The 56382-nt window shown below is 69.1% G+C and carries 56 protein-coding genes (2 of these 56 only partly in view); 32 read left to right on the top strand and 24 right to left on the bottom strand.

Translation table 11 applies throughout. The features are described 5' to 3' along the window. A protein-coding gene (locus ACFLIM_RS28945) for a hemolysin family protein (RefSeq protein WP_393170738.1) crosses the window boundary here: on the bottom strand, positions 1-847 show its 5' portion. 467 nt of this gene lie to the left of the window's left edge; 847 of the gene's 1314 nt are visible here — the first part of the coding sequence; its start codon is at positions 845-847; the stop codon falls past the left edge of the window. Positions 848-933: 86 nt separating this feature from the next. Here ACFLIM_RS28945 and galE (ACFLIM_RS28940) point away from each other — a divergent pair, with 86 nt between their 5' ends. Next, positions 934-1884 (top strand): UDP-glucose 4-epimerase GalE, encoded by a 951-nt coding sequence (gene galE, locus ACFLIM_RS28940; protein WP_393170736.1) that lies wholly within the window; start codon positions 934-936, stop codon positions 1882-1884. Positions 1885-1948: 64 nt separating this feature from the next. Beyond that, positions 1949-2071 (top strand): hypothetical protein, encoded by a 123-nt coding sequence (locus tag ACFLIM_RS28935; protein WP_393170734.1) that lies wholly within the window; start codon positions 1949-1951, stop codon positions 2069-2071. Between the two features lie 46 nt (positions 2072-2117). Here ACFLIM_RS28935 and ACFLIM_RS28930 read toward each other — a convergent pair whose 3' ends face one another. From ACFLIM_RS28930 to ACFLIM_RS28905, 6 genes are all read right to left on the bottom strand, one after another. Then, a complete protein-coding gene (locus tag ACFLIM_RS28930) occupies positions 2118-3104 on the bottom strand; it encodes a malate dehydrogenase (RefSeq protein ID WP_393170732.1) in 987 nt (328 codons plus the stop codon). A gap of 58 nt (positions 3105-3162) precedes the next feature. Next, a complete protein-coding gene (locus ACFLIM_RS28925; protein WP_393170730.1) occupies positions 3163-5031 on the bottom strand; it encodes a serine/threonine-protein kinase in 1869 nt (622 codons plus the stop codon). 130 nt (positions 5032-5161) lie between these two features. Beyond that, entirely contained in the window at positions 5162-6190 is a 1029-nt protein-coding gene (locus ACFLIM_RS28920; protein WP_393170728.1) for a polysaccharide deacetylase family protein, read from the bottom strand. 140 nt (positions 6191-6330) lie between these two features. Continuing rightward, entirely contained in the window at positions 6331-7545 is a 1215-nt protein-coding gene (locus tag ACFLIM_RS28915) for an NADP-dependent isocitrate dehydrogenase (RefSeq protein WP_393170726.1), read from the bottom strand. A 53-nt stretch (positions 7546-7598) separates the two neighbouring features. Next, on the bottom strand, positions 7599-7898 hold the full coding sequence (locus ACFLIM_RS28910; RefSeq protein ID WP_393170724.1) for a DUF3017 domain-containing protein: 300 nt from the start codon (positions 7896-7898) through the stop codon (positions 7599-7601). 70 nt (positions 7899-7968) lie between these two features. Further along, on the bottom strand, positions 7969-9090 hold the full coding sequence (locus tag ACFLIM_RS28905; RefSeq protein ID WP_393170722.1) for a citrate/2-methylcitrate synthase: 1122 nt from the start codon (positions 9088-9090) through the stop codon (positions 7969-7971). Between the two features lie 181 nt (positions 9091-9271). Between ACFLIM_RS28905 and ACFLIM_RS28900 the strand changes: the two genes are divergently transcribed. Next, a complete protein-coding gene (locus ACFLIM_RS28900; protein ID WP_393170720.1) occupies positions 9272-9922 on the top strand; it encodes an FHA domain-containing protein in 651 nt (216 codons plus the stop codon). A gap of 188 nt (positions 9923-10110) precedes the next feature. On the opposite strand, the gene ACFLIM_RS28895 is transcribed toward ACFLIM_RS28900, so the two are convergent. Then, positions 10111-11637: a glycoside hydrolase family 10 protein gene (locus ACFLIM_RS28895; RefSeq protein ID WP_393170718.1), complete on the bottom strand. Its 1527-nt coding sequence runs from the start codon at positions 11635-11637 to the stop codon at positions 10111-10113. 115 nt (positions 11638-11752) lie between these two features. Between ACFLIM_RS28895 and ACFLIM_RS28890 the strand changes: the two genes are divergently transcribed. Both ACFLIM_RS28890 and ACFLIM_RS28885 read left to right on the top strand, forming a co-directional pair. Next, positions 11753-13156, top strand: a complete 1404-nt coding sequence (locus tag ACFLIM_RS28890; RefSeq protein WP_393170716.1) for a glycoside hydrolase family 3 protein — start codon at positions 11753-11755, stop codon at positions 13154-13156. Then, positions 13141-14013, top strand: coding sequence for a MurR/RpiR family transcriptional regulator (locus ACFLIM_RS28885; protein ID WP_393170714.1), 873 nt, complete (start codon positions 13141-13143; stop codon positions 14011-14013). The genes ACFLIM_RS28890 and ACFLIM_RS28885 overlap by 16 nt, the downstream gene beginning before the upstream one ends. On the opposite strand, the gene ACFLIM_RS28880 is transcribed toward ACFLIM_RS28885, so the two are convergent. After that, on the bottom strand, positions 14010-14780 hold the full coding sequence (locus ACFLIM_RS28880) for an IclR family transcriptional regulator domain-containing protein (RefSeq protein ID WP_393170712.1): 771 nt from the start codon (positions 14778-14780) through the stop codon (positions 14010-14012). The two genes, ACFLIM_RS28885 and ACFLIM_RS28880, sit on opposite strands and share 4 nt — an antisense overlap. 101 nt (positions 14781-14881) lie before the next feature. Between ACFLIM_RS28880 and ACFLIM_RS28875 the strand changes: the two genes are divergently transcribed. The 6 genes from ACFLIM_RS28875 to ACFLIM_RS28850 are packed head-to-tail and all read left to right on the top strand — an operon-like array spanning position 14882 to position 19702. After that, complete coding sequence (locus ACFLIM_RS28875) at positions 14882-15820, top strand: ABC transporter substrate-binding protein (RefSeq protein WP_393170710.1); 939 nt, start codon at positions 14882-14884, stop codon at positions 15818-15820. After that, positions 15817-16590, top strand: a complete 774-nt coding sequence (locus ACFLIM_RS28870; RefSeq protein WP_393170708.1) for an ABC transporter permease — start codon at positions 15817-15819, stop codon at positions 16588-16590. The genes ACFLIM_RS28875 and ACFLIM_RS28870 overlap by 4 nt, the downstream gene beginning before the upstream one ends. Further along, entirely contained in the window at positions 16587-17336 is a 750-nt protein-coding gene (locus ACFLIM_RS28865) for an ABC transporter permease (RefSeq protein WP_393170706.1), read from the top strand. Before ACFLIM_RS28870 ends, ACFLIM_RS28865 begins: the two co-directional genes overlap by 4 nt. Continuing rightward, positions 17329-18102 (top strand): ABC transporter ATP-binding protein, encoded by a 774-nt coding sequence (locus ACFLIM_RS28860; RefSeq protein WP_393170704.1) that lies wholly within the window; start codon positions 17329-17331, stop codon positions 18100-18102. The genes ACFLIM_RS28865 and ACFLIM_RS28860 overlap by 8 nt, the downstream gene beginning before the upstream one ends. Further along, entirely contained in the window at positions 18099-18230 is a 132-nt protein-coding gene (locus ACFLIM_RS28855) for a hypothetical protein (protein WP_393170702.1), read from the top strand. Before ACFLIM_RS28860 ends, ACFLIM_RS28855 begins: the two co-directional genes overlap by 4 nt. Positions 18231-18241: 11 nt before the next feature. After that, complete coding sequence (locus tag ACFLIM_RS28850; protein ID WP_393170700.1) at positions 18242-19702, top strand: benzaldehyde dehydrogenase; 1461 nt, start codon at positions 18242-18244, stop codon at positions 19700-19702. Positions 19703-19711: 9 nt separating this feature from the next. On the opposite strand, the gene ACFLIM_RS28845 is transcribed toward ACFLIM_RS28850, so the two are convergent. Next, positions 19712-20560 (bottom strand): bifunctional methylenetetrahydrofolate dehydrogenase/methenyltetrahydrofolate cyclohydrolase, encoded by an 849-nt coding sequence (locus ACFLIM_RS28845; RefSeq protein WP_393170698.1) that lies wholly within the window; start codon positions 20558-20560, stop codon positions 19712-19714. Between the two features lie 237 nt (positions 20561-20797). On the opposite strand from ACFLIM_RS28845, the gene ACFLIM_RS28840 reads away from it, so the two are divergent. Both ACFLIM_RS28840 and ACFLIM_RS28835 read left to right on the top strand, forming a co-directional pair. Further along, complete coding sequence (locus ACFLIM_RS28840; protein WP_393170696.1) at positions 20798-21010, top strand: hypothetical protein; 213 nt, start codon at positions 20798-20800, stop codon at positions 21008-21010. Continuing rightward, positions 21010-21933, top strand: coding sequence for an ROK family protein (locus ACFLIM_RS28835; protein WP_393170693.1), 924 nt, complete (start codon positions 21010-21012; stop codon positions 21931-21933). Before ACFLIM_RS28840 ends, ACFLIM_RS28835 begins: the two co-directional genes overlap by 1 nt. Positions 21934-21965: 32 nt before the next feature. Here the strand turns inward: ACFLIM_RS28835 and ACFLIM_RS28830 are convergent, their stop codons facing one another. From ACFLIM_RS28830 to purN, 3 genes are all read right to left on the bottom strand, one after another. Continuing rightward, positions 21966-22142, bottom strand: a complete 177-nt coding sequence (locus tag ACFLIM_RS28830) for a hypothetical protein (RefSeq protein ID WP_393170692.1) — start codon at positions 22140-22142, stop codon at positions 21966-21968. Between the two features lie 122 nt (positions 22143-22264). Then, a complete protein-coding gene (gene purH, locus ACFLIM_RS28825; RefSeq protein ID WP_393170690.1) occupies positions 22265-23806 on the bottom strand; it encodes a bifunctional phosphoribosylaminoimidazolecarboxamide formyltransferase/IMP cyclohydrolase in 1542 nt (513 codons plus the stop codon). After that, the gene (gene purN / locus ACFLIM_RS28820) at positions 23803-24432 is read right to left on the bottom strand and encodes a phosphoribosylglycinamide formyltransferase (protein ID WP_393170688.1); all 630 of its coding nucleotides are present in this window, start codon (positions 24430-24432) and stop codon (positions 23803-23805) included. The genes purH and purN overlap by 4 nt, the downstream gene beginning before the upstream one ends. Before the next feature lie 76 nt (positions 24433-24508). Here purN and ACFLIM_RS28815 point away from each other — a divergent pair, with 76 nt between their 5' ends. Further along, a complete protein-coding gene (locus ACFLIM_RS28815) occupies positions 24509-24928 on the top strand; it encodes a hypothetical protein (protein WP_393170686.1) in 420 nt (139 codons plus the stop codon). 13 nt (positions 24929-24941) lie between these two features. Here ACFLIM_RS28815 and ACFLIM_RS28810 read toward each other — a convergent pair whose 3' ends face one another. The 3 genes from ACFLIM_RS28810 to sucC all read right to left on the bottom strand — a co-directional run bounded on the left by ACFLIM_RS28810 (position 24942) and on the right by sucC (position 28921). Further along, complete coding sequence (locus ACFLIM_RS28810) at positions 24942-26576, bottom strand: cell division protein PerM (RefSeq protein ID WP_393170684.1); 1635 nt, start codon at positions 26574-26576, stop codon at positions 24942-24944. A 284-nt stretch (positions 26577-26860) separates the two neighbouring features. After that, positions 26861-27736: a succinate--CoA ligase subunit alpha gene (gene sucD, locus ACFLIM_RS28805; RefSeq protein ID WP_393170682.1), complete on the bottom strand. Its 876-nt coding sequence runs from the start codon at positions 27734-27736 to the stop codon at positions 26861-26863. Between the two features lie 3 nt (positions 27737-27739). Then, a complete protein-coding gene (gene sucC / locus ACFLIM_RS28800) occupies positions 27740-28921 on the bottom strand; it encodes an ADP-forming succinate--CoA ligase subunit beta (protein WP_393170680.1) in 1182 nt (393 codons plus the stop codon). A 278-nt stretch (positions 28922-29199) separates the two neighbouring features. On the opposite strand from sucC, the gene ACFLIM_RS28795 reads away from it, so the two are divergent. Further along, positions 29200-30003 (top strand): hypothetical protein, encoded by an 804-nt coding sequence (locus ACFLIM_RS28795; RefSeq protein ID WP_393170678.1) that lies wholly within the window; start codon positions 29200-29202, stop codon positions 30001-30003. A 135-nt stretch (positions 30004-30138) separates the two neighbouring features. Here ACFLIM_RS28795 and galE (ACFLIM_RS28790) read toward each other — a convergent pair whose 3' ends face one another. Further along, positions 30139-31122, bottom strand: coding sequence for a UDP-glucose 4-epimerase GalE (gene galE / locus ACFLIM_RS28790; protein ID WP_393170676.1), 984 nt, complete (start codon positions 31120-31122; stop codon positions 30139-30141). A 266-nt stretch (positions 31123-31388) separates the two neighbouring features. Between galE (ACFLIM_RS28790) and ACFLIM_RS28785 the strand changes: the two genes are divergently transcribed. From ACFLIM_RS28785 to ACFLIM_RS28760, 6 genes are all read left to right on the top strand, one after another. Then, positions 31389-32840 carry a glutamate--cysteine ligase gene (locus ACFLIM_RS28785; RefSeq protein ID WP_393170674.1) on the top strand — a complete coding sequence of 484 codons (1452 nt, stop codon included), beginning with the start codon at positions 31389-31391 and terminating at the stop codon, positions 32838-32840. Further along, positions 32837-33481: a neutral zinc metallopeptidase gene (locus tag ACFLIM_RS28780; protein ID WP_393170672.1), complete on the top strand. Its 645-nt coding sequence runs from the start codon at positions 32837-32839 to the stop codon at positions 33479-33481. The genes ACFLIM_RS28785 and ACFLIM_RS28780 overlap by 4 nt, the downstream gene beginning before the upstream one ends. Before the next feature lie 108 nt (positions 33482-33589). Further along, on the top strand, positions 33590-33871 hold the full coding sequence (locus ACFLIM_RS28775) for a WhiB family transcriptional regulator (protein ID WP_393170670.1): 282 nt from the start codon (positions 33590-33592) through the stop codon (positions 33869-33871). Positions 33872-33932: 61 nt separating this feature from the next. After that, positions 33933-34616 carry a CPBP family intramembrane glutamic endopeptidase gene (locus ACFLIM_RS28770; protein ID WP_393170669.1) on the top strand — a complete coding sequence of 228 codons (684 nt, stop codon included), beginning with the start codon at positions 33933-33935 and terminating at the stop codon, positions 34614-34616. A 280-nt stretch (positions 34617-34896) separates the two neighbouring features. Next, on the top strand, positions 34897-35097 hold the full coding sequence (locus ACFLIM_RS28765; RefSeq protein ID WP_393170667.1) for a type II toxin-antitoxin system VapB family antitoxin: 201 nt from the start codon (positions 34897-34899) through the stop codon (positions 35095-35097). Further along, positions 35091-35522 carry a PIN domain nuclease gene (locus ACFLIM_RS28760; protein ID WP_393170665.1) on the top strand — a complete coding sequence of 144 codons (432 nt, stop codon included), beginning with the start codon at positions 35091-35093 and terminating at the stop codon, positions 35520-35522. Before ACFLIM_RS28765 ends, ACFLIM_RS28760 begins: the two co-directional genes overlap by 7 nt. A 14-nt stretch (positions 35523-35536) precedes the next feature. Here ACFLIM_RS28760 and ACFLIM_RS28755 read toward each other — a convergent pair whose 3' ends face one another. Next, positions 35537-36256 (bottom strand): PIG-L deacetylase family protein, encoded by a 720-nt coding sequence (locus ACFLIM_RS28755; protein WP_393170663.1) that lies wholly within the window; start codon positions 36254-36256, stop codon positions 35537-35539. A gap of 96 nt (positions 36257-36352) precedes the next feature. Between ACFLIM_RS28755 and pcrA the strand changes: the two genes are divergently transcribed. After that, positions 36353-38602 carry a DNA helicase PcrA gene (pcrA, locus tag ACFLIM_RS28750; RefSeq protein WP_449291484.1) on the top strand — a complete coding sequence of 750 codons (2250 nt, stop codon included), beginning with the start codon at positions 36353-36355 and terminating at the stop codon, positions 38600-38602. Positions 38603-38644: 42 nt separating this feature from the next. Here the strand turns inward: pcrA and ACFLIM_RS28745 are convergent, their stop codons facing one another. The 3 genes from ACFLIM_RS28745 to ACFLIM_RS28735 all read right to left on the bottom strand — a co-directional run bounded on the left by ACFLIM_RS28745 (position 38645) and on the right by ACFLIM_RS28735 (position 41744). Next, positions 38645-39598 (bottom strand): L,D-transpeptidase, encoded by a 954-nt coding sequence (locus ACFLIM_RS28745; protein WP_393170661.1) that lies wholly within the window; start codon positions 39596-39598, stop codon positions 38645-38647. Between the two features lie 308 nt (positions 39599-39906). Then, positions 39907-40539 carry a response regulator transcription factor gene (locus tag ACFLIM_RS28740; RefSeq protein WP_352323887.1) on the bottom strand — a complete coding sequence of 211 codons (633 nt, stop codon included), beginning with the start codon at positions 40537-40539 and terminating at the stop codon, positions 39907-39909. Next, positions 40536-41744 carry an ATP-binding protein gene (locus ACFLIM_RS28735; RefSeq protein WP_393170659.1) on the bottom strand — a complete coding sequence of 403 codons (1209 nt, stop codon included), beginning with the start codon at positions 41742-41744 and terminating at the stop codon, positions 40536-40538. The genes ACFLIM_RS28740 and ACFLIM_RS28735 overlap by 4 nt, the downstream gene beginning before the upstream one ends. Before the next feature lie 17 nt (positions 41745-41761). On the opposite strand from ACFLIM_RS28735, the gene ACFLIM_RS28730 reads away from it, so the two are divergent. From ACFLIM_RS28730 to ACFLIM_RS28695, 8 genes are all read left to right on the top strand, one after another. Next, positions 41762-43405 (top strand): PspC domain-containing protein, encoded by a 1644-nt coding sequence (locus ACFLIM_RS28730; protein ID WP_393170657.1) that lies wholly within the window; start codon positions 41762-41764, stop codon positions 43403-43405. Continuing rightward, the gene (locus tag ACFLIM_RS28725) at positions 43395-43598 is read left to right on the top strand and encodes a hypothetical protein (RefSeq protein ID WP_393170655.1); all 204 of its coding nucleotides are present in this window, start codon (positions 43395-43397) and stop codon (positions 43596-43598) included. The genes ACFLIM_RS28730 and ACFLIM_RS28725 overlap by 11 nt, the downstream gene beginning before the upstream one ends. A 72-nt stretch (positions 43599-43670) precedes the next feature. Then, complete coding sequence (locus ACFLIM_RS28720; RefSeq protein WP_393170653.1) at positions 43671-44153, top strand: (2Fe-2S)-binding protein; 483 nt, start codon at positions 43671-43673, stop codon at positions 44151-44153. Next, positions 44150-46495 (top strand): xanthine dehydrogenase family protein molybdopterin-binding subunit, encoded by a 2346-nt coding sequence (locus ACFLIM_RS28715; protein WP_393170651.1) that lies wholly within the window; start codon positions 44150-44152, stop codon positions 46493-46495. The genes ACFLIM_RS28720 and ACFLIM_RS28715 overlap by 4 nt, the downstream gene beginning before the upstream one ends. Next, entirely contained in the window at positions 46492-47346 is an 855-nt protein-coding gene (locus ACFLIM_RS28710; protein ID WP_393170649.1) for an FAD binding domain-containing protein, read from the top strand. Before ACFLIM_RS28715 ends, ACFLIM_RS28710 begins: the two co-directional genes overlap by 4 nt. Before the next feature lie 115 nt (positions 47347-47461). Continuing rightward, positions 47462-48172 (top strand): SRPBCC family protein, encoded by a 711-nt coding sequence (locus tag ACFLIM_RS28705; protein WP_393170647.1) that lies wholly within the window; start codon positions 47462-47464, stop codon positions 48170-48172. Between the two features lie 167 nt (positions 48173-48339). Then, positions 48340-50970, top strand: coding sequence for a CDP-glycerol:glycerophosphate glycerophosphotransferase (locus ACFLIM_RS28700; RefSeq protein WP_393170645.1), 2631 nt, complete (start codon positions 48340-48342; stop codon positions 50968-50970). Next, a complete protein-coding gene (locus ACFLIM_RS28695) occupies positions 50967-52031 on the top strand; it encodes a glycosyltransferase (protein WP_393170642.1) in 1065 nt (354 codons plus the stop codon). The genes ACFLIM_RS28700 and ACFLIM_RS28695 overlap by 4 nt, the downstream gene beginning before the upstream one ends. A gap of 187 nt (positions 52032-52218) precedes the next feature. Here the strand turns inward: ACFLIM_RS28695 and ACFLIM_RS28690 are convergent, their stop codons facing one another. Genes ACFLIM_RS28690 through ACFLIM_RS28680 form a run of 3 tightly spaced genes read right to left on the bottom strand, consistent with a single transcriptional unit; the run spans position 52219 to position 55587 of the window. Then, the gene (locus ACFLIM_RS28690) at positions 52219-53259 is read right to left on the bottom strand and encodes a sulfotransferase family protein (RefSeq protein WP_393170640.1); all 1041 of its coding nucleotides are present in this window, start codon (positions 53257-53259) and stop codon (positions 52219-52221) included. A gap of 21 nt (positions 53260-53280) precedes the next feature. Further along, on the bottom strand, positions 53281-54096 hold the full coding sequence (locus tag ACFLIM_RS28685) for a CDP-alcohol phosphatidyltransferase family protein (RefSeq protein WP_393170638.1): 816 nt from the start codon (positions 54094-54096) through the stop codon (positions 53281-53283). 48 nt (positions 54097-54144) lie between these two features. Further along, complete coding sequence (locus ACFLIM_RS28680) at positions 54145-55587, bottom strand: glycosyltransferase family 2 protein (protein WP_393170636.1); 1443 nt, start codon at positions 55585-55587, stop codon at positions 54145-54147. Positions 55588-55738: 151 nt separating this feature from the next. On the opposite strand from ACFLIM_RS28680, the gene ACFLIM_RS28675 reads away from it, so the two are divergent. Further along, a complete protein-coding gene (locus ACFLIM_RS28675; protein ID WP_393170635.1) occupies positions 55739-56230 on the top strand; it encodes a GNAT family N-acetyltransferase in 492 nt (163 codons plus the stop codon). Beyond that, on the top strand, positions 56227-56382 hold the 5' end (the start) of the coding sequence (pseI, locus tag ACFLIM_RS28670; RefSeq protein WP_393170633.1) for a pseudaminic acid synthase. It continues 888 nt past the right edge of the window; only the first 156 of its 1044 coding nucleotides appear in the window; the start codon lies at positions 56227-56229; its stop codon lies off the right edge, out of view. Before ACFLIM_RS28675 ends, pseI begins: the two co-directional genes overlap by 4 nt.

Genomic DNA, 56382 nt, shown 5'->3' with positions numbered 1-56382 from the left:
CCACCGCGCTGATCGGCTCGGTCCGCCCGGTCAGCTCGGGATCGAGCAGGTCACGTACGTGCACGAAGCCGATGATCTCATCGTACGACTCGCGATAGACGGGAAAGCGGGAGTGCGGGAGCCCGGCCGCCAGCCGCGCCGCCGCGTCCAGCGGTGTGTCGGCGTCCATGAACTCCACCTCGGTACGCGGCAACATCACCTCCCTGAGCTGCCGTTTCCCGGCGGCGAACACCTCGTTGATCAGCTTGCGCTCGTCGGCGGTGAGGTCGGTGTGGCCGACCACCATGTCACGCAGCTCCTCGGTGGTGACCTCCTCCCTGTCGGCCTTCGGATTGCCCCCGAGCAGCTTGACGACGCCGTCGGTGGACTTCGACAACATCCAGATGATCGGGCGCGACAGGGACGCGATCCGGTCCAGGAACGGCGCCACGTACAGCGACAACCCCTCGGCCCGCTGCAAGGCCAGCCGCTTGGGGGCCAGCTCCCCGAGCACGAGCGACACGTACGAGATCGCCAGCGTCACCAGCACCAGCGCGAGCACGGGCGCGGCGGCCGTGGGCACCCCCCACTTCTCGAGCTGGGGTCCGAGCTGCCCGGCGAGCCGGTCGGCGCCGAACGCGGCCGACAACATCGTGGCCACGGTCACGCCGATCTGCACGGCGGACAGGAACCGGTTGGGGTCACGGGCGAGCTTGGCCACGCGCTCGCCCCGGCGCCCCTTCCTGGAGAGCTTGCGGACCTGGCTGTCCCGGAGGGAGACCATGGCCATTTCGGCACCGGCGAAGAACCCCCCGATCAGAATGAACAGCAGAACCAGGGCGATGTTGGCCGCGACGGTGTCAAACATGGTGGTTGGCAGCGTACTCGGCGGCTTTCCCGCGTATGCTGAACGGCAAGCCGTACAAAATCAAACATATTTGCACAGGAGTACACATGAGGCTATTGGTCACCGGAGGTGCCGGATATGTCGGGAGTGTTGTCGCGGCACAGCTCGTGGAGGCTGGACACGAGGTGACCGTACTCGACGATCTGTCAACCGGGCATCAAGATGCGGTGCCGGAGGGTGCCCGTTTTGTCCAAAAAAGCATCACCGAGGCCCACAGCGTGCTGGACGGCATGGACGCGGTGCTGCACTTCGCGGCCAAGTCGCTGGTGGGCGAGTCGGTGGCGAAGCCGGGGCTCTACTGGTCCAACAACCTCGGCGGCACGCTGGCCCTGCTGGACGCCATGCGGGACAAGGGCGTGGGCCGGATCGTGTTCTCCTCGACGGCGGCCACGTACGGGGAGCCCGAGCGCTCCCCGATCGAGGAGGGCGACCCGACGCGCCCGACCAACCCCTACGGCGCCTCCAAGCTGGCCGTGGACACCGCGCTGACCGCGTTCGCGCGGGTGCGCGGGCTCGGCGCGGTGAGCCTGCGCTACTTCAACGTGGCCGGCGCGCACGGCCGCTACCGCGAGCGCCACGCGGTCGAGACCCACCTCATCCCGAACGTGCTCAAGGTCGCGACCGGCGAACGCGAGTCCGTGAGCGTGTTCGGCACCGACTACCCGACGCCCGACGGCACCTGCGTGCGCGACTACATCCACGTGTCCGACCTGGCCAGGGCGCACCTGCTGGCGCTGGAGGCGATCGTCCAAGGCGAGCACCGGATCTACAACCTGGGCAGCGGCACCGGCTTCTCCGTACAGGAGGTGATCTCGGTCTGCCGCGAGGTCACCGGCCACGAGATCCCCGCCGTCGTCGGGGACCGCCGTCCGGGCGATCCGGCCGTGCTGGTCGCCTCATCCGCCAAGATCCAGAGCGAGCTGGGCTGGAAGGCCGAACGGGCGGCGCTACGCGAGATCGTTTCCGATGCCTGGGCAGCGCTTTCGGCAAATGCGTGATATGGGAGCCGGATGTGTGCTGTGATACGCAAATGTGAGGAGCTTTTCACCAAGGGTCACGAAGTTGCTCTTTGGTGCCCTCATCGTGGCGGGCAGCCTCATGGCCGCCGCCGGCGTGATCTTCGTCACTCCCCAGCCCGCCCCGGCCGTCCAGCCGACGTCCTGCCCGGAGATGGCCGACCCCTGACACGAACGCGCGCCCCCGCGGCAGGAGGCGCGCGTCGGGAGTGCGGTCAGATGAGGCCGAGCTCCGTCACCGCGTCGCGCTCCTCGGCCAGCTCACGCACGCTGGCGTCGATGCGCTCGCGCGAGAACGCGTCGATCTCGAGGCCCTGGATGATCTCGAACTTGCCGCCCGCCGCCCGTACGGGGAACGACGAGACGAGCCCCTCGGGCACCCCGTAGGAGCCGTCGGAGACGATGGCGGCCGAGGTCCAGTCGGTGCCGTTGACCCAGTCGTAGACGTGGTCGATCGCCGCGTTGGCGGCCGACGCGGCCGAGGAGGCGCCACGGGCCTCGATGATCGCGGCGCCGCGCTTGGCCACCGTCGGGATGAACGTCTCCCGCAGCCACCCGCTCTCCACCTGCTCGGCCGCGACCTTGCCGCCCACCTCGGCGTGGAACAGGTCGGGGTACTGGGTGGCGGAGTGGTTGCCCCAGATCGTCATCTTCTTGATCTCGGTGACCGGGACCTGCAGCTTGGCCGCGAGCTGAGACAGCGCGCGGTTGTGGTCGAGCCTGGTCATCGCGGTGAAGCGGTCGGCGGGTACGTCGGGCGCGTTCCGCTGGGCGATGAGCGCGTTGGTGTTGGCCGGGTTGCCCACGACCAGGACCCTGATGTCGTCGGCGGCGTGCTCGTTGATCGCCTTGCCCTGAGGGCCGAAGATGCCGCCGTTGGCGCCGAGCAGGTCGCCGCGCTCCATGCCGGCCTTGCGCGGCATGGCGCCGACCAGCAGGGCGACGTTGGCGCCCGCGAAGGCGACGTCAGGATCGTCGGTGATCTCGATGCCGGACAGCAGCGGGAACGCGCAGTCGTCCAGCTCCATGGCGGTGCCCTCGGCCGCCTTCACCGCCGCCGGGATCTCCAGCAGGCTGAGCCTGACCGGGACGTCGGCGCCGAGCAACTGCCCCGACGCGATGCGGAACAGCAATGCGTAGCCGATCTGGCCGGCGGCTCCGGTGACGGTCACCTTGACGGGCACAGTGGCTGACGACGCCATGGCCTTCCCCTAACTCGCAGCACGAATCATTGACTTTCGGGATGTTACCCGCTCGTCATCAGCAGGTTTCCATCGCGGGCACTTTCAGCTCCGGTTTGAAATCGACCTTAGCGAAGTGCCTGGTCAGAAGCTGCTCGATGGCGCCCGTACGGTAAAGGTCGGCGATCACGGCCTTGACCGCCTTGCAGGTCTTCAGGTCGCCGTCCTTGATGCCGACGGCGTACCGCTCGTTGTTGAGCTTGGCGCCCAGGATCTTGTACCGCAGGTTCTCCCGGTTCGCGAACCCGGCCAGGATCAGGTCGTCGCCGGGGATCGCGTCCACGCCGCCGCTCCTGAGCAGGTTCATGCAGGCGGCGTAGTCGCCGGCCGCCACCGGCTCGACCTTCACCTTGTCCTGCACCGCGCCGACGGCCGGGCTGTTGGGGGCGCAGATCTTCTTGCCCGCCAGGTCGTCGACGGAGTCGATGCCGCTGCCCGCGCGCACCAGGACGTCGCGGTGCGCCACGTAGTACGGCCCCGCGAACTGGGTCTCGCTCTTGTCGATCGAGTAGGTGGCGATGACGAGGTCCACCCTGCCCTCGGCCAGCGAGCTCGCCCGGTCGTCCCTGCTGACGCTGACGAACTCCGTCTCCTGGGCGCCTAACTCGGTGGCGACGCGCTTGGCGATCTCGATGTCGAAACCCTGGAAGTCGCCGTCGTTCTGCAGGCCCACGCCGGGCAGGTCGCCCTTCACGCCGATCACGATCTTCCCGGTCTCGGCCACCCTGTCCACCACCGTGGAGAACGCGGGCGGGATCTCCTGCTCGGCCGTCTCCGTGGGCTCGGGCCGATCACCGAACGCCAGTTGCGGCCAGCCGTTCATGGCGAGCGCGAGCGCCGCCGCGGCGACCAGGACGAGCACGGCGACCAGCGCGAGCCACATCTTCGCCCGCCCGCGCCGCACGGGCGCGGCGGGCTCGGTCATCGGGTACGGCGGCCCGCCCCCCTCCTGCGGCACCACGGAGCCGTGACCCGGTTTCTCGGGGATCGACCCGGTCGGCACCCTCAGGAAGGGCGTCGTGTCGTCGCTGGCCACCTGCACACCCCGGGTGAGCACCGCCGTGGACGCCCCCACCGTGGACGCCTGCCCGAGCAGCCGTAACAGGATCTGGTCGGCGGACGGCCGCTCCGCCGGCGACTTGGCCAACGCCGAACGCACCACGCTCCGCAGCGGCTCCGGCATCATGCCGACGTCGACCTCGTGGTTGAGGATCCGGTTGAGCACCATCGCGATGGACTTGCCCTCGAAGGCGGCCTTTCCGGTCGCCGCGAAGGCGATGGTCGCCCCCCAGGAGAACACGTCGGTAAAGGGCCCGACGTCGTCGCCGGCGATCTGCTCGGGTGCCATGTAGGCCGGGGTGCCGATCGCCCGGCTGGTGATCGTACCCGTGGAGTCGATGATCCGCGCGATCCCGAAGTCCACCACGCGCGGCCCGTCGGCGGCGATCAGCACGTTGTCGGGCTTGAAGTCCCGGTGCACGATCGAAGCGTGGTGGATCGCGGTGAGCGCGGTGGCGGTGCCGATCGCGAGTCGGTCGAGCACCGTGCCGGTGAGCGGCCCGTCGGTCTCGACGATCTCCCTGAGCGGCCGGCCGTCGATGTATTCGCTGGCGATGTAGGGCGTGTCGCCGTCGAGATCGGCCTCTATCACCCGGGCCGTGCAGAACGACGCCACCCGCTGCGCCGCCTTCAGCTCCCTGGCGAAACGCGACCTGGCGATGGTGTCGCCGGAGAACTTCACGTGCAGCAGCTTGATCGCCGCCTGCTCCCCCTGGTCGTTGACGCCCAGGTAGACGATGCCCTGGCCGCCTTCACCGACCCGTCCTGACAACCGGAAGGACCCCAGCTCGGTGGGATCGCCGGCGACCAGCGGCGAGATCTGCGGCATTCGTCATCCCCACGTCTACAGAACCCCAACGACGCAAACTTTACGACGCTCGGGAACTACACAGGGATCCGTTAAAGGTTCGTGACGTCACGGATTGCCTTTACCGGTCGGTCACGTTCGCCGGAAAGAGCTAGTACGGCAGGCTCCAGGCGGCGAAGCTCTTGCGCAGGTACGGGTTCTTGAACTTCGGGTACGCCACCGTCCTGACGTCGCCGTCCGAGGTGTAGCGCATGTCCGGGTTGTTCTTGAGCCAGTCGAGCCACGCCGCCGAGCAGAACTGGGCGCAGTCGCCCTTCTTCTCCATGACCTTGATGCGCGGGATGCCGGCCGCGTCGAACGCCTTGCTGAACGGCGCCGGAGCAGGCGTGTAACCCGCCAGGAAGGCTCCCTTGTGGTGGTAGAGCTTGCCGCGCAGGGCCCAGTCCTTCTTGGTCGGCTGGTTGCCGTACGGCAGGGCGATCGTGGTGGGCTTGGTGTAGGACAGCGAGTTGATCTGCTTGGCGATCGTGCCGATCTGCTCCTCGACCTCCTGCTGCGAGCGGCCCCGCAGGTTGATGTGGTCGCGGGTGTGGTTGCCGATCTCGAACCCGTTGTCCTTCAGCCAGAGCAGCGCCTGCATCTGCTCCTCGCGTACGGTCTTGCCGAACATGTCGCGGGTCACGTAGAACGTGGCGACCGGGCGGAAGCCCGGGTTCTTGGCGGCCACCTCGCGCAGGATCTCGACGGCGGTGTTCTTCTGGGGGATGCCCATCTCGTTCAGGGTGAGCTGAGATGGGGACGAGTCGTCAAATGTCAGGACCACGGCGTGCTTGCCGGCCGGGATGTCGATCTTGCCGGCCACCATCTCGGCGGCCGTGATCGGCACGTAGTCCTCCTTGACCAGCCGCTCCAGGTCCGCCCTGAACTGCTGCGGCGACCTGTCGTCCGTCGTGGCCGGTTTGTCGACGATCCGGTGGAACATCAGCACCGGGATCTGCCCCAGTTCGTTCGCCTTGACCTTGGCGGCGGCCTTGAGCCTGGCGGCCTTGGTGGCCTTGACCCTGGCGGCGGCGTTGGCCTTGGAGTCGGCCAGCTTGGTGGTGTCGGGCTGCGAATCGCACCCGGTCAGGATCGCGGCGGCAGCGACCAGACCGACCCCACCCAAAATTCCCAGTCGCATCCGAACCCCCCGAGACGCGTACGACCGTTACGAGGTGGCTCCTACCCAGCTGATCAACTGCGCCACGCCGCCCTACCGTCAAGAGATGGTCTGGGAAATGCGAAAGGGCCGCCCGCGGGCGGCCCTCCCAGCGGGAACGCTCAAGCCATCTTCTTCTTGAGATTCTCGTCCAGCGCGGCCAGGAAGTCCTGGGTCGTGAGCCACTTGGCGTCGCCGCCGACCAGGAGCGCCAGGTCCTTGGTCATCTGGCCGCCCTCGACGGTCTCGACGCAGACCTGCTCCAGCTTGTTCGCGAAGTCGGTCACGGCGGGGGTGTTGTCGAGCTTGCCGCGATGGGCCAGGCCACGCGTCCACGCGAAGATCGAGGCGATCGGGTTGGTGGAGGTGGGGTTGCCCTTCTGGTGCTCGCGGTAGTGGCGGGTCACGGTGCCGTGCGCGGCCTCGGCCTCGACGGTCCGGCCGTCGGGGGTCATCAGGACCGAGGTCATCAGGCCGAGCGAGCCGAAGCCCTGGGCGACGGTGTCGGACTGCACGTCGCCGTCGTAGTTCTTCGCGGCCCAGACGTAGCCGCCCTCCCACTTCATCGCCGCGGCGACCATGTCGTCGATCAGGCGGTGCTCGTACGTGAGCCCGGCCTTCTCGAAGTCGGCCTTGAACTCCGTCTCGAAGACCTCGGCGAAGATGTCCTTGAAGCGGCCGTCGTAGGCCTTGAGGATGGTGTTCTTCGTGGAGAGGTAGACGGGGTAGTTGCGGTCCAGGCCGTAGCGCATCGACGCGCGGGCGAAGTCGCGGATCGACTCGTCCAGGTTGTACATCGCCATCGCGATGCCGCTGCCGGGGAAGTCGTACACGTCGAGCTCGATCGGCTCGGAGCCGTCCTTCGGCGTGAACGTCAGGGTCAGCGTGCCCTCGCCGGGGATCCGCAGGTCGGTGGCGCGGTATTGGTCGCCGAAGGCGTGACGGCCGACGACGATCGGCTTGGTCCAGCCCGGGACGAGGCGCGGCACGTTCGACATGATGATCGGCTCGCGGAAGATGACGCCGCCGAGGATGTTGCGGATGGTCCCGTTGGGGGACTTCCACATCTTCTTGAGACCGAACTCCTCGACCCGCGCCTCGTCCGGGGTGATGGTGGCGCATTTCACACCGACGCCGTACTTCTTGATGGCGTTGGCGGCGTCGATGGTGACCTGGTCGTCCGTGGCGTCGCGGTGCTCGATGCCGAGGTCGTAGTACTTCAGGTCGACGTCGAGGTAGGGAAGGATCAGCTGGTCCTTGATGAACTTCCAGATGATCCGGGTCATCTCGTCGCCGTCAAGCTCGACGACGGGACCCTCCACCTTGATCTTGGGCATGCGAATGGTTCCCCTTCAATGAATCGATGCGTTGAGGCTATCGGACCGTCCGGTCAACGGGCCAAAAGGGACAGGATCAGCGCCTTGAGCTCGTTGTTGTAGAGCAGCAGCGAGGTCAGGACCAGCACGAATCCGAACACGGACAACGTGATGACGTCGCTCTTCCTGCTCCGTACGGACAACTGCCCGTCGTACCCGGCGAAGCGCAACGCGGCGGCGATCATGATGACGGCGCCCAGCGCGAACCCGCCCCAGCGCGGGTTCACGAAGAAGGTCACGAGCACGCCGACGACCGCACCCACCAGGATCAGCGGGTACGGTCCCCAGCTCTCGCGTTCGGTCCCTTGGCTCAATGCGCGCGCCTATGGTCGCATTCGCTACGGGCCTGCGTTGGCATCGTGCCTCGCTCTCCCCGGCCCAGGCTCATCGCTCGTCGATCGGCTTCCACTTCTGGTCGGTCTCACCGATGTACTCACTGTCAGGCCTGATCAGCCGGTTGTCGGCATGCTGCTCGATGACGTGAGCGGTCCAGCCCGACATGCGGCTGATTGAGAATACCGGCGTGAACAGGTCGGTCGGAATGCCGAGATAGTGATAGACCGATGCGGCGAAGAAGTCGACGTTCGGATAGAGGCCCTTCGTCTCGAGGACGACCTCCTCCATCTCCCTGGACATCCGGTAGTAGGAGTCGTCGCCGGTGGACTCGGCCAGCTCGGCGGACATCCTGCGCAGGTGCGTGGCGCGCGGGTCCTCGGTCTTGTAGACGCGGTGGCCGAACCCCATGATCTTCTCGTGGGCCGCGAGCTTGTCGCGTACGGCCTGGGCCACGCTACCGGGAGACAGCGACTCCAGCGTCTTCATGACCTGCTCGTTCGCCCCGCCGTGCAGCGGGCCCTTGAGGGTGCCGATGGCGGCGACGATGGCGGAGTGCATGTCGGACAGGGTCGCGGCGCAGACGCGGGCGGCGAACGTGGAGGCGTTCATGGTGTGGTCGGCGTGCAACACCAGGCACTCGTCGAAGATCTCGACCTCGCGCGGGGCGGGAGTGCGCCCGGTGACCTGGAGCAGGAAGTTCGCGGCGATGCTCAGCGAGGGATCGGGCTCGGGGGCGCTGCGCCCGGTGCGGGCGGCGTGGTAGCGGGCGACCAGCAGGGGCTGCTGCGCGGTCAGCCGGGCGGCCTTGCGCAGGTTTGCGTCAGGGGCGATGGAGTCCTTGTCCGGGTCGTCGGCGCCTGACAGCGAGACCAGCGAGCGAAGCGCCTCCATGGGTTTCTGTTTCTCGGCGATTTCGGCGATGTTCGCGGACACCAGACCGCCGAGCTCCCTGGCCTGCGCCAACTCGGCGCCGAAGGCCTCCAGTTCGGAGCGGTTGGGTAGCTTGCCGCGCTGGAGCAGGTGTGCGGTCTCCTCGAACGTCGCGCGGCCGGCCAGATCGTGGATGTCGTATCCACGGTAGAAGAGCCGACCGGCCTTTCCGTCAATGTCGCTCAGCGCTGTGGACGCCGCCACGACATCGGCCAGACCTTTCGTTGGCTTGTCCGCCATGAGTGTTTCCTCCGCTTATCTTCGTCCGAAGTCTACCCGTGAGCAGGTAAAACCGTCCGCAGAGGTCCAGACCAATTTCACGTCGGATTCTCCTTTCGGCAAAGGCGATTCCGCATCCCCTCGTTTGGGTAAGCCGGAGCTGTAGTAATAGTTACGGCGGGCTACCTGGGGAGGAACTGCCGTGGAGGGGCCGTTCATACGCATCGAGGACAGTGGCGAGGTCGTCCCGTTGCGCCCCGAGATCACGACGGTCGGAAGGGGCCGAGGTGTAGACATCCGGCTCACCGATCCCAGTGTGTCTCGACTCCATGCCGAGTTCGTCAGACGAGGACCCTACCTGTATGTCGTGGACCTGGGCCTGTCCAGGAACGGCACACGGGTGAACGGCAGGCCGATCGCCCGGAGGGTTCTCGACGACGGCGACGTCGTCTCCTTCGGCGCGGCGCGGGGTCGCATCGGTGGAGTCCCCCGTGAGGACTTCACCCCCGAGGTCGAGTTGCGCAGGGCGGCCGCGCCCGAGCTGACCAGGCGCGAGGTCGACGTGCTGACCTCGCTCTGCAGGCCGGCGCTGTCGGACGAGGCGTTCGTCGCTCCGGCGACCGCACGCGAGATCGCCGACGACCTGGTCGTGACGGAGGCCGCGGTCAAGCAACATCTGCTGCGGCTCTACCAGAAGTTCAGGATTCCCGAGGGCACCAACCGGCGCACGCGCCTGGCCAACGAGGTCGTCGCGCTCGGTCTGGTACGCCCGACCCCCGTGGTGCCACCACAGCGGTCATCGGCAGCCACCTCGGCCGAGCAGCCGTCGGCAGCCGGGCGAAGGGCTTCCTAGGGACTGGATCGCGACCGGGGCTTCGGCGAGGGGTTCCGGCAGCGTCGGAACCTGAACATCACCGTGCCATGGGCACGGCCACGAGCGGCGGTGAGCGCCCGTAAGGCGACTCACCGGGCTCGTCGCCGGTCAGGAACCGGCCGGCGACGCGCGCGAGCGCAGCATGCCCGGATCCGAACTCTCCGGGGTCAGATCACCCGGAACCCGTTGCTCGGCTTGCTGGTCCTGTTGGCCCGGTCCACCGCCACCACGTAATAGTGGTCGCCGCGCTTGCCGTCGGGGTCCGTCCAGCGGACCTGCCGGTCGCCGGGCACGACCGCGACGAGGTGGCGCGCGTCGGCGAACGCCCCGGAGGACGCGTTCCGGTCGAACCGGAAGATCGCGAACAGGAACGGCTCGTCCCTGCCGGTGGCCACCGCCCGCACCTCGACCCCGCCGGAGCGGCGCAGCGCGTACGCCAGCACAGGCCGCCGCGGCGGCTCACCGTTCGCCAGCCTGGGCAGCACCGGCGCGAGCGCGGGCCGCTGGTAGTGCTCGTTCACGGCGGTCGAGATGGAGCCGATCCGGTCGACCTTGACGTCGTTGGCGTTGTACCAGATGTCGCCGCCGATCTCGGGGTGGTCCCTGTTGAGCGTCAGGTGCCGGGACAACTCGGCGGGGACCTGCCACTCCGCCGCCTGCGCCGGGTCGCCCGCCTTGTACGCGGCCTGCCCGATCCACAACGACGTGTTCGTACCGCTGGCGACGTCCGACCACCAGGGCACGAGCTTGGAGTAGTCGGCCGGCGGTTGCCCGATGTACCAGTAGAGCTGCGGCGCGATGTAGTCCAGCCAGCCCTTCTTGACCCAGCCGCGGGTGTCGGCGTGCAGGTTGTCGTACGACTGGCCGCCGTTGGTGTCGGAGCCCAGCGGGTCGGTGCCCTTGTTGCGCCAGATGCCCGAGGGACTGATGCCCCACGCGATGCCCGGCTTGGCGGCCAGGACTCGCTGCTGCATCTCCTGGACCATGAGGTCGACGTTGTCGCGCCGCCAGGAGGCCAGGTCGGGGAAGCCGGCGCCGTATTCGGCGAAGGCGGCGCTGTCGTCGAAGGCCGTGGTGTTCGTCGGGTAGAAGTAGTCGTCGAAGTGCAGGCCGTCGATGTCGTAGCGGGTGACGGCGTCCATCATCGCGTCCTGGCAGAACTTCCGGACCTCCGGCAGGCCCGGGTTGTAGTAGAGCTTGCCGCCGAACGGCAGGATCCAGTCGGGGTGCTTGCGCCCGGGGTGGTCGGGGTGCAGCTTGGCCGGGTCGGCCTGCATCGAGACGCGGTACGGGTTGAACCACGCGTGGAAGGCCAGGCCCCGCTTGTGCGTCTCCGCCACGGCGAACCCGAGCGGGTCGTAGCCGGGGTCCTGCCCCTGGGTGCCGGTCAGATATTGCGACCAGGGCTCGAACGGTGACGGCCAGAACGCGTCCGCCGTCGGCCTGATCTGCACGAACACCGAGTTGAGCTTGCGCTGCTCAGCCACGTCCAGCCAGGCGAGGTACTCGGCCTGCTGCTGGTCGGCCGATAAACCCGGCTTGGACGGCCAGTTGATGTTGACCACGGAAGCGATCCACATGCCACGCATCTGGCGCAGCGGCGGGACCGTGGTGTCGGCGTAGGCCGGCAGCGGGACGGCGGACGCGGCGGCGGCGAGGGCGAGACCCTTCAGGAGAGTCCTTCTGGTGGGCATGGGGGGTGGCCTCCCGGAAGTGGTTGTGTCGAGGGCGACGATGACAGAAAATTACCTTCAGATCAACAACCGTGAAGGAAAATGCCGAATGACCGGTGACCTGTACAGGCAGGCGATGACAGTACTGCACCCTGGCTACGAGGGGACGTCCGTTCCCGACTGGCTGCGCAGGGCTCTGGGCGAGGGCCTGGGCGGTGTCGTGCTGTTCGCCCGCAACGCCATTGACGAGCGGCTCGTACGGTCGCTCCGGGCCGAGAACCCGGGCACGGTCATCGCGATCGACGAGGAGGGCGGGACCGTCACCCGGCTGGAAGTCCTCGCCGGCAGCTCCTTTCCCGGCAACCGGGCGCTGGGCGTGGCCGACGACGTGGATCTCACGCGGCGGGTCGGCCGACAGATCGGCCGGATGCTCGCGGACCTGGACATCACGCTGAACTACGCGCCCTCCGCCGACGTGAACTCCAACCCGGCCAACCCGGTGATCGGCGTGCGCTCGTTCGGCCCGGCCCCCGATCTCGTCGCCCGCCACACCGTCGCCTACGTCAACGGGGTGCAGGGGGCGGGGGTCGCGGCCTGTGCCAAGCACTTCCCCGGGCACGGCGACACGGTCACCGACTCGCATCTGGCGCTGCCGACCGTACACGTCTCCCGCGATGTGCTCGTCGAGCGCGACCTGCCCCCGTTCCGGGCCGCGATCGGCGCCGGGGTGCGCGCCATCATGTCCGGTCACCTGCTCATCCCCGCTCTTGATCCGGAACTGCCGGCGACGCTGAGCCGTACCGTGATGACCGAGCTTTTGAGGGGCGAGCTCGGCTTCGACGGGATGCTCGTCACCGACGCGATCGAGATGCGGGCGGTGGCCGCCATGTTCGCCCCCGGCGAGATCGCGGTGCGCGCGCTGAACGCGGGTGCCGACGCCATCTGCGTGGGGGTGTGCGCCGAGGAGACCGTGCGCGAGATCCGCGACGCGATCGTGGCGGCGGTGCGTTCCGGGGTGCTGCCCGAGGAGCGGCTCGCGGAGGCGGCCGCGCGGGTGCGCGCCCTGTCCGAGTGGTACGCCGCCCAGTCCGCGCTGCGCGAGAAGGCCCGCGCCGACCTCGACGAGGGCGTCGGCCTGGAGGCGGCCAGGGCGGCGCTGACCACGGCCGGAACCGCCACGCTGGACCGCGCCCCGCTCGTGGTCGAGGTCAACACCCGCTTCAACAAGGCCGTGGAGTCCGCCACGCCGACCGGCATCACGGCGGCCCTCACCGCGCTGTTCCCGGACACGGCCAGGGTGCAACTGGAGCCGGAGGGTGAGCTGCCGGAGCTCGACCACCGCCCTGTGGTGCTGGTGGTGCACGACGCCGCCCGGCACGCGTGGGTGCGCGAGGCCGTGGCCGGGGTCGTGGCGACCCGTCCCGACGTGATCGTGGTCGACACCGGCATCCCCGCCGCGCCCTCCGGTGCGGCTCATGTCGCCACCCACGGGATCTCCCGCGTGTCCGCGCAGGCGGCGGCCGAATGGCTGACGAGGTGACCACCGAGCCTGCGAACCCGGTCGCCGCGGTACGTGCCGTGTTGCCGTCGCTCACCCCGGCGGCGCAGGCCATCGCGCGCATCATCCTGGCCGACCCCGGGCTGGTCGTGCGGAGCACGATCACCGAGTTCAGCGGGGTGTCGGGGACGAGCGAGGCGACGATCGTACGGACCGCCCGCGCGCTCGGCTTCGCCGGGTACTCGCAGATGCGCTTCGCGCTGGCCGCGGCGGTGGCCAAGGAGCCGGAACGCCTGGTGCCCGGCGACCTCGGGCCCGACGACCCGCTGACCGACGTGATCGCCAAGGTGGCGCGGGCGGAGTCGGAGGCGCTGGCGGACACCGCGGCGCAACTCGACCCCGACCGGTTGGAGGAGGTGGTGAAGGCCATCGCGGTTGCGCGGCGGGTGGACGTGTACGGGGTGGCGGCCTCCGGGCTGGTCGCCGCAGACATGTCGCAGAAGTTGTTGCGGATCGGGTTGTCCAGCCATCCGTTCAGCGACGCCCACCTCGCCCTGACCAGCGCGGCGCTGCTCAGGGAAGGGGACGTGGCGGTGGCGATCAGTTGTGGTGGGGAGACGCCGGACGTGCTGGTGCCCGCGCGGACCGCAGCCGAGGCAGGGGCGCTGATCGTAGGAATCACTAATAATCCGCGCTCTTCGCTGGCCGACCTGGCGGATCACACGCTGGTGTCGGCGGGACGCGAGACGGCGTTCCGGCCCGGGGCGCTGGCCAGCCGGATCAGCCAGTTGCTGATCGTGGACTGCATCTTCGTGGGGCTGGCGCAGCGGACGTACGACCGGGCCGACGCCGCCCTCCGCGCCACGCGGGACGCGACGGACCGCTACCGCAGGCGCTAGGCGCGGGCGACCGAGAGGGAGGCCAGGTCGGCCTCGATCTTGGTGGCCGTGGCCAGCAGTGGCGGCAGGAGGTCGCGGCCGGCCGCCTGCAGGGTCGTGCGGCTGGCGTGGGTCGAGACGTTCACCGCCGCGACGGTCCGGCCCGTGCGGTCGCGGATCGGCGCGGCGATCGAGCGCAGGCCCTCCTCCAGCTCCTGGTCCACCATCGCCCACCCGCGATGGCGCACCTGGTCCAGCTCGGCGCGCAACGCCGCGGGCAACACGATCGTCCGGGACGTGAGCCGCCGCAGCTCGGCCCGTTCCAGGTACGCCTCCAGCCGGTCCGGTGAGAGGGCGGCCAGCAGCACCCGGCCCATGGACGTGCAGTAGGCCGGGAAGCGGGTCCCGATGCTGATCGTCACCCGCATGATCCGGGCCGTCGCCACCCGGGCCACGTAGACGACGTCCTCGCCGTCGAGCACCGCGACCGAGGCCGACTCGTGCACCTCGGCCGCCAGCCGTTCAAGGTGCGGATCGGCGACCTCGGGCAACGACAGGCTGGACAGGTAGGCGTACCCGAGCTCCAGCACCCGCGGCGTGAGCGCGAACAGCCGCCCGTCGCTCCGCACATATCCGAGGTCGGCGAGCGTGATCAGGAAGCGCCTGGCCGCCGCCCTGCTGAGCCCGGTCGCGCGGGCCACCTGGCTGAGCGTCAGCTCGGGCTCCGTGGCGCTGAACGCCCGGATCACCGCGAGCCCGCGGGCCAGCGACTGCACATGATCGACCATGGTGATCCCCTTGACAGGAGCGGCCAAAGGCGTAAGTTCCGCGATACGGGGTTGTTCGGTCAGAGAATACATGTGCGCATAGCGAACAACTAGGAGTAGCCGTGCGTCGCGCTCTCATTCTCCTCGCCGCTTTACTCGTGACGGCCTGCGGCGGGACGCAACCCTCTGCGCCCGGCCAGGCCCAAGGGAAAGCGAAGGTCAACGCCGGTGTGATCGCGATCGTCGACACCGCTCCGATCCACCTCGGCAAGGCCAAGGGCTTCTTCGACGAGCAGAACATCGATCTCACGATCACCCCCGTCGCGGGCGGCGCGGCCAGCATCTCGGGCGCGGTGAGCGGGCAGTTCCAGTTCGCCTTCGCCAACACGACCTCCCTGCTGACCGCCAAACAGCAGGGGCTCGACGTGAAGGTCGTCGCCAACGGCGTCTCCTCGACCGGCGAGCAGGGCAAGGACTTCAGTGCGGTGCTGGTCAAACCGGACAGCCCGATCAAGACGGCCAAGGACCTGGCGGGCAAGAAGATCTCGGTCAACCAGCTCAAGAACATCGGCGACACGACCGTACGCGCCTCCGTACGCAATGCCGGGGGTGACCCGACCGGCATCGAGTTCGTGGAGCTGGCCTTCCCCGACGCGCCCGCCGCGCTGCAGAGCGGCCAGGTGGACGCCATCTGGGTGGTCGAGCCGTTCGTCAGCCAGGCCATCAGCCAGGGAGCGCGCCCCGTGGCCTGGAACTTCGCCGACGCCGCCCCCGACCTGACCGTCGCCATGTACTTCACCACCGGCAAGACCGACGCCGACCTGACCAGGCGGTTCACGGCGGCGATGCGCAAGTCGCTGGAGTACGCCGACGCGCATCCCGACGAGGTCAGGGAGGTGCTGAAGACGTACACCAAGATCGCTCCGGAGGTGATCGCGAAGATCTACCTGCCGAAGTGGCCGGTCGAGGTGAACAAGGCGTCCGTGCAGACCGTCGCCGATCTGGCGCTGGCCGACGGGATCCTCAAGGAGAAGGTCGACGTCTCGGCGCTGGTGCCGTGACCCGTACCGGACTGGGATACGGTCTCGCCGGGCTGGGCGGGCTGCTGGCGCTCATGGAAGCCGTGCCACGGCTCGGGCTGGTCGACGAGCGGTTCCTGCCGCCCGCCTCGCTGATCCTCGGCACGCTGGCCGGGCAACTCGGCACGCCGGAGTTGTGGATCGCGCTAGGCGAGACCATGCGCGGCTGGGCGCTCGGGCTGGCGCTGGCGTTCTGTGCGGCGGTCGGGACCGGGGTGGTCATCGGGATCGTGCCGGGCCTGCGCGCGCTGACGAACTCCACCATCGAGTTCCTCCGACCGATCCCCTCGGTCGCGCTGGTGCCGCTGGCGACGCTGCTGTTCGGGCCGTCGATCGGGTCGACGCTCCTGCTGGTGGTGTACGCGTCGTTCTGGCAGGTCCTCATCCAGGTCCTGTACGGGGTCGCGGCCGTGGATTCGGTGGCCTTCGACACCGCCAGGTCGTACGGGTTGTCGGCCTGGTCGCGGGTCAGGCACCTGGTGTGGCCGACCGCGCTGCCGTACGTCATGACCGGGCTCAGGCTGGCGGCGGCGGTGGCGTTCATCCTGGCGGTGACGGCCGAGCTGGTGATCGGGAGCCCTGGGCTGGGGGCCGAGATTCAGGTGGCGCAGAGCAGCGGGGCCGTGCCGGCCGTGTACGCGCTGATCGTGCTGGCCGGGCTGGTCGGCATCGGGGTGAACGCGGCCGTCCGGCTGCTCGAACGCAGGGTGCTGGCCTGGCATCCGGCCGTGCGTGCGGAGGTGGCCGCATGAGAGTCGTCAAGTTCCTGGCCCTGCCGGTGCTGCTGGTGCTGGGCTGGTGGGCGGTCAGCGGGAGCTCGTTCTACCTGCCGGGTCCCGGGCCGGTGGGCCGCGCGTTCGCCGAGACCTGGTTCTCCGAGCGGGTGGTCGACGACGTGCTGCCGAGCGTCGCGCGGCTGCTGGCCGGCTATGTGGTGGCGGGGCTGGTGGGCGTGGGGCTCGGGGTGCCGATCGGGTTGTCGCGGCGGCTGCGGGCCACGCTGGAGCCGGTGCTGGAGTTCTTCAGGGCCATCCCGCCGCCCGTGCTGGTGCCGCTGATCATGTTGCTGGCCGGGATCGACACGCCCATGAAGGTGCTGGTCATCGTCTCCGGCTGCGTGTGGCCGATCCTGCTCAACACCGTGGAGGGCGTACGGGCGCTGGACGAGGTCCTCGCCGACACCTGCCGCATGTACGGCGTACGCGGTGCCTCCAGGATGCGGCGGTTCGTGTTGCGCGGCGCCAGCCCGCAGATCATGACGGGGCTGCGGCAGGCGCTGTCCATCGGGATCATCCTCATGGTCATCAGCGAGATGTTCGCCAGCTCCAGCGGGCTGGGGTTCACGATCGTGTTGTTCCAGCGGCAGTTCCAGATCGCCGAGATGTGGAGCGGGATCCTCCTGCTCGGACTGCTCGGCCTGGGGTTGTCCGTCCTCTTCCGCCGCCTGGAGCGGCGGGTGTTGTCCTGGTACTACGGGAGTGGAGCCGCCCGTGCTTGAGATCTCCTCGTTGCACAAGGTCTACGAGAGCCCGGGACGCAAGGTCGAGGCGCTGCGCTCGATCACCTTCGGCGTGGGCGCCGGCGAGCTGGTGTGCGTGGTCGGGCCGTCCGGCTGCGGCAAGACCACCTTGTTGCGGTGCGTCGCCGGGCTGCTGCCGGTCAGCGGGGGCGAGGTGCGGGTGGCCGGGGTGCCCGTCACCGGGCCGCCGCCGCGCATGGCCGTGGTGTTCCAGGAGTACGGCCGCAGCCTGTTCCCCTGGATGACCGTGCGGCAGAACGTCGAGCTGCCGTTGAAGGAGAAGCGGGTGCCTGCCGGGCGGCGGCGGGAGCTGGTCACGGACTCGCTGTCCGCCGTCGGGCTCAGCGACGCCGCCGAGGCCCATCCGTGGCAGCTCTCCGGAGGTATGCAGCAGCGGGTGGCGATCGCCAGGGCGGTGGCGTACGAGCCGCAGGTGTTGCTGATGGACGAGCCGTTCGCCGCCGTGGACGCGCAGACCAGGGCTGACCTGGAGGACCTGATCCTGCGGTTGTGGCGGGACCTCGGCGTGACCACGCTGTTCGTGACCCACGACATCGACGAGGCCGTCTATCTGGGGCAGCGAGTGATCGTGTTGTCCTCCTCCCCTACTGTGATCATGGAGGATCTGAAGATCGATCTGCCTCCCGAACGTGATCAGCTGACCACGCGGTCGCTGCCCCGGTTCGGGGAGTTGCGGGGGCACGTCTACCGGCAGATCCAGCGGGCCAGGGGGGCGGCGCGGTGAGTACGGTCAGGGACGCCGCGTTCGACGTGCTCAGGCGGTACGGGCACGAGGCGCCCGCGCTGGCCGCCCGCGAGGAACCCCTGCTGCTCGACGTGACCGTGACCGTGAACCCGGATTTCCAGCCCTGAGGAGGCTCACCATGACGTTCCTTGACCCCAAGATCTGGACCGGCTCGATCTTCGACGGCGGATGGACGGCCTCGCAGGCCGGGGACGCGCCGGTCGTCGAGCCCGCCACCGGCACCGAACTCGGCCGCGCGGGCACCGCCGGCGCCCACGACGTGGCGGCCGCCGCCGTACGGGCGCGGAAAGAGCAGCGGGCGTGGGCGGCGACCCCGTACGAGGAAAGAGCGGCGCTGCTGCGGCGGGCCGGGCGGCTCTTCGAGGAGCACGCGCAGGAGATCCAGGACTGGATCGTGCGCGAGTCCGGGGGCGTGCCGGGCAAGGCGGGGTTCGAGACGCACGTGGCGGCGCAGGAGTGCTACGAGGCGGCGGCGCTGGCCTCGCAGCCGCTCGGCGAGGTGCTGCCGACCGCTCGCAAGCGCCTCAGCTTCGCGCGGCGGGTGCCCGCCGGGGTGGTGGGGGTGATCGCGCCGTTCAACTTCCCGCTGATCCTGGGCATCAGGTCGGTCGCTCCGGCGCTCGCGCTGGGGAACGCGGTCGTGTTCAAGCCGGACCAGCGCACCGCCGTCTGCGGCGGGTTCTCGATCGCGCGGGTCTTCGAGGAGGCCGGGTTGCCGAGCGGCCTCCTGCACGTGTTGCCCGGCGGCCCGGAGGCGGGCCAGGCCCTGGTGGCCGACCCGAACATCCCGGTGATCTCGTTCACCGGCTCCACCGCGGCCGGGCGCAAGGTCGGCGAGGCGGCGGCGCGCCTGCTCAAGCGGGTGCACCTGGAGCTGGGCGGGAACTCGGCGCTGGTCGTGTTCGACGACGCCGACCTCGAACCGGCCGTGTCCGCGGGCGCGTGGGCGTCGTTCTTCCACCAGGGGCAGATCTGCATGACCTCCGGCCGACACCTCGTGCACGAAGCTGTCGCGGAGGAGTACGTGGAACGCCTCGCCGCCAAGGCCACCGGCCTGCCGGTCGGCGATCCGGCCACCGGGCAGGTCGCGCTCGGCCCGCTCATCGACGCCCGGCAGCGCGACCGGGTGCACCGGCTCGTCACCGAGAGCGTGGCGGCCGGGGCCAGGCTCGCCGCGGGCGGGACGTACGACCGGTTGTTCTACCGGCCGACGGTGCTGGCGGGGGTGTCCGCCGCCGCGCCCGCGTACGCGGAGGAGGTGTTCGGGCCGGTGGCGCCGGTGACGACGTTCGCCACGCTGGAGGAGGCCGCGGCGCTGGCCGCGGACTCCGAGTACGGCCTGTCGCTGGGCATCCTCACCCGCGACGTGATGAAGGGGCTGGCGCTGGCCGACCTGGTGCCGACGGGCATCGTGCACATCAACGACCAGACCGTGGACGACGAGGCGGTGGCGCCGTTCGGCGGGGTGGGTGCCTCGGGGACGGGTGCGCGGTTCGGCGGCACGGGGGCGAACATCGACGCCTTCACGGAGACACAGTGGGTCACCATGCAGGGGGACATCGCCGCGTACCCGTTCTGAATCCTGGGATCACGAGCGGCGTTCCGCGGCCTCCACGACGTTGGACAGGAGCAGGGCGCGGGTCATGGGGCCGACGCCGCCCGGGTTGGGCGTGAGGAACCCCGCGACCTCCGCCACGTTCAGCGACACATCTCCGGCGATCTTGCCCTCCACCCGGGAGACGCCCACGTCGAGCACGGCCGCGCCGGGCTTGATCATGTCGCGCGTGATCAGCTCGGGCACGCCGGCCGCCGCCACCACGATGTCCGCCCTGCGTACGTGGGCGGCCAGGTCCTGGGTGCCGGTGTGGCAGAGGGTCACGGTGGCGTTCTCGCTGCGGCGGGTCAGCAGGAGGCCCAGCGAGCGGCCCACCGTGATGCCGCGGCCGACCACGGTCACCTCCGCGCCCTTGATCGGCACGCCGTACTCCTGCAGAAGAAGCACGATGCCGTGCGGGGTGCACGGGAGCGGCGCGTCGACCATGTGGACGAGGCGGCCGAGGTTGACCGGGTGCAGGCCGTCGGCGTCCTTGGCCGGGTCCATGCGTTCGAGCAGGGCCATCGTGTCGAGGTGCTTGGGCAGCGGGAGCTGGACGATGTAGCCGGTGCACGCGGGTGAGGCGTTGAGCTCGTCGATGGCCGCTTCGACGTCGGCCTGGGCGGCGGTCGCCGGGAGGTCGACGCGGATGGAGGCGATGCCCACCTCGGCGCAGTCACGGTGCTTGCCCGCGACGTAGATCTGGCTGCCGGGGTCGTCACCCACGAGCACGGTGCCCAGGCCGGGTACGATGCCGCGTTCCTTGAGCGCGGCCACCCGGATCGTGAGGTCTGACTTGATCTTGGCGGCGGTGGCCTTGCCATCGAGTTTCACTGCGCTCATGCCTCAATCCTTCCATGCCTCCCCTCGACCAGTGCTACCGCCACCACCAGCGTTCACGAGGCAGCCCACTGGTTATCCACAGACACCAGGCAGTCGGCCCTCGGTTATCCACAGGCGATCGCTGACATCGTTGTCATTGATCTTGGAAGGGCTTAGTGTTACGGGCGCCAGCAACATCCTCCCGGAGGTCTCCTTGCCTTCTCGCTTGTTGTCCGCCGAGTCGAGGGCGCGCTGCCGGTGTCCGACGTGTCGGGTGCCGTGGTGGGCCGCGGCTTCGCACTTCCCGATGTCGACACGGCCGAGCATCCATGGACACTCGACAACCCGGCCAACACCTGGTTCGGCCTGTCCGCCACCGCGAAGGTGGATCTCGGCGAGAGAGTACAACTCGTCCCCGGCCTAGAGCACCCTGGCGATCCCCGCCGGCCCGACAACCACCACAAACACTGATGACCTGCGTACTTGCCATTGATATCGGAGGAACCAAGCTCGCCGCCGCGCTGGTGGACGAGGCGGGTTCCGTCTTACGTTCCGCGACCCGGCCCACGCCGCGTACGGATGTCATGTCCGCCTTGGCGGCCCTCATCGCGGAGGTGACCGAGGGCGGCCCGCGACCGCAGGCCGTCGGGATCGGTTGCGCCGGGCCGCTCGATCTCGCCGCCGGAACCGTGAGCCCGGTGAACATGCCCAGCTGGCGCGGTTTCCCGCTCCGTGAAGAGGTTCGGAAGCTGACCGGGCTACCCACCGTGCTCGCGGGCGACGCGCAGTGCTTCGCGCTCGGAGAGCACTGGCTGGGGGCGGGGCGCGGCAGCACGTCGCTGCTCGGAATCGTCGTGTCCACCGGCATCGGCGGCGGCCTGGTAATGGACGGCGCCCCGTTGCTCGGCCCCACCGGAAATGCCGGGCATGTCGGGCACATGAGCATCGACCCCTACGGCGAACGCTGCGAATGCGGCGGCCGTGGCTGCGTGGAACGCTATTCGAGCGGCCCGAACCTCGCCCGCTGGGCCCTCGACAACGGCTGGTCACCTGCCGCCGGCCGATCGGAGGAGAAGGCGGACGCGCGAGCGCTCGCCAGGGATGCGGCGGCGGGTGATCCGGTCGCGGTGGCGGCCTTCGAACGCGGCGCCCGGGCACTGGCCGGGATGATCGCCTCCACGGCGGCGGCGGTCGAGATCACCACGGTGGTCATCGGCGGCGGCGTGTCGGCGGCGGGAAAGGTGCTGTTCGACCCGCTGGAGCGCATGCTCGACGACGTGGCAGGACTGGCGTTCGTCCGGGCGGTACGAGTGCACCAGAGCACCCTGGGCGTGCACGCGGCCCTGGCAGGAGCAGCCCGCTTAGCCTGGCACCACACGCCCCCGGCCCTCTAGTGGCTCCGTGAGCATCGGGGGACGGGCTGGTGCTACTCGCGTTCGGCGGCCTGGGTCTCGCGGCGCTCGATGATCCGGCGGGTGAACGGGATGATCTCCACGACGCGGCTGCCGAGATAGGCGCCGATGAAGGCGAGCACCAGGAGGACGAAGGGGCTGGTGGCGAAGCCGTTCATGGTCACGAAGGCCTGCAGGAGCGGGTCGAGCAAGGGGAACTCCCGGGTGGACAAACGGGACAGGGGAAACCATTAGGTTAACCGCACCCGGGAGGTGCTTGCCCCTGAAAAGGGCAAAGGGCGACATGATCGGTCATGTCGCCCTTTAGGGGTGATCAGTGGAAGAAGTGGCGAGTGCCGGTGAAGTAGAGGGTGATGCCCGCCTTCTCGGCCGCCTCGATGACCTCCTGGTCGCGGATGGAGCCGCCGGGCTCCACGATCGCGCGTACCCCTGCCTCGATCAGCACCTGCGGGCCGTCGGGGAACGGGAAGAACGCGTCGGAGGCCGCGACCGAGCCGGTCGCGCGCTCGCCTGCTCTGGTGACCGCCAGGCGGCACGAGTCGACCCTGTTCACCTGGCCCATGCCCACGCCCACGGTCGCCCCGCCGCTGGCCAGGAGGATGGCGTTGGACTTGACCGAACGGCAGGCGCGCCAGGCGAACTCCAGGTCGGCCAGCACCTCCGGCGAGGCGGGCGCGCCGGTCTTGAGCTCCCACTGCGAGGGAGCGTCGCCGGGCGCGTCCACCCGGTCGACCGACTGCACCAGGAGACCACCGTCGATCTTGCGGAACTCCGTCGGCTGCTCCGGCCGCTCCGGGCACAGCAGCAGGCGCAGGCTCTTCTTGGCCCGCAACACCTCCAGCGCCGCCGCGTCGTAGGCGGGGGCGACGACCACCTCGGTGAACACGTCCGCGATCTGCCTGGCCAGCTCCACCGTCACCGCGCGGTTGACCGCGATCACGCCCCCATACGCCGACACGGGGTCGCAGGCGTGCGCCTTGCGGTGCGCGTCGGCCACGTCGGAGCCGATCGCGATGCCGCACGGGTTCTGGTGTTTGATGATCGCCACGCAGGGGTCGGCGAAGTCCCAGGTGGCCCGCCAGGCGGCGTCGGAGTCGAGGTAGTTGTTGTAGGACATCTCCTTGCCGTGCAGCTGCTCGGCGTTGGCCAGACCGCCCGGGCCGCCGGTGTAGAGCGCGGCACCCTGGTGCGGGTTCTCGCCGTAGCGCAGGGTCGCCTTGCGCTGGTATGCGGCACCCGTGAACGAAGGGAACTCCTCCTCGTTCCCGTACGCGCCTGCGAACCAGTTCGCCACGGCCACGTCGTACGAGGCCGTGTGGGCGTACGCGATGCCCGCCAGCCGCCGGCGCTCGGTCAGCGTGAAACCGTCCTCGGCCAGGGCGTTGAGCACGTCGCCGTAGAAGCCGGGGTCGACCACGACGGCGCAGGTGTTGTGGTTCTTCGCGGCGCCCCGGATCATGGCGGGACCGCCGATGTCGATCTGCTCGACGCACTCCTCGTCGGACGCGCCCGAGGCCACTGTCTCCTGGAACGGATAGAGGTTGACGACCACCAGCTGGAACGGGTCGATCTCCAGCTCCTCCAGCTGGGCCACGTGGTGCGGCTTGGTGACGTCGGCCAGCAGCCCGGCGTGTACGCGCGGGTGCAACGTCTTGACCCGCCCGTCCAGGCACTCCGGGAACCCGGTCAGCTGCTCGACCTTCGTCACCGGGATCCCGTACGACGAGATCGCGGCCGCCGTGCCGCCGGTCGAGACGATCTCCACCCCGGCGCCGTCGAGGGCCCTGGCCAGCTCCTCGAGCCCGGACTTGTCGTAAACGGCGATCAACGCGCGCCGGATGGCGATGCGAGTCACGTGGATTCCCCTCCTGATTGGTTGCCGATGCGAACGGTACGTCCGCTGACCGTCCAGCCCTCGCGAGCCATCCGGCCGACGATGTCGACGAGCAGGCGGCGCTCGACGGTCTTGATGCGCTCGTGCAGCGCGGCCTCGTCGTCATCCGGAAGCACGGGCACCGCCTCCTGCGCGATGATCGGCCCGGTGTCGATCCCCGCGTCGGCCAGCATCACCGTGCAGCCGGTCACCTTGACCCCGTGGGCCAGCGCGTCCCGCACGCCATGGGCGCCGGGGAACGACGGCAGCAGCGCCGGATGGGTGTTGAGCACGGGAAAGGCGTCCAGCGTCGGCGCGCCCAAAATTTTCATGAAGCCCGCCGACACGACCAGGTCGGGCTCGTACGATGCGATCTTGGCCGCGATCGCGAGATCCCAGTCGGCCCGCGTCGCATGATCGCCCAATTTTTCGACAAATGTCGGGACTTCTGCCTTCGCCGCCCTGGCCAGCCCTTCGATGCCCTCCCTGTCGGCGCCGACCGCTACCACGCGAGCCCCGTACGACGGGTCGGCAGAAGCGTCCAGCAGGGACTGTAGGTTGGTTCCAGAGCCGGAGACGAGGACGACGAGCCGCCCAGCCTTAGACACGCACACTCTCCAAAGAGGAAACAGGGTGGGGCTGCCAGCGTATCTGTTCCTCGTCCGGCGACGCAGAGGAGGTCAGGTGTCGACACCGGTGCAGGCACCGGCAGGCCAGCAACCCGCTGACTCAGCGGGCCGCCGAGCGATCTGGTTGTCCATCGCAGCGCTGGCCATGACGTTCATGTTGCCGCTCGCCGGCCTGGTCATGGCGCTGTTCGCGTTGATGGCCGGGATCCGGGCGCTCCCGCTGCTGAAGGCCGCGGGCCGGCCCACGGGCGTGGCCGCGGGCGGCATCACCATCTCCTCGATCGCGCTGGTGCTGTCCGCCATGGCCACGGGGATGCAGCTCTACCTGATGGACGAATACTCGGCCTACCAGGAGTGCATGAAGGGCGCCGGCACGGTCTCGGCGCAGGGCGAGTGCTTCACCCAGTTCAGGGACGCGGCCCAGCGCAAGCTCCCGGCGGACGTGCTGGAGCTGCTGGGAGCCATGCAGCCATAGCCGGTCGAGGGCTCTAGTCGCGATCCCAGGCGTAAGGGTCGACGTAGATGACGTGGCCGCCCCGGTCGTCCGACTCGTCCACGATGTCCTTGCGCGGCGGGCGAGCCGCCGGCTCGGGCTCGGGCGGGCGCGAGCGGGCCTGGGCCAGCGTCTCCGCCTCCGCCGAGGCGTGCTCGTCCTGCCAGTCGTCCCTGATGACCGGGATCTCCTGGGTGTCGGCCTCGGTGGCGTCCATCCAGTGGCCGGGCAGCGGGCGCGGGTCGGACTCCGCTAGCCCCACCTTGCTCGCCGCCTTGGCGATCGCGGCCCCCGCCTTGCGTACGGGAGCGGCGGCCTTGTCGAGCGGCGCGCGGGCGCGCTTGTTGAGCAGCAGCAGGTTGGCCACGCCGGCGGAGATGCCCGCGGCCACCCCGACTTCGAGCGCCACCGACAACGCCACCTCCCAAGGCGACGGCCCGATCGCCGACAGCCGCCCGCCGCCGATGGGCCCGCCGGACAACGCCGCCAGCAGCCCCGCCACGCCCCCGGCGGAGACCCCGGTGAGGAACCCCCACAGCGGCGCCGCCTCGTACGACGGCGAAGGCGAGATCCTGGCCACCATCACCCCGGCCACGGCCCCCGCCGCGAACGGCAGCGCGATCACCGCCATCATCCACGCCGGCACCGGCCCGCTCTCCGGCAACGCCCCTAGCAGCGGCAGGCTCGGCACCGTGCCGAGCTGCACTCCCGTGGGCGCGACCAGGGTGTCGGCGCCGATGGCGAACCCGGGCCCGGCGATGTAGGAGGAGGCCCAAACGACGGCGTTCAGCAGGTAGAGGAGCTGCAGCAACAGCAGCAGCACCCCGCCCACGAACCCGGGCGAAAGCACCCCGGACAACTCGCTGACCTGCCCGAAGTTCAGCACGACGGCGACCAGCACCAGCACCAGCCCGGCCACGAGCAGCACCGCCGTGGCGACCGCCGTGCCCACGGTGAGGGCGCGCACCCGCTCGGGCAGCAGCCGCAACATGGCCCGCCACGGCCCGATCGTCCGCGCCGTGGCCAGCGCCCCCGCCAGGAACGCCAGCACGAAGTGGCTGAGCAGCGCCTCGCCGATGAACGGCTGCGTGATCTCGTTGCTCGCCACGAGCGCGATCAACCCCGCGAGCAGCGCGTACGGGGCCGCCAGCGAAACCCCCGCCTGCACCACCAGGACGAGCTGCGCCCGGCGACGGGCCTGGGCCTGCTCCTTCGGACTGTTCTTCGGCAACCGGGCCGGCAGCCGAAGCCGCAGGTCGGCGTCGCGCGCCATCCATCGCCCGGCCCGGTAGAGCAGCATGGCGGGCAGGATCATCAGCCCCAGAGGCAGCAGCCCGACCCGCCCGCCGGGAATCGCGAACCCGGCGTGGTGCGCGGCCAGCCAGAGCTGCGCCGCCGTCCGGAACACCCCCGGCAGCCCGGCCCCCAGCGTGCCGCGCGGCGCGGCGATCCAGCCGACCAGCGTGAGCGTGGTGAGCGCCGCCAGCCCGACGCCCAACGTGAGGGCGGCGGCGAGCATCCCGGAAACGGGCAACGGCCGCCTCGACTCGTCGTCGTCGCTCGAAACCCCGGGCAACTTGCCGAGCACAGACCGGGGGGCAGTACGCAACTGGTCGAGAATCGCCGTCACAGTAGGCGATTTTCTCAAGCTTTCCCGACCAGCGCTTGGTTGACGCGCCGCCTGCTACCCACTTTGTGCTTCTCTCTCCCTCTCCCATCTTGTACGCTCCGCCGGGGTTACCCCACCCACCGACCGGGGCCGGGCTCTGTCCAGGGAGACGCCTGCTGACCCGGTCAGTGGCGCGCCGCCGCTACGACGCCCTGTGGGCCGTCTCCGTGGTGATTCGTGGGCAGTCCAGACATGGGAAAACCCCGTGCGGTGGAGAACCGTACGGGGCTTTCTGGGGGAAGTGATCAGCGGGCCTGCATGATTTCGCGCATGAGGCGGGCGGTCTCGGAGGGGGTCTTGCCGACGCGGACGCCGACCTTCTCCAGGGCCTCCTTCTTCGCCTGGGCGGTGCCGGCGGAGCCGGACACGATGGCCCCGGCGTGTCCCATCGTCTTGCCCTCAGGCGCGGTGAAGCCCGCGACGTAGGCCACGACCGGCTTGGTGACGTGCTGCTCGATGTACGCGGCGGCCCGCTCCTCGGCGTCACCGCCGATCTCGCCGATCATCACGATCGCGTCGGTGCCCGGGTCCTCCTGGAACGCCTGGAGCGCGTCGATGTGGGTGGTCCCGATGACGGGGTCGCCACCGATGCCCACCGCGGTCGAGAACCCGAAGTCCCGCAGCTCGTACATGAGCTGGTAGGTCAGGGTGCCCGACTTGGAGACCAGGCCGATGCGCCCGGCGGTGGTGATGTCGGCGGGGATGATGCCCGCGTTGGAGGCGCCGGGGGAGGCGATGCCGGGGCAGTTGGGGCCGATGATGCGGGTCTTGTTGCCCTTGGCCACCGCATACGCCCAGGACTCGGTCGAGTCGTGCACCGGCACGCCCTCGGTGATCACCACGCAGAGCGGGATCTCGGCGTCGATGGCCTCCTTGACCGCGTCCTTGGTGAACTGCGGGGGCACGAACACGACCGACACGTCCGCGCCGGTCTGCGCCATGGCCTCCTTGACCGTCCCGAACACGGGCAGGCCCTCATGCGTGGTGCCCGCCTTGCGGGCGTTGACGCCGCCGACGACGCGGGCGCCGGAGGCCAGCATGCGGCGGGTGTGCTTGGTGCCCTCTCCGCCGGTCATGCCCTGAACGATGATCTTGCTGTTCTCGGTCAGCCAGATAGCCATGAGTCACACACCTGCCGCAGCGAGCTCCGCGGCCCGCTTGGCCGCGTCGTCCATCGTGTCTACCAGCTCGACCCGCGGGAGCGCGGCGTCGGCCAGGATCTGCCGCCCGAGCAGGGCGTTGTTGCCGTCGAGGCGGACCACCAACGGGTGGGTCACGGCCTCGCCGCGGCTCTCCAGCAGCTTGAACGCCGAGACGATGCCGTTGGCGACGGCGTCGCAGGCGGTGATGCCGCCGAAGACGTTCACGAAGATCGACTTGACGCTCGGGTCGGAGAGGATGATCTCCAGGCCCGCGGCCATGACCTCGGCCGAGGCGCCGCCGCCGATGTCGAGGAAGTTGGCGGGGGACGGCTTGCCGGGGAGCGCCTCACCGGCGTAGGCCACCACGTCGAGGGTGGACATCACCAGGCCCGCGCCGTTGCCGATGATGCCGACGTCGCCGTCGAGCTTGACGTAGTTGAGGTCCTTCTCCTTGGCCTTGGCCTCGAGCGGGTCCTCGGCCGCCCTGTCGGCCAGCGCCTCGTGGTCGGCCTGGCGGAACGTGGCGTTGTCGTCGAGCGTGACCTTGCCGTCGAGGGCCTTCACCTGGCCGTCGGCCGCCAGGATCATGGGGTTGACCTCGACGAGCGTGGCGTCCTCATCGACGAAGCAGCACCAGAGCTTCTCGATGAGCTCGGCGGCGCCGTCGAGCGCCTGCTCCGGCAGGCCGCCGGCCACCGCGATCTCGCGGGCCTTGGCGCGGTCGATGCCGGTCAGCGCCGAGACCGGCACCTTGGCCACCTTCTCGGGCGCGGTGTGAGCGACCTCTTCGATGTCCATGCCGCCCGCGGCGGAGCAGATCGCGAGGAACGTACGGTTCGCGCGGTCCAGCAGGAAGGAGAAGTAGTATTCCTCCGCGATCGCGCTGGCCTCCTCCACGAGCACCTTGTGGACCGTGTGGCCCTTGATGTCCATGCCCAGGATGGCGCCGGCCTTCGTGACGGCGTCGGCGGCGTCGTCGGCCACCTTCACACCGCCGGCCTTACCCCGGCCACCGGTTTTGACCTGGGCCTTGACGACAACGCGGCCGGTCAGCTCCTGGGCGGCCGACCGTACCTCCTCCACGGTGTGGGCGACGATGCCGCGTGGCACCGGGATGCCGTAGTCAGCGAAGAGCTCCTTCGCCTGATGTTCGAACAGGTCCACGAGGGTCCGTCCTCTTTCCGTTGACTGATGTTCGACGGCCCGGGCAACCCCGTGCGTGCCGGGCGTTTCCGCCAGTGAAGCCTAGCCCGAAGCTTGACCTGCCCAGGTCATCGGGTCAGGGGTTCTCCCGCTATGTGACGCTGATCTCACTACTCCACGACGGCCTCTGCACGAAAAATGCATGGATTCGGCATCGTACGCCCCGACACCCGATATACGGCCGTGATCTTCAATTGGCAGGCTTCTGCTCCCTCTCCTCTTGAATCAAAGGAAAACGCATGAAGCGAATTCTCGCGGGCCTGGCGTTAGCCACGGCCGCCGCGCTCGTGACCGCCACGCCCGCGCAGGCGGCGCCGGCGGATCCGGTGAAGGCGCTGAAGAAGCAGTTCGTCTCTGGGCACGGGGTGCGGTTCTCCGAGACGGCGCGGATCACCGTGGACGGCAAGAGCACGGGGACCACCAAGACGACGGGGTCTTTCGAGTTCGGCAAGTCGGGAATCGTCGCCTCCGACCTCAGGAACCGGGGCCAGCTCAAGGGGGCGTCCGGAGAACTGCTCAGCCCACCGCGCACCATCACGGTCGGCGGCCACAGCTACGCGCAGGGCGGGATGTACAGCGAGGACCTGCCCGAGGACAAGAAGTGGGTGCGGTACGCGGGTGAGGCGGCGGGCGCCACCCAGAACCAGATCATCGACGTTTTCGACCCGAAGGTGCTGAAGGCCGTCGTCTCGAAGGCCAAGAGCTTCAAGGGCGGCACGTACCAGGGCTCTCTTACCTACAACGAACTAGGCAGGATCTACGGCCAGAAGGTCACCGGCCGGTTCGGCAAGATCAAGATCGACTATCGGCTGGCGGTCGACTCCAAGGGCCTGGTGACCAGGCTCGAGTCCGGCTGGACCATGGACTTCGGCGTCCTCGGCAAGACCCGCTCCGTCACGGAGACCCGCTTCATCGGGTGGGGTTACAAGCTCAAGATCAAGGCTCCGGCCGAGGACCTGTGGATCGACGTCGCGGACCTGGGCGAGGACGCCGAGACCCCGACGGAGATCCCGCAGGGCTCCATCGACGCGTTCATCCACTGAGGCAACCGGCCCTCGACATCCCGGCCGAGGCGCTCAGCCGCCTCGGCCTTCAGGACACCAGTGCGGCCTTGCCCAACTGCGGGTGTTCGGCCAGTTCGGTCAGGGTGAGCGGACCCGCGGCCCGCAGCTGGCCGATCAGGTCCAGCCCAGGCGGGACTCTCGCAGGGCCGCCCATTCGAGTGAGTGCCGGATGCCCTCCTCGATGGAGTGGCCGGCCTGCCAGTCCAGCAGGCGGCGGGCCCGGTCGCTGCGGGTGTAGGCGCCGGCCACGTCACCGGGGCGGGCGGCGGCCTCGACGACCTCGATCGGGCGGTCGACGACGCGGTTGAACGCCTCCGCCAGCTCGCGGACGGTGGTGCCCGCGCCGGTGCCCAGATTGATCACATTCGCAGCCAGTTCATCGAACCTGCGCAGAGCCGCCACATGGGCGGTGGCCAGGTCCCAGACGTGGACGTAGTCGCGGATGCCCGTGCCGTCTCGCGTCGGATAGCCGGTGCCGGTGAGCTGGAAGGGCACGCGGTCCTCGTACGCCTCGATCATCTTGCCCAGGGCGTGGCTGGGGCGGCGCAACTGCAGGCCGGTGCGCATCTTCGGGTCGGCGCCGATGGGGTTGAAGTAACGCAGGGAGAGGATCCTGATCGGGCGACCGGCGGCGATGTCGGCGAACATGGCCTCGCACACCGCCTTGGTCTGCGCGTACGGGCTCTGGGGGTCCAGCGCGGACTCCTCGTCGACCGTGTGATCGTCGCCCGCGCGGTAGATGGACGCGGAGGAGCTGAAAATCATCCGTTCGCAGCCGTTGCGGAGCAGGTGATCGACGAACTCGAGGCTCTTGGCGACGTTCGCCCGGTAATAGCCGATGGGGTCGGCCACGGAATCCGGCACCACGATGAGCGCCGCGCAGTGAACGACAGCCGAAATATCCGGATTTTCGGCAAATATCTTGTCAATCAGTGGCCCATCGCTGATATCCCCCTCATAGAACACCCTTCCCGCGGCGAACTCGCGCCGCCCCGTCACCAGACTGTCGAGAATCACGGGCACGATCCCGGCATCCAGGCACGCCGACGCGACCGTGCTCCCGATATATCCCGCCCCACCAGTAATCAACACACGCATCCCAGCACCCTAACTGGATCCGGTTCCGTAGGTGGCTGAGGCTGTGGATAACGCAAGGCCGCAAGCTGTGGAAAACCCCCATCCTGTACGGCTTCGCACGGTGGGCCGCCACCCGCCATACGTGGCTGAGGACCTTCCAGGAACACGGCCGCTGAACCCGTCAGTAGCGCGCCGCCGCTACGGCGCGCACTGTGGGCCGGCGTCGTGGTCAAAGGCACTGGTCTTGTCGGCGTTGGCGTGCGACATTTCCTGCTATGGGCAGGGACGTGCCAGTCGTCGTGTTCAGCCGGGACGACCGCCGGAAATATCGCGAAAAAGTGCGACGATGCCTCGACGTCTTCGCCCAGATGTTGGGTGAATCCCGCTTCGAGCTCGAACGCCCGCTCGCCGGCCTGGAGATCGAGCTCAACATCGTGGACGCGCGCGGCGAGGCGGCCATGCGCAACGCCCAGGTGCTCGCCGCGATCGAAGAGCCGGACTGGGCGACGGAGCTGGGCCAGTTCAACATCGAGATCAACATCGAACCCCAGGAGCTGGGCGGCGACGGGGCGCTCCGCCTCGAGAACGACGTCAGGACCCGGCTCAACCACGCCGAGGAACGCGCCCGTTCGCAGGACGGCCACCTGGTCCTGATCGGCATCCTGCCCACGCTGCGCGAGCAGGACATCGGCGAGGGAACGCTCTCGGCGAACCCCCGCTACCGCCTGCTCAACGAGCAGATCTTCGCGGCCCGCGGCGAGGACCTGCACCTGGCCATCGAAGGCGTCGAACGCCTCGACACGCACGCCGACAGCGTCGCGCCCGAGGCCGCCTGCACCAGCGTGCAGCTCCACCTGCAGGTCAGCCCCGAGGCGTTCGCCGCACACTGGAACGCGGCCCAGGCCATCGCGGGCCCCCAGGTCGCGGTGGCGGCCAACTCCCCTTACCTGTTCGGCAAGGAGCTGCACCGCGAGACCAGGATCGCCCTGTTCGAGCAGGCCACGGACACGCGTCCGGCGGAGCTGAAGGCGCAGGGTGTGCGGCCGCGGGTCTGGTTCGGGGAGCGGTGGATCACGAGTGTCTTCGACCTGTTCGAGGAGAACGTCAGCTACTACCCGGCCCTGCTGCCCCTCTGCGAGGACGAGGACCCGCGTACCGAGCTCGAACAGGGACGTATCCCCCACCTCCACGAGCTGACCCTGCACAACGGCACGATCTACCGGTGGAACCGGCCGGTGTACGCGGTGGTGAACGGGATGCCGCACCTGCGGGTGGAGAACCGCGTACTGCCTGCCGGGCCTTCCGTGGCGGACATCGCGGCCAACGCGGCCTTCTACTACGGGTTGATGCGGGTGCTGCCGTACGCCGAGCGGCCGATCTGGAGCCAGATGTCGTTCCAGGCGGCGCAGGACAACCTCGGCGCCGCGGCCAGGCACGGGCTGGACGCCCGGCTGTACTGGCCCGGGATGGGAGAGGTGCCGGCGGCCGAGCTGATCCTGCGCCGCCTGCTGCCCATGGCGCACGAAGGGCTGGCCAAATGGGGCGTGCACGGGCCGGTCGCCGACCGGCTGCTCGCCATCATCGAGGGCCGCTGCCTGACCGGTCGTACGGGGGCGAGCTGGCAGGTCGAACGGGTGCGCGCGCACGGAGGCGACCGGCACGAGGCGCTGCGCGCCATGACCCTCGACTACATCGAACGCATGCACACCAACGAGCCCGTGCACACTTGGGATGCGTGAAGCCCGTGACCCGTGCCCTGATCTTCGCCCTGGCCCTGCTGCTGACCGCCTGCGGCCTCGCCAGGCAGCCGTCCATGGACGCCCAGGGGGCCGACTCGTTCGAGGACGACGTCCGTAGTGCGCGTACGCTGACGGAGTCGTTCTGGAAGCAGCAGTTCGACCAGCTGGGCCGAACTTATCGGCCTATCGCCGACTTCATCCCCTACTCCGGGAGCTCCGGCCCGAGCTGCGGCGACGAGCCCTCTGTCCCGAACAACGCCTTCTACTGTCCTCTCGGTCACTTCATCGCCTATGACCAGAATTGGATGGAGTCGCTGTGGGACGGCATGGGGGACGGATCGGTTTATCTGATCATCCCGCATGAGTTCGGGCATGCCGTCCAGGCCCAGCTCCAGACCGGGTTCGAGCTGAACGTACAGATGGAGCTCCAGGCTGACTGCTACGCGGGCGGCACGCTGTCGGCGCTGGTCAGCTCGGGGACGCTGCGGGCGGAGGCGGGCGACGAGAACGAACTGTTCACCAGTTTGGCGGCGGCGGGCGACCCCACGGACGACTGGTTGAACCCGGCGGCGCATGGGACGGCGGAGCAACGGCAGACGTCGTTCCTGACGGGCTACCGGAACGGCGTCGGCGCCTGCTGAGACCGTACGTGCCGGGAGCCCGATCGGACCTGGGGATGTACACGCTGGGGAACCGATCGGACCCCGGGACGTATATCCGGGTCAACCCACAGGATGATGTGTGTGATCATGACCACGCTCTACCTTGGGTTCATGCCTTTGGAGGAGATCGGCTGGCTGCGCAGGGGTGCGTGCAGATCCAGCGACCCTGACCTCTTCTTCCCCCTCGCACCCACGCCCATGCAGGAGGCGCGCGCCAAGGCGGTCTGCGCGAGCTGCCAGGTCATCGAGGAGTGCCGCTCGTACGCCTTACGCGAGGGCGAGTCGGAGGGCATCTGGGGCGGGCTCACCCCGGAAGAACGCCGCCGCACCCGCTTCCCGGAGGGTTGGCGTCGCCCCGCCGCCAGCTGACCCTCCGCAGGCCTGGGCGAGAGGCGGGACCGCACGGCTACGCGGGACGTAGCCTGCAAGGGTGCTGCTTCGCTCGATCGCCGTCCTCGCCGCCGCCAACGTCCTGAACAACAGGGTCGCCCCGCGCCTGGGGCCTCTGACGTCCGCCGCCGCGACGGCCGCCCTGGTGGCGATGGCTCGCAGGTCCGGGCTGTCGTGGCAGGAGCTGGGTTTCGAGCACGGCCGCCGGGGCGCCATAGCGGGAGGCGCCTTAGCGGCGGCGGTGGCGGCCGTTTACACGGTCGGCATCTCGACGCCGCGCACCAGGCCGTTCTTCCACGACGAGCGCGCCCTGTCGCTCTCGCGCGCCCGCGTGCTGGAGGAGGCCCTCATCCAGGTCCCGTTCGGCACGGTCCTGCTGGAGGAGGTCGGTTTCAGGGGCGCCCTGTACGCCATGCTGCGCCAGCGTCGCGGCACGGTCGCCGCGACGGCGATCTCCTCGACGCTGTTCGGCCTGTGGCACATCCTCCCGGCCATCGACATGGCCCGGGCCAACCCGGCCCTCGGCGCCCTGACGGCAGGCGAGTCCCCTGACCACCTGGACACCGCCCGGGTGGTGGCGGGGAGCGTGGTGTCCACGGCGGCGGCCGGAGTGCTGTTCTGCGAGCTACGCCGCGGCGGCGGCCTCCTGACTCCAGCGATGCTGCATCTGGCCACCAACTCCTTCGGCTACCTCTTCGCCCGGATCGCCGCCAAGCGCAAGTAAGCACTTCAAGCGAAAGCCGATTCGCCCCTTTCGGATAAGTATTGGCCACTCAGCGTGAGCGCTTCGACCTTCGCGAGGTGGATGATCGACTTGCCGAGGCGAAGAGTTTTCGCCCGCTGGAGGAAGATCCTCCACCGGCCGTTGGATCGTTCCCCATCAGTCTCATCTTGCTGCTCTAACGTCTCCGCGACGCTCTCCCCAAGGCGGTTACCGACTTGAGGAGCGCGTATATCAAGATCACGAGTTCTGATATACGCTGGAGGTACGGAGGTGGTGTTGTATGCGGACAGTTATCGACATCGACAAGGATCTTCTGGAAGTCGCTCAGCACGAATTGGGGACATCGACCATGAAGGAGACCGTCAACGCGGCCCTCGAGGAGATCGCCCAAAGGGCAAAGCGCCGCGAGGCCTTCGAGTACTGGCGTACCCGGGACAATACCGATCTTCTGGACCCGGAGATCATGAAGGGGGCGTGGTAGCCACGGGCGTGGTCTATCTCATCGACAAGAGCGCACTGGCGCGCATGCCCCATCCGGTGGTCCACCAGGCACTCGAGCCGCTCATGCTCGACAAGATGCTGGCCGTCTGCGAGGTCACGCAGCTCGAAGTGCTCTACAGCGCGCGTGACCCGGAAGGCTACGAACGGGACCTCTATCACCTGCGCGAGGACTTCCGTTTCCTGTCGATCCAGGACAGGGAGGCGGGGACACGGGCGGTGGACGTCCAGGCGATGCTCGCGCGCAAATCGCACCACCGGGCCGTCGGTCCCAACGATCTGCTGATCGCCGCCTGTGCCGAGGTGCACGGGGCGACGATCCTGCACTACGACCGCGACTTCGACATCATCTCCGAGGTCACCGGGCAGCCGTCGCTCTGGGTGGTGCCCCCGGGATCCATACCCTAGGAATCCAAACCGGATCATGCCGTGGGGACGACCTGGAAGCCTTCCGCGTAGCGGCCTTCGGCGAAGCCGGCTTGCTCGGCCCAGGCCGCGAAGCGGGCTTTGACGAAGTCGGTGAAGCCTTCCACGTGGGAGATCTGGCTCACATGCGACTGCAAGGCCGCGAGCTTGCGGTCCATGACCTCCGTGACGTCGACCCAGTGGTTGGGGGTCGAGCCGCCGTTCAGCCAGACCTCGCGTACGGTCCACGCCTCCAGGCCCTCCTCCTCGACCAGCTCCGGGAAGGCGTAGGGGTTGCGGGCGTCCGGGTAGACCGCGTCGAGGGTGGCGCCGCCCACCGCTCGGTGGTCCGGGTGGCTGGGGGCGATGAACTTGTAGTTTCGATCCGGGTGGTGGGTGATGACCAGATCCGGCTTGACCTGGCGGATCACCCTGGCGATGGCGCGCCGCAGCTCCAGCGAGATCACCACCTGGCCGTCCGGGTAGCCCAGGAAGCGTACGTCCGTGACGCCGACCGCCTTGGCGGCGGCCAGTTGTTCGGCCCGGCGGAGCTCGGCCATGCCCGAATTGTCCAGGGCACGCTCGTTGCCGCCCGCGTCACCGTCCGTGACCAGCAGGTACGTGACCTCCACGCCCCTGTCGGCGAACAGCGCCACGCTTCCCGCCGAACCGAAATCGGCGTCGTCCGGGTGGGCGGTCACGACGAGTACCTGGTTGATCTCGGTGTCCGGCAGCATGGCTCCCCTTTCTGGAACTTTCTTTTGAGCACAACCGGCACCCCGGCGATGGCATTCCGGGCGCCGATTGTCGGTGGGGCGTCTTAACCTAGGTAGGTGCCGACCCAAGTCTCTGTTGACCACCCCTTGCTCGACGGCCTCAACCCGCAACAGCGCGAGGCCGTGATCCATCATGGCGGTCCGCTGCTCATCGTGGCGGGGGCGGGTTCTGGGAAGACGCGGGTGCTCACCCATCGCATCGCCTATCTGCTGGCCGAGCGCAAGGTGCATCCGGGCGAGATCCTGGCGATCACCTTCACCAACAAGGCCGCCCGCGAGATGAAGGAGCGCATCGACAAGCTGGTCGGGCCGCGTTCCAAGGTGATGTGGGTGATGACGTTCCACAGCGCCTGCATGCGCATCCTGCGGCGGGAGGCCAAGCGGCTCGGGTTCCCGTCCAGCTTCTCGATCTACGACCAGGCCGACTCGCAGCGGCTGATGGCGATGGTCTGCAGGGAGATGGAGCTTGATCCGAAGCGTTACCCGCCGCGTTCGTTCTCGGCCCAGGTCAGCAACTTCAAGAACGAGCTGATCGACTACGAGACGGCGCTCGACAAGGCGGGCTCGCATCTGGAGCGGACGCTGGCGCAGGCGTACCGGGCCTATCAGCTCAAGCTGACCGAGGCCGGCGCGATGGACTTCGACGACATCATCATGAACACGGTGACGTTGTTCCAGCTCTTCCCCGAGGTGGCCGAGCACTACCGGATGCGGTTCAGGCACGTGCTGGTGGACGAATACCAGGACACCAACCATGCCCAATACATCCTGATCAGGGAGCTGGTGGGGCATCCCGAGCTGCGGACTGCGGACGGCGACGTGGTGCGGCCGGGGGCCGACCAGTCCGAGCTCTGCGTGGTGGGTGACGCCGACCAGTCGATCTACGCGTTCCGGGGTGCGAGCATCCGTAACATCCTGGAGTTCGAGCGGGACTATCCGGATGCCCGGACGATCTTGCTGGAGCAGAACTACCGCTCTACCCAGAACATTCTGGCCGCGGCCAACGCCGTGATCGCGCGCAACGAGTCGCGCAAGCCCAAGAATCTCTGGTCCGACCAGGGTGACGGGCCGAAGATCGTCGGATACGTCGCCGACAACGAGCACGACGAGGCCATGTTCGTGGCCCAGGAGGTCGATCGGCTCAGCGACGAGGAAGACGTCAAGGCGGGCGACGTCGCGGTGTTCTACCGGACCAACGCCGCTTCCCGGGTGTTCGAGGAGATCTTCATTCGCACCGGGCTGCCGTACAAGGTCGTCGGGGGGGTGCGCTTCTACGAGCGCAGGGAGGTCAAGGACCTGCTGGCCTACCTGCGCGTGCTCGCCAACCCGGCCGACGTGGTGTCGATGCGGCGCATTCTCAACGTGCCCAAGCGCGGCATCGGCGAGCGGGCCGAGGCGATGATCGAGGCGCTGTCGTCGCGCGAGCGCATCTCGTTCTGGGACGCGCTGCGCCGGGCCGACGAGGCGCACGGGATGGCGACGCGCTCGCTCAATGCCGTACGCGAGTTCGTCGCGATGATCGAGGAGCTGATCGCCAAGGCCGAGGGCGTGCCACCGTCCGCGCTGGCCGAGGAGGTGCTGGTGGCGACCGGCTACCGCGCCGAACTGGAGGCTTCCGAGGATCCGCAGGACGAGTCCCGGCTGGAAAACCTCAACGAGCTGATCTCCGTGGCCGCCGAGTTCGAGGAGGCCAATCCGGAGGGCACGCTGGTGGAGTTCCTGGAGCAGGTTTCGCTCGTGGCCGACGCCGACCAGATCCCCGACGCGGACGGCGGGCAGGGGGTTGTCACGCTGATGACCCTGCACACGGCCAAGGGGCTGGAGTTCCCCGTGGTCTTCCTGACGGCCATGGAGGACGGGGTGTTCCCGCACATCCGGTCGCTGGGAGAGCCGAAGGAGCTGGAGGAGGAGCGACGGCTGGCCTATGTGGGGATCACCCGGGCTCAGCAGCGGCTTTACCTCACGCGGGCGGCCGTACGCAGCTCGTGGGGGGCGCCGTCGTTCAATCCGGCTTCGCGCTTCGTGAGCGAGGTGCCGGGCAAGCTCATCGACTGGCGTACCGATCCGGAGAAGTCCGCCTGGAGCGCCGCCACGCGGCGCGAGCCCGCGCCTCGGCCCGCTCCTTCGAAGGGCGGGCGCACCGTGCCCTCGCTGGCGCCTGGTGACCGGGTCACGCATGACGCGTTCGGGCTGGGCACGGTGGTGTCCGTGGACGGGGTGGCGGAGAAGACCAAGGTCAAGATCGACTTTGGTAGTGGTGGGGAGAAGACGCTGCTCCTGGCTTATGCGCCGCTTGAAAAGCTCTGAGGGCTGCGAGCCGCCCTCTCAGGTTGAGGGCGGCCCGTACGGTCAGCTCTTCAGGGCGCTGCCCTTCTTCCACTGGGTCCAGTTGAGCTGCCAGTAGCTCCAGCCGTTGTTCCAGGCCAGCTTGCGCTTCGTGCCGGTGATCTTGACTACGTCACCGCGCTGGGCGATGCCGTAGAACCACCTGGCCCCCGCCGGGGTGGCTCGTACGCAGCCGTGGCTCTGGTTGGACCGGCCCAGGTACTGGTAGTAGCCGGCGCTCTGGTGGACGTACTCGCCGCTGTCGGAGATCCGGACCGCCCACGGGATCTCCTCCTTGTAGTAGCGCGGGTCCTTGGGATCCGTCACGCCCATCCAGGAGGAGGTCATGGTCTCCACGGCCTTCTTGCCCATCGTGAGATGGACGCCGCTGGTGGTGAGGTAGACGTCCACGCCGTTCCTGTTCAGGCCGCCCCTGCCCGCGCTGATCGGGATCTTCTTGGTGATCTTGCCGTCGCGGTAGACCTTCATCGTGTGCTTGCGGGTGTCGACCACGGAGACGTTCGACGTGCCGACCGCGAAGCGGCGAGAGACGTCCTTGGTGCCCGTGTTTCCGGGTAGTTGTGACAGGCGGGCGGTGAAGAGGACCTTCTGGTGGGGCTTCCAGTACGTCTTGGTCCGGTAGATGACCTTGCGCTTCGACACCCAGCGCCAGGCGCCCTCGACCGGCCTGTCCGCCTGCACCTCCAGCAGCGCCTCCACGGCCGCCTTGTCTTTGACGTCGCGGTCGAACGTGACGATGATCGGGAAGCCTACGCCGACCTTCTCCGACTTCTCCCCCATGGGGGTGATGTCGGCGATTTCCAGCTTGATCTTCTTCGCCGGGGCCGTGATGGCGGCTGCACCAGCGGCTGCCTGCATCGCCGGGGCATGGTGCGGAACGGGGACGCTTTCCGCCGCACAGGCCGTCATGGTGACCAGTGCGACCAAGGCCGGCAGCATCCGGGGGAAGCGATTCAAGGGGGTTACTCCTGGGCTATGTGCTTGTCTCCTTTATGTGTGACAACCGGAACCGATGTTTCGTAGTCATATGGGCGATAACTATCCTGTAACGGTCCAAATGCACGCCGTACCGACCCCTGCGTCGTGGCGGTTTTCGGGGGGTTGTGGGGGTGTTCTGAGGCCATGGATGGCATGCGACGGTGGTCCAGCATGCGAGGCGAGGGCAGCGGCACGCGACAGCAGAGGCGCGGCGCGGACGTGTGGCGCGGCGCGGGGCGGAGCGCGGGTGCGGGGGCGAGGGTGGGTGGGGTGGGGGTCGTGGAGCGTTAGACCAGGCGGCGGGCGGTGGCCCAGCGGGAGAGTTCGTGGCGGTTGGAGAGTTGGAGCTTGCGCAGGACCGAGGACACGTGGGTTTCCACGGTCTTGACCGAGATGAAGAGCTCCTTGGCGATCTCCTTGTACGCGTAGCCGCGCGCGATCAGCCGTAGCACCTCCCGCTCCCTCTGTGTCAGCGAGTCGAGTTCCGGGTCGATCGACGGCGCCTCCGACGAGGCGAACGCGTCCAGGACGAATCCCGCCAACCGTGGTGAGAAGACCGCGTCGCCGTCGGCCACCCTGCGGATGGCGTCCGTCAGCTCCTTGCCGCTGATGTTCTTGGTCACGTAGCCCCGGGCACCGCCCCTGATCACGCCGATGACGTCCTCGGCGGCGTCGGAGACCGACAGCGCCAGGAAGCGGACCTGGGAGCCGGTGCTCAGGACCCGGCGCAGCACCTCCTGGCCCCCTCCCCCCGGCATGTGCACGTCCAGCAGGACCACGTCGGGCTGGTGCTCGGCGATGGCCTTGACGGCCGTCTCCACGTCCTCGGCCTCGCCCACCACCTCGATCGAGTCCCCGAGCTCAGCGCGTACGCCGGAGCGGAACAGACGATGATCGTCAACGATCAGTACGCGGGTCATGCCTTCTCCACCTTCATGGTCAACATCACTTCCGTGCCCTCACCGGGCGAGGACCGTACCCTGGCCGTGCCTCCGTGACGTTCCATTCTCCCGATGATGGACTCACGAAGGCCCATCCTGTCGAGCGGTACCGCCTCGAGGTCGAACCCCTTGCCCCGATCCTTCACGAAAATCGTGACCTCTTCACCCTCTACTTCTGCGTACACGGAAATGGACGGACTCTCAGAGTATTTTGCCGCGTTGACCATCGCCTGTCTGGACGCCTTCAGGGTGGCCGCCAGCTTGCCCGCCGCGTCGAGGGCGATGTCCCCGACGCAGACGACCTCGATGGGAATGCCGTGGGCGTCCTCCTCCTCGGCCGCGATCCTGCGTACGGCGGCCGCCAGCGTCGCGTCGGCGTCCTGGGCCGGCTGGTAGAGCCAGTTGCGCAGGTCGCGTTCCTGGGCACGGGCCAGGCGGGTGACCTCGCGCGCGTCGTGCGCGACGCGCTGGATCAGCGTGAGCGTGTGCAGCACCGAGTCGTGCACCATGGCGGCCACCTCCGCCCGCTCCTCCTGCCTGATGCGCTCCCGCCGCTCCAGCTGCAGTTCCTTCCACAGGCCCGCGAGCCACGGCGCGGCGATGACCCCCAGGCCGCCCACGACCACGACGGTGAACAGCAGGCCGGGCCTGGCCTGGTCGAGCTCGCCCTCGGCGGCCAGGAAGCCGGCCGCGCCGATGACGACGAGCACGATGCCGATCAGCGTACGGACGCGGTTCTTCCTGATGCTGAGCGCCGCGCCGCTCACCCAGCTCTTGCGGCGTTCGGGATCGGCCTGTTGCCAGAGGATCAGCGCGCCGATCCCGCCCACGGCGAACGGCAACATGCCGATCCCGCCCTTGGACGCACCCGTCAGCCACCCGAACGCGAACAGCGCCACCCCGATCGCGCTGAACGCGGCGAGCTGGCTCCAGTCCCGCTGCGGCGACTGCCCCTCGTACGGTTGCCGCGGCGTGACCATCCACAACACGGCGTACGCCACGACGCCCACCCCGTCGACCACGCTGAGCAGCACGAACATCAGCCTGACCACCACGGGATCAAGCGAGAGCTGCGCCGCCAGCCCCTGGGCCACGCCGCCGAGCAGGCGGCCTTCCATGGGGCGCATCATCCGGCGATAAGGCGTGCCGCCGGTGGGCTCGGCAAGAGTCTTCTGGTCAGCCATAACATGGCCATAGTCACATGTCGGGGGCACTTCCGGCATCAGGGAACAACCCCCGGGTCGGGTCAGGGGTGTCCCGGATGCGGGCGCACCGCGCGTGGGTCCACGATGGTTCCATGACAGAAGCTCCGCCCCGGCGACCTGCCGCTCCCCCCAGAGTGCTGCGACGCAGTAGCGAGGGGCGCTTCCTCATGGGTGTCTGCGCCGGCCTCGGGCGGCACACCGGTATCGACCCGGTGGTGTTCCGGGCGGGGTTCGCGGTGCTGCTGTTCGGCTCCGGCATCGGCCTGTTCCTCTATCTCGCGGCGTTCCTGCTGATGAAGGAGCCGAACGGCAAGCCGGGGATCATCGAGCAGTGGACCCGCCGCGACTTCGACGCCGACGCCGTGATGGCGCTGCTGACGGCGGTGCTGGCGTTCGGGCTGGCGATCAACCTGGGGACGGTGTGGCTCGGCACGGGCACGCTCGTGGTGGGCGTGCTGCTGGCCGTGTCGCTGCTCGCCGCGCACTCGAGCGGGGTGGATCTGCTCGGGCTGGCCCGGTCGATGCCGGAACGCCTGAGCAGGAGGAGAGGCGCCGACGAGGATTGGCTGGCCGCTTCGGCTGCGCCCGCGCCGCCGGTCTCGCCTGACAAGCCCACGTCGCCGGTACAGCCCGCGGAGGAGTCCGGCAGGGCCGCGGCCAGAGCCAACGCCATGGCCAGGGCCAGGGCCCGGCTCGAGGAGACGGCTGCGGCTCGGGTTCCGCAAGCGCCGCCCGTCCCTGAGCCGGTCAACGAATCAAGCCCCGAGCCGGTCAAGGAAGCCGTCCAGGAGACGGCCGGCGACGATCAGGTACGCGCGGACGCGGTGACCGCGCAACACGAGGTCCCGCCGTACCAGCCGCCTGCCTACCGACCCCAGCAGAAGACCGCCGTCGACTACACCTCCTACGGGGAGCCTTTCGCGCCGAACGGCCCCTACCAGCCGCTGGACCCGGCCAGAAGAGGCTACTCGCCGTACGACCCGGTCCACTACGACCGCCCGGTCCCCAGGACGGAGCGCAAGCGGCGCCCGAGGTCGTTCATCGGCGCCATCACCATCTTGCTGGCAATCATCATTGGAGGGATCGTCGTGGCGGTCCAAGCCAGGTCGGCCGCCGGAGTGAGCCCGACCATCGTCGGCGGCGCCATGCTCATCACCATCGGCGCGGGGCTGCTGGTCGCCGCCTGGTGGGGCCGCGGCGCCGGGCTGGTGGCGGCGGGCACCGCGGTCGCGCTGATCGTGGCCATCGGCCTGATGCTCGGCGGCGTTCCCAGGAACGTCGGCACGTCCGTATGGGCCCCCACCAGCCTCACCGAGGCGAGCCGCCTCTATGACGTCGGCGTCGGGGAAGGCCGGCTGGACCTGTCGGAGCTGGCGCTGGCGCCGGGGGCGACGGCGACGTTCAACGCCACGTTCTCCGTGGGCGAGCTGGTGGTGATCGTGCCGCCGACGGCGCGGGTGGAGGTGCACGCCACCAACAAGGTCGGCGACATCAAGCTCGACCAGTCGATCAGGGGCGGTGTGGACATACGGTACGACAAGGTGCTGGAGCCCGAGCTCAAGCCGAAGGGCAAGGTCTCCACCATCGTGCTCAACGTGGCGGGCGGCATCGGCGACATGGAGGTGCGGCGTGCCGCGTGACGTCGAGCGTCCGCGACGCGTGCACAGGACGGACTGGATGGCCCTGCTCAGCGGCGTGCTCTTCGTCGTTCTGGGAATTTTGCTCGTGACGCGCGTGATCAGGGATCCGCTGGTCCTGGTCGGGGTAATGGTGCTGGGAATGGCATTCGCAGGGCTGGTGGCGATCATCGCGAGAGTGGTCCGCGGTAAGTAACCCTTGACCGGGAAAAACACGGGCGTAAGTTCGGGTGTGTCCGCCTTTCCCCCTGCTCCTGAGGGAGGACGTATGCCCCGAATCACCGTCACCGTCGACGGGATCAAGTACGAGGAGGACGTCGAGCCGCGGCTCCTGCTCGTACACCTACTACGCGAAAAGCTGGGCAAGACCGGCACACCTGTCGGTTGCGACACCAGCAACTGCGGCGCCTGCACGGTCATGCTCGACGGCAAGAGCGTCAAGAGCTGCTCCGTGCTCGCCGTGCAGGCCGACGGCAGCGACGTCGTCACCATCGAGGGCCTGGGCGTCAACGGGTCGATGCACCCGATGCAGCGGGCCTTCCACGAAGAGCACGCGCTGCAGTGCGGCTACTGCACGCCCGGCATGGTCATGGCCGCGATAGACCTGCTCAGGGAGGACCCGGAGCCGTCGGAGGAGACGATCAGGCAGGGCCTGGAAGGCAACCTCTGCCGATGCACCGGATACTGCAACATCGTGCGCGCCGTACGCAGGGGCGCGCAGGAGATGGGGCAGGCGGTGAGAACGCCATGACTTCCAGTGAAGTAATCCAAGAAGTAGGCAGACCGCGCAAGCGGAAAGAGGATGCCAGGCTGCTGACGGGGCGCACGCAGTGGACGGACAACCTCTCGCGCCCGGGCCTGCTGCACGTGATGTTCCTGCGCAGCCCGATGGCGCACGCCAGGATCCTCGGGGTCGACGTGTCGGGGGCACGCGATCTGCCGGGGGTCGTGGCCGCGTTCAGTGGCCAGGACTTCGCCGCCGAGCAGGGCAGCCTGCCGTGCGGATGGCCGGTGAGCGAGGACATCGTCATCCCCGACCACCCGCCGATGGCCGTCTCCGAGGTGCGGTACGTCGGTGAGGCCGTGGCCTGCGTGGTCGCGACCGATCGCTACCGCGCGGCCGACGCCCTGGACGCCATCGACGTCGAGTACGACCCGCTGCCCGCGGTGCTCGACATGAACGAGGCGCTGACGGCCGACAGCCCCAAGGTGCACGAGTCGGGCAACCAGGCGTACACCGTGAAGATCAATTCGGGTGACATCGAGGCCGCCTTCAGGGACGCCCCCATCGTCATCGACCGCACGTACGTGCAGCAGCGGCTCATCCCGAGCGCGATGGAACCGCGGGCCGTACTGGCCGACACCGACGGCGAGTCGTTCACGGTGTGGTCGTCCACGCAGGTCCCGCACGTTCTGCGGATCATGCTCGCGGTGGTGACCGGCATCCCCGAGCACATGATTCGGGTGGTCGCCCCCGACGTGGGCGGCGGCTTCGGCTCGAAGCTGCAGGTCACCGCGGAAGAGGTGCTCTGCCTGCTGCTCGCGCGCAAGCTCGGCAAGCCGGTCAAGTGGACCGAGTCCCGTTCAGAGGGCAACCTGACCGTGCACCACGGCCGCGACCAGATCCAGCACATCCGGCTGGCCGCCGACGCCGACGGGCGCATCCGCGGGTTGCAGGTGAGCCTGCTGGCCGACATGGGCGCCTACCTGATGCTGGTCACGCCCGGCATCCCGCTGCTGGGCGCGTCCATGTTCAACGGGATCTACAAGATGGACGCGTACGAGTTCGGCTGCAAGGGCGTGTTCACCACCAAGATGCCCACGGACGCCTACCGCGGGGCGGGCCGTCCCGAGGCGACGTTCGCCATCGAGCGGGTGATGGACGAGCTGGCCGCCGAACTGCGCATGGACCCGCTGGAGGTGCGCAAGCGCAACTGGATCAAGCACGAGGAGTTCCCGTACACCACGATCTCGGGCCTGACGTACGACTCGGGCAACTACGAGGCGGCGACCGAGAAGGCGATGTCGCTGTTCGGCTACGACAAGCTGCGGGCCGAGCAGGCCGACCGGCGTGACCGGGGTGACCCGGTGCAGCTCGGGATCGGCGTCAGCACGTTCACGGAGATGTGCGGCCTGGCCCCGTCCAGGATGCTCGGCGAGGCCAACTACGCCGTCGGCGGCTGGGAGCACGGCTCGGTGCGCATGCTGCCCACGGGCAAGGTCGAGGTCATCACCGGCACCTCGCCGCACGGGCAGGGACACGTGACGGCGTGGAGCCAGATCGTGGCCGACGCGCTCGGCGTGCCGTTCGAGGACATCACGGTGCTGCACGGCGACACGGCGGTCTCGCACAAGGGCATGGACACCTACGGCTCGCGCTCGCTGGTCGTCGGCGGCATCGCGGTGCTCAAGGCGTGCGACAAGGTCAAGGACAAGGCCCGCAAGCTGGCCGCGCACGCGCTGGAGTGCTCGCCCGACGACCTGGAGTTCGACGCCGGGGCGTTCAAGGTGCGCGGCACGGACTCGCAGAAGACCATCCAGGAGCTGGCCTACGCCGCGTTCACGGCGCACGACCTGCCGGCCGGGGTGGAGGCGAGGCTCGACTCCGACGCCACGTTCGACCCGGAGAACTACTCCTTCCCGCACGGCACCCACCTGTGCGCGGTGGAGGTGGACACCGAGACGGGCATGGTGAAGATCCGCTCGTACGTGGCGGTCGACGACGTCGGCAAGGTCGTGAACCCGCTGATCGTCGAGGGCCAGGTGCACGGCGGCATCGCGCAGGGCATCGCGCAGGCGCTGTTCGAGGAGGCCGTCTACGACGCCGAGGGTAACCTGCTGACCACCACGATGGCCGACTACCTGCTGCCGTCGGCGGCGGACCTGCCGGCGTTCACGACCGACAGGACCGAGTCCCCCGCCACCAGCAACCCGCTGGGCGTCAAGGGCGTCGGCGAGGCGGGCACGATCGCCTCGACCCCCGCCGTCGTGAACGCCGTCGTGGACGCCCTGCGCCCGCGCGGCATCCAGGACGTCCAGATGCCGTGCACGCCGGAACGCGTCTGGCGGGCAGTGGAAGGAGCGCGGCAATGATCCCCGCACAGTTCGACTATGTGCGCCCGGGCTCGCTGGCCGAGTCCTGCCAGGAGCTCGCCTCCGACGAGGACACCAAGGTCCTGGCGGGCGGGCAGTCGCTGCTTCCGCTGCTGCGGTTGCGGCTGGCGTACCCATCGAAGCTGGTCGACATCGGGCGCCTGCCCGAGCTGAAGGGCGTGCACGACCGGGGCGACCACGTCTTCGTGGGCGCGATGGCCACGCACGACGAGGTCATGCACTCCGGCGTGGTGCACGCCGACTGCCCGCTGGTGGCGCTGGCCACCTCCATGGTGGCCGACCCGGCGATCCGGCACCGGGGCACGTTCGGCGGCTCGCTGGCGCACGCGGACCCGGCGGGCGACCTGCCTGCCGTGGTGCTGGCGCTGGAAGGCGTGTTCGTGGCCAGGTCGGCGCAGGGCGAGCGGGAGATCCCGGCCGCCGAGTTCTTCGTCGACTACCTGGAGTCGTCGCTGGGGCCCGGCGAGATCCTGGTCGGGGTGAAGATCCCGAAGCTGGGCGCGGGCTGGGGCTTCCACTACGAGAAGTTCCACCGGACCGCGCAGGCGTGGGCGATCGTCGGCGTGGCGGCGGCCGTCAGGCGCTCCAACGGCTCGATCGCCGAGGCCAGGATCGGGCTGACCAACATGGGGCCGACGCCGCTGCGCGCCCGCGCGACCGAGTCGGCCCTGCAGGGCATGGAGCTGGGCGACCAGGTGCGCCAGGCGTGCGATGAGGCGGCGGCGGACACCTCGCCACCAGCCGATCTGCATGCCCAGCCGGACTACCGCCGGCATCTGGCCAGGGTCCTGACCCACCGTGCGGTGCTGACTGCGAGTGGATCACCCTGACCTCGGTGCGCAAAAGCCCCGTAAACGGGCAGGGGGTCTGGTAAAAGGGGGCGCCTCTTCCGGGGCGCCCCCGCCCCGACATAGTGTCGCAACCATCGGAAGAAGGAGCGGATCGATGGCGATGCGGTTCGAGCACGAATTCACTGTTCCAGTTCCGATCGAGCAGGCCTGGGCGGTGTTGCTCGACGTCGAGCGGGTCGCGCCGTGCCTGCCGGGGGCGACACTCGACATCTTCGAGGGCGACGAGTTCACCGGCAGGATGAAGGTCAAGGTCGGCCCGATCACGGTGACCTACCGCGGCTCGGCCAGGTTCGAGGACGTGGACAAGGACTCCTACTCGCTCACCATCCAGGCGTCGGGCAAGGAGGTCAGGGGTTCCGGCACGACCTCCGCCACGGTCAAGGCGCGGCTGGCGGCGCTCGACTCGGCCACGGCGGTGACCGTGGAGACCTCGTTCAACGTGACCGGGCGGCCCGCCCAGTTCGGGCGGGGCGTGATGGCCGAGGTCGGCGGGAAGCTCATCGAGAGGTTCGCGGCCAACCTGGCCGAGCTGCTCTCCGAGCCGACCGTAGAGCCCGCGGGCGCATCGGGACCAGCCGTTTCGGAGGAGCATGAGGAGGAGCGGCATCTGAGCTCGGTGCCGACGCCGCCCGAGCAGGACGCCCGGCCCGCGGGGACGTTGCGCACGTCGCGCACGGCCGACGAGGAGGCGCTCGACCTGCTGGAGATCGCCGGGCAGCCGCTGCTGAAGCGGCTGGCGCCCATCGCGGGCGCGCTCGCGGCGCTGCTGGTCATCCTGTGGGTGGTCCGCCGGCTCAGGCGCTGACCACCGCCCGGGTGACCCGCACCGGCTAATGCGCTCACCCCAGCCTGGGCGATTCGTCGGCTTATGGGCTGATATTCGGCAAATACTCCATCAAGTCCGGACACTTCACTCCGGCCGGGGGAAGTCCCATTCCCGCAGGTGATTGGACCAGCGGGGGGTGACTTGGCATGCCGGACTGCACCGTGGTCGTGATCTCTTATAACGACGCGGCCCGCCTTCCCAGGGCCGTACGTTCCGTGCTCCGTCAGTCGTTGCGCGACGTCGAGGTGATCATCGCCGACGACGCCAGCACGGACGAGACGCCCGAAGTGGCGGGCCGGCTCGTGGCGGGCGATCAGCGGGTCCGCTACCTGCGCAGAGCGGGCAACAGCGGGGGCTGCGGGGCGCCGCGGAACGACGGGATCGACGCCGCGACCTCGCCGTACATCATGTTCCTGGACAGCGACGACGAGCTGCCCAGGCACGCGTGCAAGAGCCTGCTCGCCGAGATCGAGCGGACCGGGGCCGACTTCGTGTCGGGGCAGATCTCGCGGCTGTTCGAGTCGGACGGGCGGATGAGCCCGTACTATCCCACGCTGTTCGCCAGGCGGCGGGTGGTGGCGGGGATCCGGGAGGAGCCGGAGCTGTTCCTCGACTCCTTCAGCACGAACAAGCTCTACAACGTGGCCTGGCTGCGGGACAACGTGCTGCGCTTCCCCGAGGACATCCACTACGAGGACCACGTCTTCGCCACCGAGCTGTACGCGGTGTCGCGCAGGTTCGCGGTCGTGCCCTGGGTGGTCTACCACTGGCGCCGGGCGCGGACGAACGACTCCATCTCGCTGAGCATCGACGACATGGAGAACGTGCGGCAGCGGATCATCGCGGCCCGGCTGAGCGACGACATCCTGCGCGCCTACGAGGCCGACGACCTGGTGCCGCACCGGCAGTTGCGGTTCCTGCGGCAGGATCTGCGGGTCTATCTCAATCCGCTGCCGACGCGGGACCTGGTGTGGGCGAAGGAGTTCGCCTCGGTCGTGCGGCCGTACCTGGAGGAGATCCCCGCCGGGGCGCTGGAGGAGATCGAGCCGCTGGACCGGGTCTGCTGCCAGCTCATCCTCGACGACCGGATCGAGGACCTGCGGCTGGCCGCGGGCTCGCTCACCGGGCCGAGGGCCGCGCCGCGGGCGGCGGTGCAGCTCGACGGGCGTACGTACTGGGGGACCTCCGTGTCGCCCGGCATGGACATCACGAAGCTGCGGCTGGCCGAGCTGCCCTACACCGCCTCCAGGCTGCGGCACGAGGTGGCGGAGATCTCCTCGGACGGCGAGCGGGTGCGGATGACCGTGCGCACCTACGATCCGTTCGGGGTGCTGCCGCCGGACTGGACGGCGTTCCTGCAGGCCGGGACGCAGAAGGTGCCCATCACGCCGGAGCCGTCCGGTGAAGGCGGGTACGTCAGCGAGGTCACGTTCATCCCGTCCGGCAAGTGCGATCCGGTCATCGGCTTCACCCGGACCTCCGACGGCCACACGACGACCGACCGGCTCATCGTCGATCCGCACACCAAGCCGATCGAGCTGCCCGGGTGCACGGTGAAGGTCGAGGGGTACGCGGCCTACCTGTGCGTACGGCCCGACGCGAGCACGCAGCCGGCGTGGCGGCGGCTCAGGCAGCGGCTGATGAAGCGCTTCAACACGCCGGAGAACAAGCTGCGGGCCTACAAGGTGCTGATCAACGTGCTGCCGCAGCGCCCGAACCTGGCGTTGTTCGAATCCGACCTCGGCAAGTCCTACTCCGGCAGCCCGCGGGCCATCTACGAGGAGTTGCGGCGGCGCTCGCTGCCCATCGACGTGGTCTGGTCGGTGGCCAAGGGGCGCAAGAACTTCCCGGTCGACGTGAAGCTCGTGCGCCGCGGGAGCTGGCGCTATCTCTGGACGATGGCTCGGGCCGGGATCTGGGTGGACAGCCACGGGTTCCCGCTGGACTACCCGAAGCCGCGCGGCACCCGCTACCTGCAGACGTGGCACGGGCAGGGGATCAAGTCGATCGGGTTCGACGCGCCCGACCTGCGCGGCGACTTCGACAAGCCGCGCGCGCAGTGGCGGGCCGCGGTCGCCCGGTGGGACGCGCTGGTCTCGCCGAGCGCGGAGTTCTCGCGCGTGTTCCTGCCGTCGAACGGGTACACGGGGCAGGTCTACCGCTACGGGACGCCCCGGTGCGACGCGCTGGTGAGAGCCGAAGCGGTGGGTGACGTGCGGGAGCGGCTGGAGATCCCGTCTGGGGTAAAAATCCTGCTTTATGCGCCTACCTATAGGGATCGGGTGAAGGGCAGCGGCCAGTCCGTACGCGTGGACCTGGAGCTCATGGCCGACGAGCTGGCCGACGAATGGGTGCTGGTCCTGCGTACACATCCGGTCGAGCGCTACACCCCGCCCGAGCACCTCAGGCACTTCGTCCGGCCCGCCGGGTCCTATCCCGAGATCAACGACCTGATCCTGGCCTCGGACGCGCTGCTGACGGACTACTCCTCGGTGATGTGCGACTACGCGCTCACGGGCAAGCCCATGGTGTTCTTCGTCGACGATTGGGACGAGTACCGGCTGTCGGAGCGCGGCGTGTACCACGACCTGCCCGCCATCGCGCCGGGGCCGTGCGCCTCGACGACCGCGGAGCTGGTGGAGGCGATCCGGTGGCTGCCCGACGTACACGCGGCCTTCGCCGACCGGTACGCGGCCTTCCGCGAGTTGTGGTGCGCCGACGAGCGAGGGGACGCGGCCGCCCGGATCGTGGACGACTTCTTCGGGGTCAATCGGTGAGCGTCGTGTTCACCTGCCTGGACGCCGACACGCTCGGCGGCGTCCAGCAGGTGACGCACACCCTCGCCCAGGGGCTGGCCGAGCGCGGGCACGAGGTGCACGTGGTCGGGCTGCACCGGGCCGCATCGCCGTTCCAGTACGTGGACCGGCCGCGCTACCACCGCCACGTGATCAGCCGGGCGTCCATGGAGTCGCAGGGCCGCCGGGAGCGCGGGCGGGCCGACGAGCGGGTGAAGGAGCTGTTCCGGGAGATCAAGCCGGGCTACGCGGTCATGACCTCGCCGTCCGTGGTGACCAGGCTGGCGGGGCTGCTGCCCGCGGCGTTCCGGCGCATCGGGCAGTACCACGGCTCGTACGACCACGCCCGCGGCTGCTGGCACCTCGGCTCGATCCGGAGGCACTACCCCGGGCTCGACCAGGCGGTCTTCCTCAGCGAGGACGACGCGTGGCTGTTCTCCGAACACGCGCTGCTGCCCAACGCCTGGACGCTGCCGAACCCGCTGGCCACCTGGCCCGCGGAGATGTCCGCGCTGGACTCTCCCCGGGTGCTCGGCGTGGGCCGGCTGGAAGGGGTCAAGCGGTTCGACCGGCTGATCAGCGCGTTCGCCCGCTCGGGCGCGCCGCCGCCGTGGGAGCTGCACCTGATCGGCGACGGCGTCGAGCTGGAACGGCTGCGCGAGCACGCCGCCAGGGAATGCGTCGGCGACCGGGTGGTCTTCAGAGGGGTGGTGTCCGCGGCGCGCATGCCGGACGAATACCGCAACGCCTCGATCCTGGGGTTGACCAGCGAGCACGAAGGGCTGCCGATCGTGTTGCTGGAGGCGGGGGCGCACGGGGTGCCGTCGGTGGCGTTCGACGTGTCCGGCGGGGTGCGGGCGACCGGGCCCGTGCTGGTGCCGCCGGGCGACGTGGAGGCGTTCGGGGCGGTGCTGGCCGGGCTCATGGACTCGGCGGAGGAGCGGCGGCGCCTGGGGGCCGACGCCCGCGCACGGGCCGAGGCCTTCAGCCTCGACCCCGTGCTGGACCGCTGGGAGTCCCTGTTCACCCACATCGAGCGCTAACCCTCGGGGGGCTACGCCCCCCAAGCGCCCCCCAAAACCGACGACCGCTACACCCTCGGGGGGCTTCGCCCCCCAAGCGCCCCCCAAAACCGACGACCGCTACGCGGTCATGAGCCCTCGGGGGGCTACGCCCCCCAAGTACCCCCCACAAACCCGCGAGCGCTGGGCTGGATGCCTGAGCCCGCGGTTAGACCGCGGGTTCGGTCAGTTCGGAGCGTTGCTGGGGGACGCCGGCCAAGGAGCGCTGGGCCGAGGTGAGCATCGCGGCCACCGGGCTCGGCTCGCGTAGCCGGTTGAAGCGGTCGCGCATGCCCTTGCGCATGCGGCTGGCCTTGCGCTTCTGCATCGTCTTCTGGCAGGCCGTCACGTGCTCCTTGGCCGGCTTGGACGCGCCGATCAGCTCGTAGCCCATGGATTCGAGGCGGTCGCCGAGCATGTGCTCGCACAGGGCGATCTCCCAGTCGTCCAGCCGGTTCGCCCAGCTCCCCACGCGGCTGCGGGTGACCTCGTGGTGCGTGTTCCGGTGCCAGACCTTGTGCTGCGGCACCGCCACGCTGGCCGCCTCGCGTGGCGAGATCATGGAGGGCGAGAAGTCCTCCTCCAGGAAGTGGCAGAGCTTCTTCAGCTCCGTCATCGGGTCGTCGGTGAGGTCCTCGTACCGCAGTTCGTAGTACGTGTCATCGGCCAGCGTGCGCCTGAGCCTGCCGCCCGCGTCGATGGCCTCGGCCCAGGTGGAGACGGCGTGGAAGGAGTCCAGCGTGTACCAGGGCATCTCCTTCAGCGAGGCCACGCAGTCCCGGCCGTCCCTGACGAGGTGGATGAACTGGGCGTCGGGGAAGAGCCTGAGCAGCAGGTCCACCTGCTTGACGTAGCTGGGCCGCTTGTCGCCCCAGCGGGCCTTGTCGAAGCGGTCGGCGTACATGCGGAAGGCCGTGCCGATCACCGAGCCGAGCGAGCCGGGAGCCTCCACGGCCTCCCTGACGAACTCGTCCTTGTCGAGCTTGAGCTCGCGGAACTTCGTGCTGCGGTCGGTCGCGATCCACTGCGCCAGGGCCCGGCGGCGGTGGTCGAGCCGCAGGTCGCCCCACGTGCGACGGCGGTAATAAGCGGGAATGAGGAAGCGCGTCTCCGGCGGCACCGCCATGCGGGGGTGCGAGTGGAGCATGAGCTGGAGCATCGTGGTGCCGGACCGCGGGCATCCGATGACGAAGACTGGCCTGTCGGACATTTCGTACTAACCCCCGAAAACTTAGACGAGAACGTGCTCTCGGCTCTCCTGAGAGGAGGCCACGCGGTGCCTGCGGGTGAAGCGCCACATCCGGTACACAAGGAAGATCTCGTTGACGAGCAGCAGGACCCCGGAGACCACGGCGAGCGGGATCAGCGCCCATGCCCCCGCGAGGGGCGCGACCACGAACACCGCGGCGTGAAACTCGATGCCGCTGACCAGGTGCGAGCGGACCCGGTGCCGGGCCAGGAACCTGTTGAGCCGCCTGGGGAAGCTGCGCCCCCGCGGCAGCCGCACCAGAGGCTCCAACTCCGCCCGCTCCATGGGCACATCCAGTGGCTGGAGCTCCTGCCGCTCCTCCCTGACGGCCTCGCGCACGCGCTTCATCTGCGGCGCATTGACATACCTGAACAGGTCCAGCACGGCCACCGCCGCGCCGAGGACGACATAGCGCACATCGCCGGTCAGCGCGTACTGGCCGTACGCCAGCCCCCCGGCGCACAGGACCACCCTGACCCGGTCCCCCACGTAGTCGAGCCAGAGGCCGAAGGGCGTCCCCGTGCCCTTGAGCCTGGCGATTTTGCCGTCCACGCAGTCGATCATGAAGCTCATATAGAAGATGCAGGCGCCCGCTACGAGCAGGTTCGTCGCGAAACAGGCGGCCGACACCATGCCGAGGACCAGCGAGAGCACCGTGAGTCCGTTCGGCGTCAGCTGGGTGCGGTTGGCGACGGAAAGGGCGACCCGGCAGGCGACCGGGTCCACGAAATACACGGTCCACCAGGAGTCTCTCCGCTTGCGTGTCTCGTAGACGTCATCGAGCGAATAGGTCCTCATGCACCCCAGCATGGCCACGCATCGCGCCAGAACGATTACTGTCTGGAACTACTGGGTGATGTCCATGCCGCTTCTTGACCAACCCGGCACGGAAAACCGCCACGCGGAGTTCGCGTCGCCGTCCCTGCACCACCCCTTGAGCACGAATCCCCGGGTCTCGGCGCGTACGCCGAGTCGCCAGCTCGGCCCGCCGCCGTCGAGCCGGGCGGGGTCGACGGCCGCGACGACGCCATGGCGGCCCGCGCGCCGCACCTCCAGGGGGACCCGGCGGCGGCCGTCGCTGAGCCACAGGGCCAGCTTGCCGATCTTGCGGTCGACGCGGTGCATCGACACGTGCCCGCGTACGCGGAACTCGGTGCCGGTCCACTCGCACTCCTCGACCCGGGCGATCAGTTTGAGCTCGTCGCGGGCGTCGTACACGTCGTCGGGGATCCTGAGGCGGCGGTCGCGGAAGAAGGGGTAGTCGCCGTACCAGTTGGTGTCGCGCAGCCCGCGCGGCACGATGCGCGGGACGTCCTCGCGGGTACGCCGGAACTGGCGCACCGCGCGCAGCTCCTCGACCAGGCCGCGCCCGAGCAGGTGCAGCTCCAGGCGGCGCAGGGAGGGGGCGGTGGCCAGCACGTTCGCGCCCAGCGAGGCCACCCAGGCATCGGCCAGCTCCAGCAGCGGCCCGCTCTCCTCGCACTCCTCCAGCGCCTTGAACAGGAACACGATGTCCTTCTCCAGCACCAGCGCGTCGAAGCCGTCGAGCAGCTCGGGCGCCCGCTCGTCGAGGAAGGTACGGACCGCGCGAATGGCCGCCAGCCGCTCCCACAGGTTGGGCAGCTCGGACCTGCGCTGCGTGATCGAGATCTCCCCCTCGTCGCGCCTGCGCCAGTGGTAGACCACCTCGCCCACCATGTCCACGCTGGTGGCCAGCACGTGCGCCTGCATGGCGACGGGCACGTCCTCGTAGATGCCCGCGGGGAACTCCAGGCCGTTGCGTTCCCAGAAGTCGCGCCGGTAGACCTTGTTCCACACCGTGCGGTCCCTGACCAGCACCTGCTTGTCCGTGATGTGGGTGCACAGCTCGGGCCGCCGGAACACCCTCTCGTGCAGGATCGACTCCGCCGGCTCGCCGTCCACGAGCCGCCGCACGGCGCCGCACGCGAGGTCCGAGCCGGTCTCCGCGAGCTTGCCGACGAGCAGCTCGTACGCCCCGGGCGGCACGACGTCGTCGCTGTCCGCGAAGGCCAGGTACGTGCCGCGCGCCTGCCTGATGCCCGCGTTGCGAGCCGGCCCAGGGCCGAGGTTGCGCTGTTCGATCAGGACGAAGCGGCTGTCTCGTTCGACGAAGTCCTCGGCCGCACGCCGGCTGCCGTCGGCCGAGCCGTCGTCGACCAGGATGACCTCGAGGTCGTCCAGGGTCTGCGCGGCCAGCGACTTCAGGCACTCGGTGATGTACGGCTCCACGTTGTAGACCGGGACGACGACGCTGAGCAGGGGGATCATTCCGAATGGCTCCTTGGCTCGGGATGGTTCGAGGGCAGCATGCCCCGGCTGCCAGGCGGATTCCCTGTTCCTGATCAGCTCTTTACCGGACGCATAATCCGCTACGTTGTGCAATTGTCTGAGCACCATCAGTAGGGGGATTGGGAAAACAGTGCTGAGAGACGTCCGGGACGATGACCTGCCGGTCATGCGCCGCTGGCGCAACCACCCGCGCGTGCGCGCGTCCAGCTTCACCACGCACGAGATCGCGGAGGAGGAGCACGCCCGCTGGTGGGCGGCCGCCCGCGCCGACGCGGCCAAGCTCGTGCTGATCTACGACCACGAGGGCAGCGCCGCCGGCGTGGTGACCTACTCGGGGCTGCACACCAAGACCGCCTCCTGGGGCTTCTACCTGGACCTGGACGGACTGGAGCGGTCGGGGACGCTGCTGCGGGCCTGGGTCGGGCTGGAGCGGGCGGCCATCGAGCACGCCTTCGGGCCGCTCGGCGCGACGCTGTTGCGCGGTGAGGTGCTGGCCGACAACCAGCCGGTCAGGCTGTTGCACCGGCGGTTCGGGTTCGCGGAGGTCGGCGTGTACCAGCGGGACGTGGACGGTGTGCCGCGCGACGTCGTGGCCATCCAACTGAGGAAGGAGCAGGCATGATCTCCATCGCGGGGCGGCCGATCGGGCCGGAGCATCCGCCGTACGTCGTGGCCGAGCTGTCCGGCAACCACAACGGGAGCCTGGAGCGGGCGCTGGCCATCGTGGACGCGGTGGCGGCGGCCGGCGCGCACGCGCTGAAGCTGCAGACCTAC

It is taken from the genome of Nonomuraea marmarensis (assembly GCF_043197025.1).
Taxonomy (GTDB): domain Bacteria; phylum Actinomycetota; class Actinomycetes; order Streptosporangiales; family Streptosporangiaceae; genus Nonomuraea; species Nonomuraea marmarensis.
The sequence above is the reverse complement of the archived record's forward strand: the minus strand, read 5'-3'. Positions and strand labels throughout refer to the sequence as shown.

Coding starts and splice junctions, on each gene's coding strand:
- galE (WP_393170736.1), top strand. CDS start 934: ATGAGGCTATTGGTCACCGGAGGTGCCGGATATGTCGGGAGTGTTGTC.
- ACFLIM_RS28930 (WP_393170732.1), bottom strand. CDS start 3,104: ATGGCGTCGTCAGCCACTGTGCCCGTCAAGGTGACCGTCACCGGAGCC.
- ACFLIM_RS28925 (WP_393170730.1), bottom strand. CDS start 5,031: ATGCCGCAGATCTCGCCGCTGGTCGCCGGCGATCCCACCGAGCTGGGG.
- ACFLIM_RS28920 (WP_393170728.1), bottom strand. CDS start 6,190: ATGCGACTGGGAATTTTGGGTGGGGTCGGTCTGGTCGCTGCCGCCGCG.
- ACFLIM_RS28915 (WP_393170726.1), bottom strand. CDS start 7,545: ATGCCCAAGATCAAGGTGGAGGGTCCCGTCGTCGAGCTTGACGGCGAC.
- ACFLIM_RS28905 (WP_393170722.1), bottom strand. CDS start 9,090: ATGGCGGACAAGCCAACGAAAGGTCTGGCCGATGTCGTGGCGGCGTCC.
- ACFLIM_RS28895 (WP_393170718.1), bottom strand. CDS start 11,637: ATGCCCACCAGAAGGACTCTCCTGAAGGGTCTCGCCCTCGCCGCCGCC.
- ACFLIM_RS28890 (WP_393170716.1), top strand. CDS start 11,753: ATGACAGTACTGCACCCTGGCTACGAGGGGACGTCCGTTCCCGACTGG.
- ACFLIM_RS28885 (WP_393170714.1), top strand. CDS start 13,141: ATGGCTGACGAGGTGACCACCGAGCCTGCGAACCCGGTCGCCGCGGTA.
- ACFLIM_RS28880 (WP_393170712.1), bottom strand. CDS start 14,780: ATGGTCGATCATGTGCAGTCGCTGGCCCGCGGGCTCGCGGTGATCCGG.
- ACFLIM_RS28865 (WP_393170706.1), top strand. CDS start 16,587: ATGAGAGTCGTCAAGTTCCTGGCCCTGCCGGTGCTGCTGGTGCTGGGC.
- ACFLIM_RS28850 (WP_393170700.1), top strand. CDS start 18,242: ATGACGTTCCTTGACCCCAAGATCTGGACCGGCTCGATCTTCGACGGC.
- ACFLIM_RS28845 (WP_393170698.1), bottom strand. CDS start 20,560: ATGAGCGCAGTGAAACTCGATGGCAAGGCCACCGCCGCCAAGATCAAG.
- ACFLIM_RS28835 (WP_393170693.1), top strand. CDS start 21,010: ATGACCTGCGTACTTGCCATTGATATCGGAGGAACCAAGCTCGCCGCC.
- sucD (WP_393170682.1), bottom strand. CDS start 27,736: ATGGCTATCTGGCTGACCGAGAACAGCAAGATCATCGTTCAGGGCATG.
- ACFLIM_RS28795 (WP_393170678.1), top strand. CDS start 29,200: ATGAAGCGAATTCTCGCGGGCCTGGCGTTAGCCACGGCCGCCGCGCTC.
- galE (WP_393170676.1), bottom strand. CDS start 31,122: ATGCGTGTGTTGATTACTGGTGGGGCGGGATATATCGGGAGCACGGTC.
- ACFLIM_RS28775 (WP_393170670.1), top strand. CDS start 33,590: ATGACCACGCTCTACCTTGGGTTCATGCCTTTGGAGGAGATCGGCTGG.
- ACFLIM_RS28765 (WP_393170667.1), top strand. CDS start 34,897: ATGCGGACAGTTATCGACATCGACAAGGATCTTCTGGAAGTCGCTCAG.
- ACFLIM_RS28755 (WP_393170663.1), bottom strand. CDS start 36,256: ATGCTGCCGGACACCGAGATCAACCAGGTACTCGTCGTGACCGCCCAC.
- ACFLIM_RS28740 (WP_352323887.1), bottom strand. CDS start 40,539: ATGACCCGCGTACTGATCGTTGACGATCATCGTCTGTTCCGCTCCGGC.
- ACFLIM_RS28735 (WP_393170659.1), bottom strand. CDS start 41,744: ATGGCTGACCAGAAGACTCTTGCCGAGCCCACCGGCGGCACGCCTTAT.
- ACFLIM_RS28730 (WP_393170657.1), top strand. CDS start 41,762: ATGTCGGGGGCACTTCCGGCATCAGGGAACAACCCCCGGGTCGGGTCA.
- ACFLIM_RS28720 (WP_393170653.1), top strand. CDS start 43,671: ATGCCCCGAATCACCGTCACCGTCGACGGGATCAAGTACGAGGAGGAC.
- ACFLIM_RS28715 (WP_393170651.1), top strand. CDS start 44,150: ATGACTTCCAGTGAAGTAATCCAAGAAGTAGGCAGACCGCGCAAGCGG.
- ACFLIM_RS28710 (WP_393170649.1), top strand. CDS start 46,492: ATGATCCCCGCACAGTTCGACTATGTGCGCCCGGGCTCGCTGGCCGAG.
- ACFLIM_RS28705 (WP_393170647.1), top strand. CDS start 47,462: ATGGCGATGCGGTTCGAGCACGAATTCACTGTTCCAGTTCCGATCGAG.
- ACFLIM_RS28700 (WP_393170645.1), top strand. CDS start 48,340: ATGCCGGACTGCACCGTGGTCGTGATCTCTTATAACGACGCGGCCCGC.
- ACFLIM_RS28690 (WP_393170640.1), bottom strand. CDS start 53,259: ATGTCCGACAGGCCAGTCTTCGTCATCGGATGCCCGCGGTCCGGCACC.
- ACFLIM_RS28685 (WP_393170638.1), bottom strand. CDS start 54,096: ATGAGGACCTATTCGCTCGATGACGTCTACGAGACACGCAAGCGGAGA.
- ACFLIM_RS28680 (WP_393170636.1), bottom strand. CDS start 55,587: ATGATCCCCCTGCTCAGCGTCGTCGTCCCGGTCTACAACGTGGAGCCG.